The sequence below is a fragment of the Rheinheimera sp. 4Y26 genome (assembly GCF_025245835.1).
Lineage (GTDB): Bacteria > Pseudomonadota > Gammaproteobacteria > Enterobacterales > Alteromonadaceae > Pararheinheimera.
In genome coordinates, this window is sequence record NZ_JAOBWS010000002.1 from 288,356 (window position 1) to 338,069 (window position 49,714).

44 protein-coding genes are annotated in these 49,714 nt (G+C 49.6%); 37 read left to right on the forward strand and 7 right to left on the reverse strand.

Annotation, left to right across the window (positions count from 1 at the left end):
- Positions 1-156 precede the first annotated feature (156 nt).
- Together N3Z11_RS05135 and N3Z11_RS05140 are read left to right on the forward strand one after the other, a co-directional pair.
- Positions 157-1,239 carry an AraC family transcriptional regulator gene (locus N3Z11_RS05135; RefSeq protein WP_260656084.1) on the forward strand — a complete coding sequence of 361 codons (1,083 nt, stop codon included), beginning with the start codon at positions 157-159 and terminating at the stop codon, positions 1,237-1,239.
- Positions 1,240-1,301: 62 nt separating this feature from the next.
- Positions 1,302-2,534, forward strand: a complete 1,233-nt coding sequence (locus tag N3Z11_RS05140) for a nuclear transport factor 2 family protein (RefSeq protein ID WP_260656085.1) — start codon at positions 1,302-1,304, stop codon at positions 2,532-2,534.
- Positions 2,535-2,625: 91 nt separating this feature from the next.
- On the opposite strand, the gene N3Z11_RS05145 is transcribed toward N3Z11_RS05140, so the two are convergent.
- Together N3Z11_RS05145 and ygfZ are read right to left on the reverse strand one after the other, a co-directional pair.
- Complete coding sequence (locus N3Z11_RS05145; RefSeq protein WP_260656086.1) at positions 2,626-3,117, reverse strand: peptidylprolyl isomerase; 492 nt, start codon at positions 3,115-3,117, stop codon at positions 2,626-2,628.
- An 11-nt stretch (positions 3,118-3,128) separates the two neighbouring features.
- Complete coding sequence (gene ygfZ, locus N3Z11_RS05150; protein WP_260656087.1) at positions 3,129-4,100, reverse strand: tRNA-modifying protein YgfZ; 972 nt, start codon at positions 4,098-4,100, stop codon at positions 3,129-3,131.
- Positions 4,101-4,223: 123 nt separating this feature from the next.
- Between ygfZ and N3Z11_RS05155 the strand changes: the two genes are divergently transcribed.
- The 3 genes from N3Z11_RS05155 to N3Z11_RS05165 all read left to right on the forward strand — a co-directional run bounded on the left by N3Z11_RS05155 (position 4,224) and on the right by N3Z11_RS05165 (position 5,272).
- The gene (locus N3Z11_RS05155) at positions 4,224-4,475 is read left to right on the forward strand and encodes a succinate dehydrogenase assembly factor 2 (RefSeq protein ID WP_260656088.1); all 252 of its coding nucleotides are present in this window, start codon (positions 4,224-4,226) and stop codon (positions 4,473-4,475) included.
- Positions 4,453-4,881, forward strand: coding sequence for a protein YgfX (locus tag N3Z11_RS05160; protein ID WP_260656089.1), 429 nt, complete (start codon positions 4,453-4,455; stop codon positions 4,879-4,881). Before N3Z11_RS05155 ends, N3Z11_RS05160 begins: the two co-directional genes overlap by 23 nt.
- 106 nt (positions 4,882-4,987) lie before the next feature.
- Positions 4,988-5,272, forward strand: coding sequence for a hypothetical protein (locus N3Z11_RS05165; RefSeq protein WP_260656090.1), 285 nt, complete (start codon positions 4,988-4,990; stop codon positions 5,270-5,272).
- A gap of 79 nt (positions 5,273-5,351) precedes the next feature.
- Here the strand turns inward: N3Z11_RS05165 and nadB are convergent, their stop codons facing one another.
- Positions 5,352-6,989, reverse strand: a complete 1,638-nt coding sequence (gene nadB / locus N3Z11_RS05170; RefSeq protein ID WP_260656091.1) for an L-aspartate oxidase — start codon at positions 6,987-6,989, stop codon at positions 5,352-5,354.
- 248 nt (positions 6,990-7,237) lie between these two features.
- Here nadB and rpoE point away from each other — a divergent pair, with 248 nt between their 5' ends.
- The 11 genes from rpoE (at position 7,238) to acpS (ending at position 16,477) form a co-directional block, all read left to right on the forward strand.
- Entirely contained in the window at positions 7,238-7,813 is a 576-nt protein-coding gene (gene rpoE / locus N3Z11_RS05175) for an RNA polymerase sigma factor RpoE (protein ID WP_075806986.1), read from the forward strand.
- Between the two features lie 25 nt (positions 7,814-7,838).
- A complete protein-coding gene (locus tag N3Z11_RS05180; RefSeq protein WP_260656092.1) occupies positions 7,839-8,492 on the forward strand; it encodes a sigma-E factor negative regulatory protein in 654 nt (217 codons plus the stop codon).
- 2 nt (positions 8,493-8,494) lie between these two features.
- Positions 8,495-9,442 (forward strand): MucB/RseB C-terminal domain-containing protein, encoded by a 948-nt coding sequence (locus tag N3Z11_RS05185; protein ID WP_260656093.1) that lies wholly within the window; start codon positions 8,495-8,497, stop codon positions 9,440-9,442.
- Positions 9,443-9,487: 45 nt separating this feature from the next.
- Positions 9,488-9,952, forward strand: coding sequence for a SoxR reducing system RseC family protein (locus N3Z11_RS05190; RefSeq protein WP_260656094.1), 465 nt, complete (start codon positions 9,488-9,490; stop codon positions 9,950-9,952).
- Positions 9,953-10,145: 193 nt separating this feature from the next.
- Positions 10,146-11,945, forward strand: coding sequence for a translation elongation factor 4 (gene lepA / locus N3Z11_RS05195; protein WP_409566851.1), 1,800 nt, complete (start codon positions 10,146-10,148; stop codon positions 11,943-11,945).
- A 146-nt stretch (positions 11,946-12,091) separates the two neighbouring features.
- Complete coding sequence (lepB, locus tag N3Z11_RS05200; protein WP_260656095.1) at positions 12,092-13,015, forward strand: signal peptidase I; 924 nt, start codon at positions 12,092-12,094, stop codon at positions 13,013-13,015.
- A gap of 8 nt (positions 13,016-13,023) precedes the next feature.
- Positions 13,024-13,698, forward strand: coding sequence for a ribonuclease III (rnc, locus tag N3Z11_RS05205; protein ID WP_260656096.1), 675 nt, complete (start codon positions 13,024-13,026; stop codon positions 13,696-13,698).
- Positions 13,688-14,605 carry a GTPase Era gene (gene era, locus N3Z11_RS05210; protein ID WP_260656097.1) on the forward strand — a complete coding sequence of 306 codons (918 nt, stop codon included), beginning with the start codon at positions 13,688-13,690 and terminating at the stop codon, positions 14,603-14,605. Before rnc ends, era begins: the two co-directional genes overlap by 11 nt.
- On the forward strand, positions 14,605-15,318 hold the full coding sequence (locus tag N3Z11_RS05215) for a DNA repair protein RecO (RefSeq protein WP_260656098.1): 714 nt from the start codon (positions 14,605-14,607) through the stop codon (positions 15,316-15,318). Before era ends, N3Z11_RS05215 begins: the two co-directional genes overlap by 1 nt.
- A 50-nt stretch (positions 15,319-15,368) precedes the next feature.
- Positions 15,369-16,100, forward strand: a complete 732-nt coding sequence (gene pdxJ / locus N3Z11_RS05220; protein WP_260656099.1) for a pyridoxine 5'-phosphate synthase — start codon at positions 15,369-15,371, stop codon at positions 16,098-16,100.
- Complete coding sequence (gene acpS / locus N3Z11_RS05225; protein ID WP_260656100.1) at positions 16,100-16,477, forward strand: holo-ACP synthase; 378 nt, start codon at positions 16,100-16,102, stop codon at positions 16,475-16,477. Before pdxJ ends, acpS begins: the two co-directional genes overlap by 1 nt.
- 150 nt (positions 16,478-16,627) lie before the next feature.
- Here acpS and N3Z11_RS05230 read toward each other — a convergent pair whose 3' ends face one another.
- Together N3Z11_RS05230 and barA are read right to left on the reverse strand one after the other, a co-directional pair.
- Entirely contained in the window at positions 16,628-18,157 is a 1,530-nt protein-coding gene (locus N3Z11_RS05230; protein ID WP_260656101.1) for a leucyl aminopeptidase, read from the reverse strand.
- A gap of 140 nt (positions 18,158-18,297) precedes the next feature.
- A complete protein-coding gene (gene barA, locus N3Z11_RS05235; protein ID WP_260656102.1) occupies positions 18,298-21,048 on the reverse strand; it encodes a two-component sensor histidine kinase BarA in 2,751 nt (916 codons plus the stop codon).
- A 123-nt stretch (positions 21,049-21,171) separates the two neighbouring features.
- On the opposite strand from barA, the gene rlmD reads away from it, so the two are divergent.
- From rlmD to rpoS, 16 genes are all read left to right on the forward strand, one after another.
- Positions 21,172-22,500 carry a 23S rRNA (uracil(1939)-C(5))-methyltransferase RlmD gene (rlmD, locus tag N3Z11_RS05240; RefSeq protein WP_260656103.1) on the forward strand — a complete coding sequence of 443 codons (1,329 nt, stop codon included), beginning with the start codon at positions 21,172-21,174 and terminating at the stop codon, positions 22,498-22,500.
- Positions 22,501-22,503: 3 nt separating this feature from the next.
- Positions 22,504-24,696, forward strand: a complete 2,193-nt coding sequence (relA, locus tag N3Z11_RS05245; RefSeq protein ID WP_260656104.1) for a GTP diphosphokinase — start codon at positions 22,504-22,506, stop codon at positions 24,694-24,696.
- Positions 24,697-24,752: 56 nt separating this feature from the next.
- Positions 24,753-25,550 carry a nucleoside triphosphate pyrophosphohydrolase gene (gene mazG, locus N3Z11_RS05250; RefSeq protein ID WP_260656105.1) on the forward strand — a complete coding sequence of 266 codons (798 nt, stop codon included), beginning with the start codon at positions 24,753-24,755 and terminating at the stop codon, positions 25,548-25,550.
- A 213-nt stretch (positions 25,551-25,763) separates the two neighbouring features.
- A complete protein-coding gene (locus N3Z11_RS05255; protein ID WP_260656106.1) occupies positions 25,764-28,247 on the forward strand; it encodes a penicillin acylase family protein in 2,484 nt (827 codons plus the stop codon).
- A gap of 248 nt (positions 28,248-28,495) precedes the next feature.
- Positions 28,496-30,136, forward strand: coding sequence for a CTP synthase (locus tag N3Z11_RS05260; protein WP_260656107.1), 1,641 nt, complete (start codon positions 28,496-28,498; stop codon positions 30,134-30,136).
- Between the two features lie 56 nt (positions 30,137-30,192).
- Complete coding sequence (eno, locus tag N3Z11_RS05265) at positions 30,193-31,485, forward strand: phosphopyruvate hydratase (RefSeq protein WP_260656108.1); 1,293 nt, start codon at positions 30,193-30,195, stop codon at positions 31,483-31,485.
- A 149-nt stretch (positions 31,486-31,634) separates the two neighbouring features.
- On the forward strand, positions 31,635-32,285 hold the full coding sequence (locus N3Z11_RS05270) for a hypothetical protein (protein ID WP_260656109.1): 651 nt from the start codon (positions 31,635-31,637) through the stop codon (positions 32,283-32,285).
- Between the two features lie 113 nt (positions 32,286-32,398).
- Positions 32,399-32,683: a cell division protein FtsB gene (ftsB, locus tag N3Z11_RS05275; RefSeq protein WP_260656110.1), complete on the forward strand. Its 285-nt coding sequence runs from the start codon at positions 32,399-32,401 to the stop codon at positions 32,681-32,683.
- Positions 32,680-33,369 carry a 2-C-methyl-D-erythritol 4-phosphate cytidylyltransferase gene (ispD, locus tag N3Z11_RS05280; RefSeq protein WP_260656111.1) on the forward strand — a complete coding sequence of 230 codons (690 nt, stop codon included), beginning with the start codon at positions 32,680-32,682 and terminating at the stop codon, positions 33,367-33,369. Before ftsB ends, ispD begins: the two co-directional genes overlap by 4 nt.
- On the forward strand, positions 33,366-33,848 hold the full coding sequence (gene ispF / locus N3Z11_RS05285; protein ID WP_260656112.1) for a 2-C-methyl-D-erythritol 2,4-cyclodiphosphate synthase: 483 nt from the start codon (positions 33,366-33,368) through the stop codon (positions 33,846-33,848). Before ispD ends, ispF begins: the two co-directional genes overlap by 4 nt.
- Positions 33,848-35,011 carry a tRNA pseudouridine(13) synthase TruD gene (truD, locus tag N3Z11_RS05290; RefSeq protein WP_260656113.1) on the forward strand — a complete coding sequence of 388 codons (1,164 nt, stop codon included), beginning with the start codon at positions 33,848-33,850 and terminating at the stop codon, positions 35,009-35,011. Before ispF ends, truD begins: the two co-directional genes overlap by 1 nt.
- Before the next feature lie 3 nt (positions 35,012-35,014).
- Positions 35,015-35,767 carry a 5'/3'-nucleotidase SurE gene (surE, locus tag N3Z11_RS05295; RefSeq protein ID WP_260656114.1) on the forward strand — a complete coding sequence of 251 codons (753 nt, stop codon included), beginning with the start codon at positions 35,015-35,017 and terminating at the stop codon, positions 35,765-35,767.
- Positions 35,768-35,769: 2 nt separating this feature from the next.
- Positions 35,770-36,423, forward strand: a complete 654-nt coding sequence (locus N3Z11_RS05300) for a protein-L-isoaspartate(D-aspartate) O-methyltransferase (RefSeq protein WP_260656115.1) — start codon at positions 35,770-35,772, stop codon at positions 36,421-36,423.
- Positions 36,424-36,446: 23 nt separating this feature from the next.
- On the forward strand, positions 36,447-37,025 hold the full coding sequence (locus N3Z11_RS05305; RefSeq protein WP_260656116.1) for a YqaA family protein: 579 nt from the start codon (positions 36,447-36,449) through the stop codon (positions 37,023-37,025).
- A gap of 139 nt (positions 37,026-37,164) precedes the next feature.
- Entirely contained in the window at positions 37,165-37,857 is a 693-nt protein-coding gene (locus N3Z11_RS05310; RefSeq protein ID WP_260656117.1) for a peptidoglycan DD-metalloendopeptidase family protein, read from the forward strand.
- 76 nt (positions 37,858-37,933) lie between these two features.
- A complete protein-coding gene (gene rpoS, locus N3Z11_RS05315) occupies positions 37,934-38,932 on the forward strand; it encodes an RNA polymerase sigma factor RpoS (RefSeq protein ID WP_260656118.1) in 999 nt (332 codons plus the stop codon).
- Positions 38,933-39,008: 76 nt separating this feature from the next.
- On the opposite strand, the gene mutS is transcribed toward rpoS, so the two are convergent.
- Positions 39,009-41,612 carry a DNA mismatch repair protein MutS gene (gene mutS, locus N3Z11_RS05320; protein WP_260656119.1) on the reverse strand — a complete coding sequence of 868 codons (2,604 nt, stop codon included), beginning with the start codon at positions 41,610-41,612 and terminating at the stop codon, positions 39,009-39,011.
- A 33-nt stretch (positions 41,613-41,645) separates the two neighbouring features.
- On the opposite strand from mutS, the gene N3Z11_RS05325 reads away from it, so the two are divergent.
- Positions 41,646-42,158: a nicotinamide-nucleotide amidohydrolase family protein gene (locus N3Z11_RS05325; protein ID WP_260656120.1), complete on the forward strand. Its 513-nt coding sequence runs from the start codon at positions 41,646-41,648 to the stop codon at positions 42,156-42,158.
- 45 nt (positions 42,159-42,203) lie between these two features.
- The gene (gene recA / locus N3Z11_RS05330) at positions 42,204-43,262 is read left to right on the forward strand and encodes a recombinase RecA (RefSeq protein WP_260656121.1); all 1,059 of its coding nucleotides are present in this window, start codon (positions 42,204-42,206) and stop codon (positions 43,260-43,262) included.
- A 178-nt stretch (positions 43,263-43,440) separates the two neighbouring features.
- Here recA and N3Z11_RS05335 read toward each other — a convergent pair whose 3' ends face one another.
- Complete coding sequence (locus tag N3Z11_RS05335; RefSeq protein WP_260656122.1) at positions 43,441-44,331, reverse strand: hypothetical protein; 891 nt, start codon at positions 44,329-44,331, stop codon at positions 43,441-43,443.
- A gap of 151 nt (positions 44,332-44,482) precedes the next feature.
- Here N3Z11_RS05335 and metA point away from each other — a divergent pair, with 151 nt between their 5' ends.
- Genes metA through metH form a run of 3 tightly spaced genes read left to right on the forward strand, consistent with a single transcriptional unit; the run spans position 44,483 to position 49,127 of the window.
- Positions 44,483-45,412 (forward strand): homoserine O-succinyltransferase, encoded by a 930-nt coding sequence (gene metA, locus N3Z11_RS05340; RefSeq protein ID WP_260656123.1) that lies wholly within the window; start codon positions 44,483-44,485, stop codon positions 45,410-45,412.
- Complete coding sequence (locus tag N3Z11_RS18030) at positions 45,412-46,503, forward strand: homocysteine S-methyltransferase family protein (protein WP_313771333.1); 1,092 nt, start codon at positions 45,412-45,414, stop codon at positions 46,501-46,503. The genes metA and N3Z11_RS18030 overlap by 1 nt, the downstream gene beginning before the upstream one ends.
- On the forward strand, positions 46,503-49,127 hold the full coding sequence (metH, locus tag N3Z11_RS05345; protein WP_313771334.1) for a methionine synthase: 2,625 nt from the start codon (positions 46,503-46,505) through the stop codon (positions 49,125-49,127). Before N3Z11_RS18030 ends, metH begins: the two co-directional genes overlap by 1 nt.
- Positions 49,128-49,714: the final 587 nt, after the last annotated feature.

Here is a 49,714-nt window from a genome sequence, read left to right on the forward strand (position 1 = left end):
ATAACAGTTTTTACCAGGCAGACCAAGTAAGATTAGTGGCATTCAGCACTACTGGCAGCCTGAGTTATAAAGGCGTTAGCTAATCAGCCCTGACAAACACAAATTGGCGCAGAGCAGCCCGGGCTTATTGCAGATGAACAAAAGGATCAGGTTCAGATGGCCATTACAGAACAACTATTATTGATGTTCAGCGCCCTTGGGGGGCTCAACGCCTGGCTGCTGGCCGGTTATTTTTTCTGGCGAAAGCCGGCACCATCTTCTGACAAACCACTTGCAGATCAATTGTTGGCTTTATTGCTGCTGATGCTGAGCATCAGAGTATTAAAGTCTGTGCTGTTTTATTTTAATCCGGCTATTACCAAACAAATTTTGCAGCTGGGTTTATCGGCCTGTGCTTTGATTGGGCCTTTGTTATTTGCCTATTGCCACAGTATTTGTGGGCCGAAAAAAACCAAGGCCTGGTATCTGTGGCCCTTAGCAGCGGTGTTGCTGCTGGTGCTTGCGGTGGGGGTGTTGTGGCCTTATCAGCACTACACCGGACTTTGGGCAGGCCTGATGTACCGGCTGATTAACTACAGCTGGCTTGGCTGGATTTTATTATCAGCCTTGTGGGTATGGCGCAGCAGCAAAACCAGCACTGAGCTGGCAACCGCTTTGCAACAATCAGAGCTGCTGATGCTTAAAAGTCTTATCGGCGGTAATTTGTTGCTGTGGGCGGCGTATCACTTTGCCTCTTACACCTCGTATATCAGCGGCGCCTTGTCTTTTAGTTTTTTATTGTATGTGGCAGCGCTGACGCTTTACCTGCAAAAACGCGCAGAACCCAAAGCAGTGCCTTATGCCAATAAAAAATTGCCGGTGCAGCAGGCAGAAATATGGCAGCAGGAACTTGCGCAGTTGATGCTACATCAGCCCCTGTATCTGGATGCTAATTTAACGCTGGCCAAACTGGCAAAACAGCTGGGCTGGTCTGTACCAAAGTTGTCGCAATTGTTAAACGACAACCTGCAAACCTCATTTAACGACTATATCAATGCCTATCGTATTGCTTATGCCCGTCAGCTGTTAGCACAACAGCAGCCGCTGAAAATGGCGGATTTAGCCGAGCAATCTGGTTTTAATGCGTTGTCGACTTTTTATAGCGCTTTTAAAAAAGCCACAGGCCTGACGCCCGCCCGCTATAAACAACAGCTGCAGGATTCCGGAATTATAAATCCGCTCTCCGGAATCATATCCTGAGGCTGTAACTTCAGGCGTTGGTTTTTATGCTGGCTCCGGTTTTTAACATTACCGGAGGAACTATGCGTTATTTATCTTGTTGGCCCCTGTTGCTGGGCATCTTTGTCTGCCATGTCGCTGCGGTTAGTGCTGCGACACAAAGTCAAAAAACTACCGTTTTAAATGCGCCAACAGCGGCAGTAAATCACCAGGACTTGTCTGATGCGGACAATTATCAGGCGGTGCGCCATACCCTTGAGCTTTACCTGAACGGCACTTCGTATAATCAACAGGGAGAAATCAAGCAGGCCTTTCACCCACAAGCTGAGTTATTTTTGGCCAAAGAAGGGCAAGCTATCTGGCAGGTGCCTGTGGCCGACTACATCAGCTGGTTTAAACCGGCCAAAGCCGGGCAATTTAACGGCCGTATTGGTGAAATTCTCAGTATTGATATTGAAGGTGAGCTGGCAACCGCCAAAGCGGAAATTCTGCAAAAAGGCGCAGGGCATCGTTATGTTGATATGTTTTTACTCAAACGCATCGATGGCCGCTGGCAAATCATCAGTAAAGCGGCGGTGCGCCAGCCCTCGGTGCAGCATGGCCAGCGGGTGTTATTTATTTTGTCTGACGCGCATTTTCACGGTCAGTCCAACCTGCCGGCAGGTGCCAGTTTTTCCGAGATAGTCAAAGCCTACCGCACCTTTAAACAGGCTGGTTTCACCGTCGACTTTATTACGCCCAAAGGGGGCGCTGTGCCTTTGGCTTATATCGACACTTCGGATCCGCTGCATAAAGAATATCTGTATCAGCAGGATCTGATGCAGGCACTGAAATACAGCAAAACCGCAGCCCAACTGCAGGCTAGCGATTATAAAGCGGTGCATTATGTGGGCGGTTCTAATGCGGTGTACGGTGTGCCAGAAGACCCGGCCATTGCACAACTGGTGATGGACATTTATCAGCAGCATCAGGGCATTATTTCAGCTGTCTGTCACGGCACCGCCGGTTTAGTGCAGCTAAAAACCAAAGATGGCAAATATCTGGTGAGCGGTAAACAAGTGACAGGTTACCCGGAAGACTTTGAACAGCAGGATGCGCCTTATTTTCAGCACTTTCCGTTGTTACTGAAAAAAACCATCACTGAGCGTGGCGGGATTTTTAAAGTGGGTAAACGCAGTGAAGCTTTTGTGCTGGTTGATGGGGCTCTGGTGACAGGGCAAAACCATCTATCCTCCGAAGGGGTGGCCAAAGAAGTGATTAAACTAATAGAGCAGAAAAAACAGAGCCAGGCCGCAACTTTGGCAGGTGCTAACTAACTGCAGAGCTTTAAAGCTGCAAATAAAAACGCCGGCAAGCCGGCGTTTTTACAAACTCAACTGCAGTCAGGCTGCAGTTTTGCCGAATGGATTAATGGCCGTGACCTGAGTGGCCGTCCATGCCGTGGGCATGACCGTGTGCCAGCTCTTCTTCTGTGGCATCACGCACCAGCACCACTTCAACATCAAAAGTTAAATCAATGCCAGACAGCGGGTGATTGCCGTCTACCACAACCTCGTCGTCGGTCACATCTAACACAATCACCGACTGTTCGCGGCCATCCGGGCCTGCAGCGCGAAAACGCATGCCAACAGCCACTTCCATGCCTTCAAACAAAGCACGTGGCACGGCCTGGGTTAATTCTTCATGGCGCTCGCCGTAAGCATCAGCGGCTGCTACTTCAACTGTAAATTTATCACCGGCTTGTTTGCCAACCAGTGCAGCTTCCAGCCCCTGAATTAATGAGCCGCTGCCATGGATAAACACCAGTGGCTCGCCGCCTGCAGAGCTGTCGAGTTCGTTGCCGGCTGCGTCACTGACGCTGTAATGCATAGCAACAACTTTGTTATTTTGAATGGTCATGCAAACCTCAGTTAGTTTAAAGAATAAGGAAGAGCTTCCAGCCTGAATAAGGTGTCAGGTGCGCTGGCCAGCCTTAAATGAGCATCCGGCGCGGTGTCGTTGGGCAGCACAGCAAGCACTAACAGCTCACCATGAATATTGACCGCGTTCACCACCACACCGCTTCGACGCCAGTTTTGCTCTAATTGTACTTCAATATCGCTGCCGGCTGCCGGAGTTTCTGCACTTTGTGCTTTGAGAATATATGTGGCTCTTTTATTTTTGCCCAGATATTTCATCCGGGCCACCATTTCCTGGCCTATATAACAACCCTTAGTAAAGCTAATAGCATCAATGGCTTGCAGGTTCAGGTTTTGCGGCACATATTCGCCAATCAGCGCCTGCTCCAGATAGGGCAGGCCATGCAAAATATGTTGAGCCAAAAAGCGCGTTGGCGCGGCAAGGTGGGCAGCCTGGCTTGTCAGCAGGGTTTTGGCGGCTGTGATGTCCAGCACCAGCAAATAATGCTGCTCTGCCAGCGCCAGTAATTGACCGTCCGGTACTGCCACCAGTGTGCCCGGAGCCGGTACTTCAAAACCAAGTTTCGCCACTAGTTTGTCTGCATCAGGGCCGCTGATGCCCAGAACCGCCAGTTGCTCCTGGGTGTCGTGAAAGGCAACTTTGGAGAACACACCAAACTTTTTCAGCTGCACCAAAGAGGCCTGAATTTCATCCCGAAAGCCGGTGTATAAAATATCTTCACCTTGTTGCCATAAATGAAAAGTGGCCCACATTTTTCCTTTAGCGTCACAATGGGCGCCACGTAAAAAATTATGTTCAGTTAAAGTATTGATATCGCAGGTGGTTTGTCCTTGCAGATACTTTTTCTGATCAGGGCCACTGATCCGCACTACAGAAAAAGCCGGTAATGGACTGATAAAAGCTTGTTCGGTGTCGTTTGATAACTGTGCTAATTGTTCAGCACTGATCCAGGAGCTTTGCATAACAGATGTCACTTTTAAACCTTTAATGTGCAATGGCACAGATCATTGGGCGAAAGATGGAAAAGCACAACCCCCGCAACAATTATTTGTTAGAATCCGGCCAGCAAAACAAGAGAGCCTGTTATGTCTGAATTAATGAGTAAACCCAAATTACGTTGGGCCTGCCGTCGCGGTATGCTGGAGCTGGATATTTTGTTATCTCCTTTTGTGGAGCAGGGTTATGACGCCTTAAGCCTTGAGCAAAAGCATGATTTTGAACGTTTATTAGCCTGTGACGACCCGGATTTATTTGCCTGGTTTATGGGGCATGCCAAATCACAGGATGCAACTTTGCAACAGCTGGTGGACATCATTGTCCGGCGCGTCCGCGTTTAGCCTGACGCTCAGGCCCTCACGCTGGCGCACTGTGCCTTATGCACTGAGCCTGCTGGCGGTTGTTCTGGTGTGTCTGATATTGCCTTTGCCCTGGTGGCAATTGTTGTTGATGAGTCCGCTGCCTGTTTTTGTGTTGTACCGGCAAGTGCGGGCCTGGCAGCAACCGCTGCCGATCCGGATGCTGACACTTCAGCAAAACGGCCGTATCCGGTTCTTGCAGGATGCCAAACCCGCAGGACAGCTGTTGCCGCAGTCTTTGGTCTGTGGCTGGGGTTTCTGGTTGTACTGGCAGGATGACGAGCACAAAGTGCATCAGCTGTGGTTATACCGCGATAATTTTTCCGAAGCGGACGGCAGAGCACTGGCAAGAGCCTGCACAGAACGGCGCTGGCAAACACAAAACTAGCCATTTGAATTGCAGCTGTTGTGCTTGCCGCCTTGTTGTTATGCTGTAAGCATCTGACTAAGTGCAGTCTGCACTTGGTTACTTTTTAATTCCCTGGATAAAAACCATGACTTTAATTGAACTGGCAGGTTATGTGCCTGCTATTATTTTTCCCGCTGCAACCCTGATGCAGTTGTGGCACTTATTAAAAACCAAAACCTCTGACGGTGTGCCGGCCTTAACATGGCTGGCTTTTGCCCTGGGCAATTTGTCTTTGTATGTGTATGCCGAAAAATATACCGAACTGCAATCCATTATTGGTCAGCTTGCCACGGCCGCTTTGCAGATTTATGTGGTGTACCTCATCCTAAAATATCGTCGCCGGGCCTCAAAAGCTGCTGCGGCCGAATAACAATATTGCGCCAGAGCTGACAGCCAATACAAAAAACGGCGCTTTTGCGCCGTTTTTGCTTTTAATTGCAGACAGAAACTCAGATCGTCTGAGTTGTTACCGGCTCAGCATCACGTTCCGGTGGTGTCAGGATTGTTGGTTTGGGGTTGTCCAGCATAGCCGGATAATCCAGGGTGTAATGTAAACCTCGACTTTCTTTGCGCGCCATGGCGCAGCGGATAATCAGCTCAGCCACCATGGTCAGGTTACGCAGTTCCAGCAGGTTATTGCTGACTCTGAAGTGGCGGTAATATTCCTGAATTTCGCGTTGTAATAATTCTACGCGGTGTAACGCCCGCTCCAGCCTTTTGGTGGTGCGCACTATGCCGACAAAATCCCACATAAATAACCGCAGTTCATGCCAGTTGTGGGTGATCACCACTTCTTCATCTGAGTTACTGACCCGGCTTTCATCCCATTGCGGCAGTGAAATAGGCGCTGCCGCCTGTGCCAGGTTGGCCAGAATATGTTTGGCTGCACTTTGCGCAAACACCACACATTCCAATAAAGAGTTACTTGCCATCCGGTTCGCACCGTGCAGGCCGGTATAAGCCACTTCACCAATGGCATAAAGGTTGGGTACATCGGTTTGGCCATTCTGGTTAGTCATCACGCCGCCACAGGTGTAATGGGCTGCCGGTACCACTGGAATAGGCTGTTTGGTAATGTCGATACCGACACTTAAACACTTGGCATAAATAGTGGGGAAGTGCTCAATAATAAAATCTTTTGGCTTGTGGCTGATGTCGAGATACACACAAGGCACACCCAAGCGTTTCATTTCAAAGTCGATAGCCCGCGCCACCACATCACGGGGGGCCAGCTCTGCACGCTCATCAAAATCCGGCATAAAACGCGAACCATCCGGCCTTTTTAAATAAGCACCTTCACCTCGCATGGCTTCGGTGATGAGATAGTTACGGGCGTCCGGATGATACAAACTGGTGGGGTGAAATTGGTTAAATTCCATATTGGCCACCCGGCAACCGGCACGCCACGCCATGGCAATACCATCACCACTGGCTACATCCGGGTTACTGGTATAAAGGTACACTTTACTGGCGCCACCTGTTGCCAGCGCAACAAAACGGGCAGAAATCACTTCAACTTGTTCTGAGTTACGATTCCAGACATAAGCGCCATAACAATGCTTGCCCGGTAACCCCAGCTTTGCTGCGGTAATCAGATCAATAGCGTTGTAGTTTTCCAGTAAACGGATATTCGGATGGGCTTTGACCTGATCGACCAAAGTAATTTGCACAGCGCGGCCTGTGGCATCTGCCGCGTGCAGAATACGCCTGTGGCTGTGACCGCCTTCGCGGGTCAGGTGGTATTTTAATACGCCTTCTTCATCGCGATATTGATCAAATGGCACACCTTGCCCAATCAGCCATTCCATCGCTTCTTTAGCGTGCTCGGCGGTAAATTTAACAGCCTCTGCGTCACATAAACCGGCGCCGGCAATCAGAGTGTCGCTGACATGGGAATCAATGCTGTCGTTTTCATCAAACACAGCGGCAATGCCACCTTGCGCATATAAAGTTGAACCTTCGCGCAGCGGGCCTTTACTCAGCACCATCACATTCAGTTTATCTGCCAGTTGCAGCGCCAAAGACAAACCGGCAGCGCCGCTGCCAATAATTAATACGTCACAAAGATGTTCTTTTTGCTGTTGCATGCGATACACTTAAATCTGACAAAAAACAGAATCTTAGTTGAGTAAAAAGCCAGGCAGGCTGCGACTGGCGCTGAGGTGTCCGGCAGCGCTCGGATGGGCTATATGTCATCCAATGCGGTCAGGATCAATCTATTGTAACTTTTTTATCTATTAAACCGAACTTTTTCACTTCGGTCCCGTCATAAGGGTACGCTTGACGAGAGCCGGTTGCAAAATTTAGCAGTAAGCAAAACAGGGGACAAGCTCGGATGAGCGAGCAAGAATTGGATTGGCAGATAGTCCAGCGGGTACAACAAGGGGATAAAGCGGCTTTTAATCTGTTGGTAAGAAAATATCAGCACAGATTAGCGAACTTAATTTCAAGGTACGTCTCTAATCATGGCGACGTGGCGGATGTGGCACAAGAAGCCTTTATAAAAGCTTATCGTGCACTGCCAGGCTTTCGCGGAGACAGTGCGTTTTACACCTGGTTGTATCGCATTGCTGTAAACAGTGCAAAAAACTATCTGGTGGCCAACGGCCGCAAACCGCCGTCAACAGACGTTGATGCGGAAGAAGCTGACTCTTACGAGGGCAGTGACGCGTTAAAAGTGCAGGATTCACCGGAAAAGCTGTTGCTGACCGAAGAAATCCGGCATGTAGTGTTTGAAACTATTGAAAAATTGCCGGAAGAATTGCGCATTGCCATCACTTTGCGTGAGATGGATGGTCTGAGTTACGAAGAAATTGCCGAAGTGATGGGCTGTCCTATAGGCACAGTCCGTAGCCGGATCTTCCGGGCACGCGAAGCAATTGACATCCAGCTGAAGCCGTTAATCAGCTAACCTATGAACAAAGACAGGATTATGTATGTCGTCTGAAAAACAAGATTGGCTATCTGCCGCCAGTGATAATCAAGGCATCAGTGCGCAACAGCTCGACTCTTTGTTACAAGATCCCGACCTGCAGCAGCAGTGGCTGCGTTATCAGATGATAGGCAATGTGATCCGCAACGAATTACCTGCTCAGGTTGACCTGCAGTTTGCTGATAACTTTGCTTTATTGCTGGAAAATGAAGAAAGCCATCAGCTACAGCCGGAAGCTGAGTTGCAACTGGCAGCTGTTGCTGCAACATCCCGTTTTGGTAAATTTAAATCAGCGGCCAATATGCCCTGGATAAAAACCATGTTGCAGGGTGCTATTGCTGCCAGTGTAGCCATAGTGGCTGTAGTGGGCGTGCAACAAAGTCAGAAATCGCCGGATGAAGCTTTAACTTCACCATTACCGGTATTACAAACCCGTCCTATCGGCGGTGTGGCAACGCCGGTTAGTTTAAGTCAGAGTTCAGTGGATTCCCGTTTTGCCGCCCAGCAACAACAATTGCAGCTGGAGCAACAGCGCCGCTTGCAGGAGCTGATGCAGGCACGGCAGCAGCAAATCCGCTTACTTGAACAAACTGCACAGCAGCAACAAAAAAATCAGCAAACCCAACCTGTTGTTGAGCAACCACCACGCGGACAATAGCCATGCCTGTGTTGTTGCTGTTGTTAAGCTGTCTGTTGCTGAGTCTGTCAGCAGCAGCCAGCAATGATGGCTGGTTGCAGTTTGAACGCAGCCAGCAAGCGGTTAAAAAATTCAACTTTGATGTGACCTTTGTGCAGATGCGCAGTAACCAGCTGAATACTTTCCGCTGGTTACACGGGGTGCATCAGGCCGCCGGCAGTCTGCCGGTGCAAACCGAACTTGAGCAGCTCATCCCGCAAGACCTGGCCGGCACTGACACTTTCAGACGCAATGACAGGGTGTATTATTCATCCCCGGGTAATTCGCTGCTGGTCACTGTCAATCAATCGATTAAAGAGCTGCCGGCCATATTGTTCCAGTCACAAAACAATATTATGAAACTGTACGATGCTGTGCTTGGCAGCAGCACTTCGTTGTCGGGCCGCACCGCTCAATTGCTCAGGCTTACCGCCTTTAACAATGGCCGTTTCAGCTACTGGCTGTGGCTGGATGGTGAAACAGGCTTTCCACTGCGGGTGGATACTGTTGATCAAAACAACGAAGTGCTGGAACGCTGGATGGTGGTGCATATGCAGCTTAAACCCAGTCTGCCTCAAGAATTAATGGGTTTACTCAGTGCTGATTTACCGACTGAACCCTTGCAGTTACCGCAGAATGAACCCCAGCAGCAGGTTAATTTTCAGCTTGGCTGGTTACCCGATGGTTATCAGCTGGTATTACAGCAACAGACGCCAATAGCATCCAATAATACGGTGTTAGCTTCCTGGCTGTTAACCGATGGTTTGCATCAGATCTCAGTCTTTGTGCAGCCGACTGCGGGTTTACCTGCCCAGGCTTTTCGTGATGGGGCAACCACTTTATTGGTACAACCCAAGCAAAATATTGATGTCACAGTGATTGGCCCGCTGGATGTGGCTGTTGCCAACCGGCTGGCAGATTCCGTTCGTTAAACAGCACAGCTATAATGGCCGCTTTATTGTCACAGGCACAGCAAGATGGTTGAAGAGATAGCCACAGTAGTTCAGACAGATGCACAGGGAGTCTGGTTAGAAACCAGAGTGCAGAGCAGTTGTCAGGCTTGCAGTGCCAACGATAGCTGCACCAGTGGTGTGGTGGCCAAACATCTGACCAATCGCCAATATCGTTTTTTTCTGCCTTATCCGCCAGAGTTACAACATAAGGAATTATTGCCTGGCCAACAGGTGCGGATTGGCCTTCATGAAGGCGTACTGCTGAAATCTGCCCTTGTGGTTTACCTGTTACCACTGTTGTTATTTATTGCGGCGGTGTTTTTGATGTTCTGGGCAGAGGCAGGCGAGGGCTGGCAATTGTGTGCTGGTATTGTGGCTGCTCTGCCGGGTTATTATCTGGCTCGTCGTTTTGGTGTGCAGCAAGGTGGTGCCGAACAACAGGTTGAGTTATTGGCTGTATTGCCGACTCTGGCAGTGCAGCAGCAATAAATGTGGCAATAACAGCGTTGCAATTTCCTTTGCTGCGGCGAAAACCCCCACTGGCGCGAAAGCCCAAGAACACATAGCAACCTCGCAGCAAATCAAGTACAATTCGCGGCAATTTTAATCTGTCGTCCGCCAGTGCACGATGTTTTCACGTCGGTGCCGTGCGGCCAACCAGCTCAGTTTTATATTGGAAAAAATGGCAAAAATATCTCATATCCGCAATTTCTCCGTCATTGCTCACATTGACCATGGCAAATCAACCTTGTCTGACCGGCTGATCCAGTTTTGTGGTGGTTTGTCTGATCGGGAAATGCAGGAACAGGTGCTGGATTCGATGGATCTGGAGCGTGAACGTGGTATCACCATCAAAGCGCAAAGTGTGACGCTGAACTACAAAGCGAAAGATGGTGAAACTTATCAGCTGAACTTTATCGACACACCGGGTCACGTTGACTTTACCTATGAAGTCAGCCGTTCTTTAGCGGCCTGCGAAGGTGCTTTATTGGTGGTGGACGCCGGTCAGGGTGTTGAAGCTCAAACAGTTGCCAACTGTTATACCGCGCTGGAAATGAACCTGGAAGTATTGCCGGTTCTGAACAAAATTGACTTGCCACAGGCCGAGCCTGAGCGTGTTGCTGAAGAAATTGAAGACATTATTGGTATCGAAGCCGTGGGTGCTGTGCAGTGTTCTGCCAAAACCGGTTTAGGTATTGAAGATGTGCTGGAAACCATCGTCAAGGGTATCCCTTGCCCTGAAGGTGACGTTGATGCGCCAACACAAGCGCTGATCATCGACTCCTGGTTTGACCCATACCAGGGTGTTGTGTCTTTGGTACGTGTTAAACACGGTAAAATTCAGGCCAAAGACAAAATTAAAATTATGTCGAGCGGCGCTGTGTACGAAGTAGATAAGGTGGGTATTTTTACGCCAAAAGCAAAAAATACCGGCATTTTAAGTACAGGCGAAGTAGGTTTTGTCATTGCCGGTATTAAAGAAATTAAAGGTGCGCCTGTTGGTGATACCTTAACGCTGGCAAAAAATTCAGCCACCGAACCTTTACCAGGCTTTAAACGCATTAAACCTCAGGTGTATGCCGGTGTGTATCCGGTGTCGTCAGACGACTATGAAGATTTCCGTGATGCGCTGGAAAAACTCAGCTTAAACGACTCATCACTGTTTTATGAACCAGAAAGCTCCAGCGCTTTAGGTTTTGGTTTCCGTATTGGTTTCCTTGGTATGTTACATATGGAAATCATTCAGGAAAGGTTAGAGCGTGAATACGATCTGGACCTGATTACCACAGCACCCACAGTAGTGTATGAAGTTGTCACCAAAGCCGGTGAAACCGTGATGGTTGATAACCCAAGCGACTTACCGCCTGTTGGCAATATTGACGAAATCCGTGAGCCTATTGTTGAAGCCCATATTCTGGTGCCGCAGGAATACTTAGGTAACGTGATTAACCTTTGTATTGAAAAACGCGGTGTGCAAATCAATATGACGTACCACGGTCGTCAGGTGGCAGTGGTGTATGAACTGCCGATGGCGGAAGTGGTAATGGACTTCTTTGACCGGTTAAAATCAACCAGCCGTGGTTATGCTTCTTTGGATTATGCGTTTAAACGTTTCCAAACCTCTGACATGTCACGGGTGGATATTCTGATCAATGGTGAAAGAGTGGATGCGCTGGCGATTATCAGCCACCGTGATTTTGCGCAAAGCCGTGGCCGTGATCTGGCAGAAAAACTCAAAGAGCTGATCCCACGCCAGATGTTTGATATCGCCATTCAGGCGGCCATTGGCAGTCATATTATTGCCCGTACCACGGTAAAACAATTACGTAAAAACGTATTGGCCAAGTGTTATGGCGGTGACGTTAGCCGGAAGAAAAAGCTGTTACAAAAACAAAAAGAAGGTAAAAAGCGCATGAAGCAAGTGGGCAACGTTGAAGTGCCACAAGAAGCGTTTTTAGCCATTCTGAAAGTAGGCAAATAGCCTGCATTTCTGTGATTGCGGCGCTGTGTTATCAGCGCCGCAGTTGTTACAGCTGGTAACAATATATAGTGCAATAGCAGCAGCAACAGCACAAAGTTCAGCGGTAAGCTGACACATCAGATACAGCAACGAGGATTGGATTTTTCATGGCAGGTTATTTTGCAATATTTTTAGTGGCATTAACGGTCGGCAGCGGGTTAATTTGGTTGTTTGATGCTTTAGTGCTGGCGCCTAAACGCAAAATGAAACTGGCGCAGGCCGAAGCTGCAGCCGGCACCGCCTTGTCAGAGGAAGTGAAACAACAAATTGCGCCTCAGTCTTATATTGCTGAAACTGCCCAGTCGATTTTCCCGCTGATTGCAGTGATTACGATTTTCCGTTCTTTTTTGTACGAGCCATTTCAAATTCCATCCGGCTCTATGATGCCAACCCTGCTGGTCGGTGATTTTATTCTGGTGGAAAAATACTCTTACGATGTTAAAGACCCTATCTGGCGCACCACCTTAATTCAGACCGGTAAACCTGAACATGGTGATGTGGCGGTATTTAAATACCCTGAGCAGCCAAATGTGGATTACATCAAGCGTATTATTGGTTTGCCGGGCGATCGTATTGTTTATAAAAACAAACAGTTATATATCCAAAAAGCCTGTGACAAAAATCTGAATCAGCCATGCCCTGTGCTGGAGCCGATGCATCAGGAATTACAGTCGGAAGGTGAATTTTTCTTAGGCCCTTATCCACTGAAACGTTTTACTGAACAAGGCCCAACCAAACAATATGACATTCTGCAAAATGCCATGTTGCCTGAGCCTATTCACAATTATTACCGTCAGCCTGGTACAGAAACCACAGAGTTTGTGGTGCCAGCCGGCCATTATTTTGCCATGGGCGACAACCGTGATAACAGCCGCGATAGCCGGTTCTGGGGTTTTGTGCCAGAGCAGAATCTGGTCGGCAAAGCGGTGTTTAAGTGGATGAGTTTTGAATTTAATGATGATCCGAACAGTGCTATTCCTGGCTGGGTGCCTGTTGGTATCCGCTTTGAACGTTTAGGCCGGATTGAATAAGGGTAGGCATGCAAGTTTCTTTAGCGCCATTACAACGACGGTTGGGTTACCAGTTTGTGCAGCCTGAGCTGCTGGAACAAGCGCTGACGCACCGCAGCTGTAAAGGCAAACATAACGAACGACTGGAGTTTTTGGGTGATGCCATTTTAAGTTTTGTCATCGCCGAAGCGCTGTATCAGAATTTCCCGAAAACGCGGGAAGGGGATTTAACCCGGATGCGTGCATCTCTGGTCAAAGGGGTCACCCTGGCTGAGATAGCCAAAGAGTTGCAGTTGTCGGACTTTTTACGCTTAGGGCCAGGCGAGTTAAAAAGCGGTGGTTTTCGCCGTGAATCAATTCTCGCCGATGCCGTTGAAGCCATTTTAGGCGCCATTTATTTAGATGGCGGCGCCCAGCCTTGCAAAGAACGGATCCTGGCCTGGTTTGGTTCGCGCCTGACGGTGATTGAACCCGGCGTACAAAAAGATTCCAAAACCAAACTGCAGGAATATCTGCAGGGCCGCAAAATGGCGTTACCCCAATACGAAGTGATTGAAGTAATGGGAGAAGCCCATGATCAAACCTTCACCGTAAAATGTACAGTGGCTGGCATGCAGCCTATTATTGCCAGTGGCAGCTCACGCCGTAAGGCAGAGCAGGACTGCGCGAACCTGGTGTTGGAACAGCTTACCCATGACAAATAATATTCCTGAAACCGCCGGCGAAACTTTTGCCGGTTTAGTGGCTATTGTTGGCCGTCCGAATGTGGGTAAATCCACTTTGCTCAATCAGCTGATTGGCCAAAAAGTCAGTATCACCTCAAAAAAACCACAAACCACCCGCCATCGTATTGTTGGCATTGACACTGTAGGTCAATACCAGACGGTGTATGTTGATACCCCAGGCCTGCATAGCGAAGAAAAACGTGCTATTAACCGCCTGATGAACAAAGCGGCCGCCAGTTCAATTCTGGACGTAGAGCTGGTGATTTTTGTGGTAGAAGGTACCCGCTGGCTGGAAGACGATCAGATGGTGTTGAACCGGTTAATTGCCGCCAATAAACCTGTAATTCTGGTGGTGAATAAAGTGGATCTTTACAAAGACAAAGAAGAGTTATTGCCGCATTTACAGTGGCTTGGCACGCAGTTGTCTTTTGTCGAAATAGTGCCGCTTTCGGCGGAAAAAGGCACCAATGTGGCCGCGCTGCGTGACATAGTGCACAAACACCTGCCGCCTTGTGAGTTTTTCTTCCCGGAAGATTACATTACCGACCGCTCCCAACGTTTTATGGCGTCGGAAATTGTACGCGAAAAGCTGATGCGCTTTTTGGGTGACGAACTGCCGTATTCGGTGACGGTAGAAATTGAGCGTTTTAAGTGGGAAGAAAAACACTACCACATCGCTGCGCTTATTCTGGTGGAACGCGACACGCAAAAACGTATGGTGATAGGCAAAGCCGGTGAGCGGATCAAAACCATCGCCTCGGAAGCCCGTAAAGATATGGAAGAACTGTTTGAACAACCGGTGTTTTTACAAATGTGGGTTAAGGTTAAATCTGGCTGGGCCGACGACGAGCGGGCGCTGCGCAGCTTAGGTTATGGCGAAGATTAATGACCACTGGCTTTAGTCCGGCTTACCTGCTGCACAGCAGAGCCTTTCGGGACGACAAGCTGTTATTGGATTTATTGTTACCTGAACAAGGGCGTTTGCGTGCAGTGGCACGCCGGCCCGGTAAAAAACAAGGCGGGCGCAGCAATTGGCCCGCTTTTGCATTATTGGCGGTGCAACTGACCGGCCGGGGTGAATTAAAAACAGTACGCGCATTGGAAGAGCAACAGCCAGCGCTGCAGTTTCAGGGTGACTTTTTATTTAGTGCCATGTACATCAACGAGCTGCTGTGCCGGATTTGGCCACAGGATGTGGCCAGCGAGCATTTGTTTGCCCTGTATCAGCAAAGTTTATTGGATTTAGCCGCAGCTCAGCCGCATCCGGGGCTGCTACAGCCGGTTTTGCGCCGCTTTGAGCTGATGCTGCTTGCCGAACTCGGTGTGCCGGTTGACTTTGCGTTTGATGCGCAGCAGCAACCGCTGGCTGTTGATGGTCTTTATCAGTGGCAGGCGGAAGTTGGCTTAGTACGTACTGGTTTTATCGATGCCAACGGCAGGCAGCATGGTGTGGGTTGGCCGGGTGACGCTTTAATGGCGATAGAGCGCGGTCAATGGCATGACAAAGCACAGCGCGTCGCCAAACAACTGTGCCGTTATTTATTACAGCCGCTGCTGGGCAATCAACCCCTTGCCAGTCGGGCCCTGTTTAACCGATAGTTTTAACAGTGATGCGGTAGCCATATGGCTGCTGCAACCGGAGACTTGTAATGCAACCCATTTATTTAGGTGTAAATATCGACCACGTAGCCACAGTGCGTCAGGCCCGTGGCAGCCAGTATCCTGAACCAGTGCACGCCGCTTTATTGGCCGAGCAGGCCGGTGCCGACGGCATTACCGTGCATTTACGTGAAGATCGCCGTCATATTCAGGACAGGGACGTGTTTTTATTAAAAGACACTATTCAGACCCGGCTGAATTTTGAAATGGGTGTCACCGATGAAATGCTTGGTATTGCCCGTAAGCTCAAACCGCACTTTTGTTGTTTAGTGCCGGAAAAACGCCAGGAGCTGACCACAGAAGGTGGCCTCGATGTGGCAGGGCATTTTAGCCATATCGAAAAAGCAGTCAAAACCCTGACTGACGACGGCATTCTGGTGTCGTTGTTTATTGACGCTGATCTGGCACAAATTGCCGCTGCCGCTAAAGCGGGTGCACCTTATATTGAAATTCACACCGGTGCTTATGCCGACGCCACATGCCCTAAAGTGCAACTCGCTGAGCTGGAGCGTATCCGCACTGCTGCTGAATATGCCAAATCGCTTGGCATCGTGGTGAACGCCGGCCATGGTTTACACTTTCACAATGTGCAGGCTATTGCTGCTATTCCAGAGATGTATGAGCTGAATATTGGTCATGCACTGATCGCCCGCGCTATTTTTACCGGTTTAGGCCCGGCTGTGACTGAAATGAAAAGGTTAATGGTGGAGGCGCGCCGCTAATGGCTATTGTCGGGCTTGGCACTGATATTGTTGAAATCAGCCGTATTGAGCAAAGTTTACAGCGCTCGCCACGGCTGATTGAACGGGTGCTAACCGAAACCGAAAGAGCAATTTACCTGCAGCATAAACAGCCGGTGCGTTATTTTGCCAAGAGGTTTGCCGCCAAAGAAGCCGCGGCCAAAGCCCTTGGCACCGGCATTGGCCGCGGTATTTCCTTTCAGCATTTTGCTGTCAGCAATGATGAATTTGGCCGGCCGCAGTTGCAGCTGACTGATGCAGCATCGCTGCTTGCGGAAAAACTCGGGGTAAAACACTGTTGGTTGTCGATTAGCGACGAGCAGGCATTTGCCCTGGCGACTGTCGTTTTTGAATCCTGAATTTTTAGTCTGATAACTCAGACGTCAGCAGGCTAAATAGCGTTAAAAAAGCCCTGTGCATTCAAGCTGCACAGGGCTTTTTTTATGTACAGGATGTACGCTGCACCGGCCATGCAGCTGCAACAACCGGTGATGTGAATGTTGTTGCTGTTATGGCTGAGTCAGTGCCCATTCGGTCAGTAACTGCACACCAAAACCTGTGGCGCCTGTGACCTGAACACCTTTGTCGCTGCTGGCCAGCGCATTGCCGGCAATGTCGATATGTGCCCAGGGGGTTTGGCCGACAAACTGCTGCAGAAACCAGGCTGCTGTTGAAGCGCCTGTGGTTTTGCCGGTATTGCGTAAATCAGCTAAGTCACTTTTCATTTCAGCGGCAAACTGTGGACCAAGCGGCAAACGCCACAGCGGCTCATTCACTTTGGCGCCTGCTGCTGTCAGTTGTTGTACCAGCTGCTCATCTTCCGAAAAAAGGCCGGCATAATAACTACCCAGAGCGCCCACTTTAGAGCCTGTCAGGGTGGCGATATCGACCATAGCCCTTGGTTTAAACTGCTGATTGGCATACCAGAGTGCATCGGCCATCACCAGCCGGCCTTCGGCGTCTGTGCTGGTAATTTGTACTGTTAAACCGGCACCGGTTTTAATAATGTCGCCAGGTAACATGGCTTTATCAGAAATCATATTTTCGGCCATTGCCATCAGGGCCACCACGTTCACCGGCGCTTTTTGCAACGCCAGCGTTTTGATGGTGCCAAGGGCGGCAGCGGCGCCAGCCATATCACTGGTCATCCGGACTATCGACTCGCCATCGGTTTTTAAATGATAACCGCCGGTGTCAAATGTAATGCCTTTGCCAATAATGGCGAGCGGCGCTTTGTTACTGTTTTGCCAGTGGGCAATCACCAGACGCGGCGGTCTGTTACTGCCTTTACCCACGGCATAAAGTGCGCCTAAACCGGCTTTTTGCAGTGCTTTTTCATCCAGCACCTGTACCTTCACCCCCAGTTTTTCCAGCTCCAGCGCAGCATCGGCAAAAGTTTGTGGCGTTAAAGCTTCGGCCGGTTCATTGGTCAGATCCCGTGCCAGAAACACACCGCTGCTGAGCGCCTGTGCTTTTTCCAGTGCAACCTGACTTTGTGTCGGGTGCTCTGCGAGCAGATGTACCTGACTCAGTGTTGTAGGGATGTTTTTGCTTTTGTATTTGTCAAAACGGTAGGAGCGCAGCTCCAGCCCCTGGGCAAAAGTGGCGACTTTGGCGGCATCGGCGCTGCTCTGAGTCAGGGCACTGGTGTCGATGCTGGCGGTGTTGCTGTCGTTTTTGCCAAGCACAGCAGCGGCATCGGCGCCAAGTGTAAGAATGTCACTGTGACTGAGCTTGCTGCTGTCGCCAAGCCCGAGCAGCAACAGCCGCTGCGTAGGCGCACTATCTAAACGCAGCTCAAGTTGCGCGCCTTTTTTGCCGGTAAATTTTTCAATTTTGAGCCAGGTTTTGGCCATTGCATCCTGGAGTAGCGGATGTTCGTTTTGTGCCAGGCTTTTTTCTGACACCAACAACAGTTGGGTTTGTACCCCGGCCGGCGTTTTGTCAGTGAAGTTAAATTGCAGCGACGCCAGCGCCTGAGAAGATAACAATGCGCAGCCAACGGCAAACGCACTGGCAGATAAGCGGGTTAGTTTCATAGATGTCCCTGTACTCAATTGGTTGAGAAATAAGTTGACTAATCACTAAGAATAAGATGTTGTGAATAATGCAGATCTGCAGCAGAGATTGCCGCAGATTTTCGTTAAATGGCAGGTGCAGGCTGATAAAGCGCTTAGCCTTACCAGACCCAGCCGGCAGCCTCAGCGAGCAAAGATTGTAATCTGTCCTGCAGTTCAAATAATTCCGGCTCCAGCTGCTCGATGGTTTTGCCGTGTTTCAGTTCAGTTTCAATCAGCTCGGTGAGCTGTTTGATATGAGGCACACCGGTGTAACAGCTGGCGCCGTGCAGTTTATGCACCAGCTGAATTAACGGCTCTACCTGTTTGCTACGCATCAGGCTTTCCATTTCAGTCAGGGTGGCGGGCAGACTGCCCAGTAAAATCTGCAGCAGCTCTTTGGCTAAATCAACTTTACCGGCAGCGCAGCGCAGCGCCAGCTCCCAGTCCAGATGCCGGCTTTTTGGCAGTTCCTGCAGCAATTGTTCCGGGTCGCGCTCTGGGGCCAGGCCGGCATGGGCGCAACATTCTTTTAGCGCAAAATGCAGCATTTGTTCGTCCAGCGGTTTACTTAAAAACTCGCTAAAACCAAGCAGCATCAGGCGTTCACGTTCGCCTTCCAGTGCGTGTGCTGTGACGGCAATAATAGGGGTGGCTTCGTTAATCGAGCTTTGCTGAATACGCTGGCAGGCGGTAATACCGTCCATCACCGGCATATTAATATCCATAAAAATCACATCGTAATGAAATTGTGAGGCTTTTTGCAGCGCTTCAGCGCCGTTGGTGGCGGAATCGATACTTTCCACCAATTCGCCAAGCAAGGCGTTAATCAGTTTCAGGTTGGCTTCGTTGTCGTCAACTGTCAGCACCCGCAGTTTGCTTTTTGGTGGCGCCGGCAGTTTCCCCGGCAGTTCGTGCAGCTGCTGGTAAGGCCGTGCCAGTGCAGCTGCCAGTTTGCGCTGATGGGCAGGTTTGGATAAACAGGCCTGCGCCCCGGTTTGCAGCAGCGCTTCACGTAAGGTGGGGGACAGGGTGTTCACCAGCAGATAAATATAAGAGCAGGACTGATTCAGCTGACGAATCAACTCCACAATCTGATTAACCTGATCCAGCGACACAGCCCGGCCAATAATGGCCATATCATAATGTGATTGACTGGCCAGTGCCTGTTGCACCTGGCTTGGTGTGGCGCAGGACGACACCTGCATGCCCCAGCTGTTCAAAAGCGACAAAGTGGCTTCACGGGAAAACTGCTGCGGTTCAATGTACAACACGGTTTTACCGGCCAGCAGCTGCACCGGCAGCACTTCAGACACAGGCAGTGGATGACGCCGGCAAGACACGGTGAACCAGAAGGTAGAACCCTGATCCGGCTGGCTGTCAAAACCGATACTGCCGCCCATAGCCTCCACCAGCCGCTGGGAAATAAACAAGCCTAAACCTGTACCGCCATAACGCCGGCCTATGCTGCCGTCTGCCTGGGAAAAACCATAAAACAGCTGTTCCTGCTGCTCCTGCGGAATACCGATACCGGTGTCCTGCACCGAAAAGTGCAGCAGGGTTTTATCGTCGTTATATTCACTGCCGCTGACCCTGATCACAATACTGCCATGTTCGGTAAACTTCACTGCATTACCGGCAATGTTCATCAGCACCTGATTAATGCGCAGCGGGTCGCCGATAATGTCATCCGGACAATCCGGGTCAATCAGCAGCGCCAGCTCCAGCTGTTTTTCAAAAGCATTGGCCGCCAAAAGCTCGATTGAATCGTTGACTAAATCGCGCAGTGAAAAAGGCTCAGGGTTAATCGGCATCCGGCCTTCTTCCAGCTTGGCGTAGTCCAATACGTCATTCACTAGGGTCAGCAGGCTGTTGGCCGATTTTTGAATGGTGTTGAGGTAATCCTGCTGATGGTGCGACAGCTGGGTTTTTAACAGCTGGCGGGTAAAACCGATGACGCCGTTCAGTGGTGTACGTAGCTCGTGACTCATTTTGGCGAGGAATTCAGATTTAAGTTTATTGTCTTCCTGCGCTTTACGCCTGGCCATATCCAGCGCCACGTTCTGCATTTCCAGCTGTTCCATGGTGTGGGTTAAGTCGCTGGTGGACTGCTCTATGGTGTGCTGCATTTCATCCTGCAGCTCTTTAAGTTGAGTGGCCAGCTGATTAATGCCAAGGCGCATCTGATCCAGCTCACCAAAATAAGGTTGTTCCAATTTGCTGGCATAACGACCTTCAGCCAGCTTTTCAGTCAGGCTGATCAGTTGCTGCATCGGCGTGGTCAGACGGCCAACCAGCTTTAAACTCAGCGCCAGCCCCACCATCATGCCCAGCAGAATAATCAGCAGCGACACCAGCAAGGAGCTTTGCTGTGCCAGCAATACTTTGTCTTTTTGCAGCTCCAGCAGTACCAGCCCGAGCGCCGGAGACTGTGCTGCCGGACTATCGCTGTCGGTTTGTTCCGGCAACACCGGCACCAGAATAATCAGCTCTTTGCCATCATCGAGAATTTCGCTGTGATCGGGCCAGGGGTGTTCGGCAATCGTTGTCAGCCTGGCAAAGTCTTTGTGATAGTTGGAGGTGACTACCAGCTGGTGCTGGCGGTCAAAAATGGCAATACTTTTTACCAGCGGTGAGTTTTTCCGGTGGCTCAGATTCACCAGCCGTTGCAGCAGGGTTTTGTTGTTGTACAGCAGCGCTTCTTCACTGGCGATGGCCAGCGGTTCGGCAATATTGCTGGCCTGTTCTTCCAGATAATGTTGTACATCCTGGTAACGGGCAAAACTAAAATAGCCACCCAGCCCCAGACTGATGAATAAAGTGGGTACTAAAGTGATCAGCAGAATCCAATCGCGTAAACCAATCTTCGTCATCTTCAGCGCTGCTTGCTACAATGGTCCTTCGAACAGCCATCATGACACAAGCCCGTTAAAAAACCTACCCAAGCCCGACGGGCAACAGGCAGGAAATAAGGCAGCCAAAGGCCAACATTTTTTATGGTAACTATTTATAAATCAAAAGCTAAAGTGCAAAAGGGTCCGCAACATCTGGAGCTGACGATAGAGCGCTGGGACGCTGAAGCACAAGGTATTGCTTTTTCTGACGGTAAAATCTGTTTTGTTGACGGTGTTTTGCCAGGCGAAAGCGTCAAAGTCAAAGTGACAGAACAAAAACCACAATACCTCAAAGCCGAAGTACAAAAAGTACTCAAAGCATCTGAACACCGTATTGCGCCTTTATGCCGTTTTGCCGCCGACTGTGGTGGCTGTCAGTTGCACCATGTCAGTGCAGAAAACGCCCGTTTGCTGAAGCAACAAGCGCTTGATGAACATCTGAAGCATCAGTTCAGGCTTGATGTCCTGCCATGGCAGCCGATGTTAACAGGCCCGGCAACAGGCTACCGGCGTAAAGCCAGAATTGGGGTTTGGTTTGAGAAAAAAACCAATGAATTTGTAGTGGGCTTTCGCCGTAAGGGCGGCAAAGAAATTACCGCCATTGCGGACTGTATGGTGTTAAGCCCGGTGATAGCGCCGGTATTTAAGGTGCTCAGTGGAACCCTGCCCACACTGAAAGCCGGCAACGCCATTACCCATGTTGAAGTGCTGGACGCCGCAGGCAAAGCTTTTGTCGTGGTGCGCCATATCAAAGCACTCTGCGCTGAAGATAAAAATTTGCTACAACAAGCCTGGCCTGAAGCTTGCTGGATAGGCGAAGCACAAAGCGACGAATTTTGTTTCTGGGGCGAGCCACAACAACCGCAGTACCAATTGGCCGAAGGTTTAACCTTAGCCTTTTCACCAACGGATTTTATCCAGGTGAATGAAGCGGTAAATCAGCAAATGGTGACGCAGGCGCTGGACTGGCTGCAGCTGAAAAACACCGACAAAGTGCTGGACTTATATTGTGGTATAGGTAATTTCAGTTTGGCATTAGCAAAGCAGGCGGCACAGGTGGTAGGCTTGGAAGGTGTTGCAACTATGGTTACAACCGCCACTGACAACGCCCGGCGTAACGCTCTGGCGAACCTCAGCTTTGCCCAGGCCGATTTGCATTTAGCCTGGCCTAAAGCGCCGTGGAATCAGAATGTTTATCAAAAAGTGTTGCTGGACCCGGCCAGAGCCGGTGCACTGGGCGCTATTGATGAAGTGGCGCGGTTAAAACCTGATGCTGTGCTGTATGTGTCCTGTAACCCGGTAACTTTTGCCCGGGATGCAAAAGTATTGCTTGGCAAAGGATACAGTTTAAGCAAAATTGGTCTGATGGACATGTTTCCCTATACCAGCCATCTGGAGTTGATGGCGTTGTTTTTGAAAACGAGGCAGTAAGTTATGGTCACGATCCGGCATTCCCACAGCACCGAATACAACCCGGGCGAAACCACCGCCTGGCTCAGTTCGCTTGGTTTGCCGGACAGTAAAATCAGCAGCCTGCTTGAGACCGAACACTGGTTGCAACAACATGGTTTTACTGAAGCCACTTGTCCGCAGGTGCGTACCGGCTGGGAAATGGTGGAAATTCTGGCTGACTTGCGGATGGACAAAGACGCGCTGACCTCAGCCTTATTATTCCCGCTGATTGAAGCCGGAATCTTAAGCTGTGAAGAGCTCGACAATTTATTCCCGCCCGCTGTGCTGATCATGCTGGCGGCCGTCAAGCAAATGGAAGCCATCCGCACTATTCCGGTGGGACCAGGTCAGACGCCAAATCCGCAGCAGGCCGATAACCTGCGTAAAATGCTGCTGACCATGGTTGAAGATGTGCGCGCCGTGGTGATTAAACTGGCCGCACAAATTTGTTATCTGCGTGATGTGAAAAACGCCGATGAAGAAACCCGGGTGCTGGCCGCCAAACAAACCAACGCTATTTTTGCCCCGCTGGCCAACCGGCTTGGTATAGGTCAGCTGAAATGGGAGCTGGAAGATTTAGCTTTTCGTTATCTGCACCCGCAAACCTACAAACAAATTGCCGCCTTGCTGGAAGAAAAACGGCTGGGGCGTGAGCAATATATGCAGGAGTTTGTCGACGCTGTGCGCCAGCGCATGAAAGATGAAAACCTGAATGTAGAAGTGTACGGCCGGCCCAAACATATTTTCAGTATCTGGAAAAAGATGCAGAAAAAACATCTGGCGTTTGACCAGCTGTACGACATTCGCGCTGTGCGGATTGTCACCGAAAAAGTGCAGGACTGTTATGCCGTGCTTGGCATAGTGCATACCTCCTGGCAGCATTTGCCCAAAGAATTTGACGATTATATTGCCACGCCCAAACAGAACGGTTACCAGTCGATTCATACCGTGGTGCTGGGGCCGCAGGGCCGGCCGGTGGAGATTCAGATCCGTACCCGCCAGATGCACGATGACGCCGAATTAGGGGTTGCCGCGCACTGGCGTTATAAAGAAGGCGGTCATGCCGGGCGTGAAGGCGCGCTGGATGAAAAAATTGGCTGGCTGCGCAAAATTCTGGCCTGGCAGGAAGAAGTGGTGGACTCATCTTTGGCCGAAGAGCTGCGCAATCAGGTCACCGAAGACAGAGTTTATGTGTTTACCCCCAAAGGTGACATTGTCGACTTACCACTGGGCTCAACGCCGCTCGACTTTGCCTATTACGTGCATTCAAACGTGGGCCATCGTTGTATAGGCGCGAAAATTTCCGGCCGTATTGTGCCTTTTACCTATCAGCTGAAAACCGGCGATCAGGTAGAAATTTTAACCGGCCGCGAGCCGAACCCAAGCCGCGACTGGCTCAACCCGCATCTGGGTTATTTAAAATCCAGCCGTGCCCGCTCTAAAGTGCAATATTGGTTCCGTCTGCAGGACAGAGATAAAAACTACGCTGCCGGCAAAGAGTTGCTGGAAACCGAATTATCCAGGCTCAACCTGAAAATGGATCAGCCGGTGAAAGTGGTTCAGCACTTTAATGTCAACTCACTGGAAGAGCTGCTGGTGGGTATTGGTGGTGGCGAGATTAAAGTCACCCAGGTGGTGCATTATATTCAGAGCCAGTATGCCAAGGCCTCTCCGCCTGAGATTGACCCCAGATTAAAAACCAAACCGATGGCCACCACGCCGGCAAAAAGTCATGTGGTGGTGCAGGGCGTGGGTAATCTGATGACCCATATGGCCGGTTGTTGTCAGCCGTTACCTGGCGATGCCATTATTGGTTATATCACCCAGGGCCGCGGTATTGCTGTGCACCGGGACGACTGTGAGCAGTTTAAAACCCTGCTGGAACAGCATCCTGAGCGGGTGGTGGAAGCCACCTGGGGCGATCAGTATGCGTCGGGTTATGAAGTGAATATCCGTATAGTGGCGCATGATCGCAACGGTTTATTACGGGATATCACCAGTATTCTGGCCAATGAAAAAGCCAATGTGCTCAGAATGAGCAGTAACTCTGATGTGGCGCGGCAAACGGCCATCATCAATATGACGCTTGAGCTGTATAACCTGGATTCACTGAATAAACTGCTGACCAAAGTCAGTTTGATTGACGATGTGATTGAAGCCAAAAGGTCACAATAATTTTTGTGCTGACACAGGCCCGCCCGCTGGCGGGCCTGCTTATTTGTGGAATTTGTATGTCTCAATCTATTGAACATTTATTGGCCATTATGGCAACACTGCGCCACCCTGAGCAGGGATGTGCCTGGGATAAAGCTCAGACTTTTCAAAGTATTAAACCTTATACCATTGAAGAAGCTTACGAAGTTGCCGACGCCATAGAGCGGGGGGATTTTGCCGATTTAAAAGATGAGCTGGGCGATTTGTTATTTCAGGTGGTGTTTTACAGTCAGATGGCAAGCGAGCAAGGCCTGTTTCAGTTTAACGATTGTGTGGCGGCCATCTGTGACAAACTAACCCGCCGTCATCCGCATATTTTTGCATCTGCTGCCAACTCAACGCCAGGCGTGGCAGACGCCAGCACTGCTTTGCAAAACTGGGAAGCACTAAAAAGTAACGAACGTAAAAAAGCCGGCCTTGAAAGTGTGCTCGACAATGTGCCTAATACCATGCCGGCTTTAAGCCGGGCTTATAAACTGCAAAAACGTTGTGCCACTGTGGGTTTTGACTGGCCTTCGGTTGAGGGTTGCTGGGATAAGGTCAAAGAAGAAATTCTGGAAGTGGAACAAACGCAGCCGGGCAGCCCTGAGCTTGTTGACGAGCTTGGTGATTTAATGTTTGCCATGGTGAACGTGGTGCGAAAACACGGCCTGGACCCTGAAACTGTGCTGCGCCAGGCCAATCACAAGTTTGAACAACGTTTTCGTGCTGTGGAAGCAACACTTGCTGATAGCGCCACGCCGGTAGGGCAAGCCAGCCTGGAGCAAATGGAAGCCGCCTGGCAGCAGGTGAAAATAGCCAGCAAGCTAACATAAGGCGGTGAATACTGCACCGGCCAAAGCGCACGGCGTCAGATAACATCAGATCTGGGCCGCAGCCATCCGATTGCGTCAGGTCACAGCAGCTTAGGCAAGTCCTCTGCTACCACAGGTCGGGCAGGCAAGGCACTGACTTGTCGCCAGAAAGTATAATTGTGTAAAAAATATGCTAATGTCAATTTCACTTTAAACGACAAAGGAGTGACGTTGATGAAGTTGTCTTATCTGCTTGTGCCTGTAACCGCCAGCCTGCTGCTGGGTTGTAATAACGATGAGTCCAGCCCGCCACCACCAGAGCCCAGTCCGGCGGAAAAAGTCAGCATTTTGTACACAGCCCATGGCGTACCCCATATTCAGGCCGGCAGTTACCGGGCGCTTGGTTATGGCGTCGGCGTGGCGCAGGCCAGCGAAAATTTGTGTACGCTCTCAGAACAATTATTAAAACTCAAAGGTGAAAAATCCCGTTATTTTGGCGCAGGTGCAGCACAGAAAAACCTGTTGTCGGATTTAGCCTATCGGGCGCTGGATTTTCGCCTTCAGGCGCGCCAGTTATATGGTGCAGTGCCTTTTGACAGCAAAATGCTGATGCAGGGTTACGCCGAAGGTTTTAATTATCAGCTGCGCCAGTTTGGCAGTAGCAATAATTATCCAACGCCCTGTCGCGGGGCGGGCTGGGTGACGCCCATTCAGCCGGAAGACTTGCTGGCTTATTATCTGGATTTGGCCAGTTTAGCCAGCACCCGTAACTTTTTAGCGGCCATGGCGGTGGCTGCGCCGCCAGGTCAGCCCACCGCTGTCGCGCCTTCGGTGGCCGCTTCACAGGTTCATGCCACAGTGGAAGGTATTGGCAGTAATGGCTGGGCACTTGGTAAAGACAAAACCGATGGCGCTCAAAGTGCATTGTTAGCAAACCCGCATTTTCCCTGGGACGGTGAACTCAGATTTTTTGAGCAGCACTTAACCATACCGGGTGAGCTTGATGTGACGGGCGTCAGTATGATTGGCATGCCGGCCGTGCTGATTGGCTTTAACCAGCATCTGGGCTGGACACACACTGTGTCGCAGTCCAAGCGTTTTACCCTGTATCAGCTGAGCCTTGATGAAAACAATCCGCTGCGTTACCGCTATGGCAGTGAATATCGTGACATCAGTGCCCAAAAGGTTAGCATTGAAGTGCTGCAGCCGGATCAAAGTATCAAAACCGTGCAAAGCACCTTATACCGCAGCCATTATGGCCCTATGCTGGATTTAACGGCGTTATCGCCGGCTTTGGGCTGGAATCAAAAAACAGCTATTACCATGCGTGATGCCAATGCCGGCAATAGCCGGATGTTGCAGCACTGGCTGGCTATGGGCAAAGCACGGAATAAAGCTGAGTTTTTACAGGCCTTTAGTCAGAATAATGGCATTCCATGGGTCAATACTGTGATGGCCGACAGCAGTGGTCATGCGGTGTATCTGGATGGTAGCCAGGTGCCTCAGTTAAGCCCCATGGCTGAAGCCTATTGGGTCAATGCCAGTAAAAGCCCGCAGCTGGCGCCCATCTGGCAAGACGGTGCCGGTAATATTTTATTGCCAGGCTCAGATCCTGCCTTTGAATGGCAAGACAGTGGCGATGCCGGTGGGCCAGGGCTGATGCCTTTTGCCAAAGCGCCAAAACTGGAACGCACCGATTATGTATTTAACGCCAACAGCAGTCATTGGTTGAGTAATCTCGCGGCGCCACTGGAAGGGTTTAGCCTGGTGTATGGCCCTGAGCGCACTGAGCGTAGCCCCCGCACCCGCTATAATGCGTTGCTGATTAGCAATCAGGCGCCGTTGCAGCTGGCGGGCGAGGATGGCAAATTTAATTTTGCCGAGATCAAATCTGTGTTTAGCCACAATGGTTCGTTATTTGGTACCGAGTTCAAAACTGCTTTAGCACAACGTTGTGCCATGTTCCCGCAATTACAGCTGCCGGCTGGTTTGGTGGATTTGAGTGCAGCCTGTCAGGTGCTGGCGAATTGGGACGGCCGTTATCAGCTTGATAGCCGGGGTGCACATCTGCTTCGGGAATTTTTGCTGGCCTATCGGATTGCCGGGGAGCGCAATTTAGATAAATCCTTATATCAGACTGCTTTTGATGCAGACAATGCCGCGCTGACACCTTCAGGTCTTGCGCCTTATACCGCAGCAGCGCCTGAGCAGGATAAAGTGCTGCTGGCCTTTGCCAGTGCAGTGCAGCGTTTAACTCAGGCCGGTATTAAGCTTGATGCACCACTTGGCACTATTCAGTTTGTGCAAAAAGCACAGGGGCTGGACAAATTGCCCATCTCAGGCGGCTATTCTTATGAAGGTTTATTTAATATGAGCGAGAGGGCGATACCGTCACGCAGCACAGCCGATTTAGCCAATGTGGTGTCGGGCATAGGCCTGCCTGGTTCGCTGTTGTCTACTGTGACTGTAGATGGCAATTCAGAACATGCTTACCGGGTAAATTACGGCAGTAGTTTTGTCATGGCACTGCAGTTTACCGCACAAGGCCCGAAAGCCGATATGATGCTTGCTTACAGCCAGTCACACGACCCGGCATCGCCGTTTTTTGCCGACCAAACCAAACTTTTTAGTCAGGGCCAGTGGCGGCCCATGTTGTTTCAGGCCGATGAAGTGAAAAACGCTACTGTCAAAACACTGACCTTAACGCTGGAACCTTAAAGGTCGCTGTATCAGGTCTGGGTCAAAGCACGGTTGTAGCGCTTTGACCCGGCTACAACCTCAGGTCTTTTAACGCTGGCAACATTAAGCCAAGCTTTCGATTGAGCCTGTGTTTGCTCTTTGCTATACTTTCCGCCCGTCCTGATACCAATTCTGATTTCCTTAATTGTTCTCCCTGTGCAAACAGGTAACAGCTATTGAAGACAGTTTGGTGTGATATCCAAAATTCAACGTGCCTCAGGGGTCTCATGACTACAAGATACATCTTCGTGACGGGTGGGGTTGTCTCATCTTTAGGTAAAGGTATTGCCGCTGCTTCTTTAGCTGCAATTTTAGAAGCGCGTGGCCTGAAGGTAACAATCCTGAAACTGGATCCTTATATCAACGTGGATCCAGGTACCATGAGCCCAATTCAGCACGGTGAAGTATTTGTCACCGAAGACGGCGCTGAAACTGATCTCGACTTAGGTCATTACGAGCGTTTTATCCGCACTAAAATGACTAAACTGAATAACTTCACTCAGGGTAAAATTTATTCTGAAGTGCTGCGCCGTGAGCGCCGTGGTGACTACTTAGGTGCCACTATTCAGGTTATTCCGCATATCACCAATGAAATTAAAGCCCGTGTTGTTGCCGGTGCTGAAGGTTATGACATTGCCATTGTTGAAATTGGTGGCACTGTCGGTGATATCGAATCTTTACCATTTTTGGAAGCCATTCGTCAGCTGGGTACCGAAATCGGCCGCGAACGTGCACTTTTTATGCATTTAACCCTGGTGCCCTATTTAGGCACTGCCGGCGAAATCAAAACCAAGCCAACCCAGCATTCTGTCAAAGAGCTGCGTTCTATCGGTATTCAGCCGGATATTCTGGTGTGTCGTTCAGACCGTTCTATCCCATCCAATGAAAAAGCCAAAATTGCGCTTTTTACCAATGTGGAAGAACGTGCAGTTATTTCGTTAAAAGACGTGTCCAGCATTTACCAAATTCCGGCTTTGTTAAAATCTCAAGGCCTGGATGATTTAGTGGTACGCCGTTTTTACTTAAACTGCCCTGAAGCTGACTTAAGCGAATGGGAACAGGTGCTGTACCAGGAAAGTAACCCAACGGGTGAAGTGACCATAGGTATGGTGGGTAAATACGTTGAACTCAAAGACGCCTATAAGTCGGTGAACGAAGCATTAAATCATGCTGGTTTAAAAAACCGTTTAACTGTCACTATCAAATACATCGACTCACAAGATGTTGAAACCAAAGGCAGTGCTATTTTAGCTGGCCTGGATGGCATTCTGGTGCCTGGCGGTTTTGGCGAACGTGGTGTCGAAGGCAAAGTGTTGGCCGCTCAATATGCCCGCGAAAATAAAGTACCTTACCTGGGTATTTGTTTAGGCATGCAGGTGGCACTGATTGAATTTGCCCGTAATGTGGCTGGCATGAAAGGCGCACACTCAACCGAATTTAACAAAGACACAGCTTACCCTGTGGTGGGTCTCATCACTGAATGGCTGGACAGCGCAGGCCAGGTGGAGCAAAGAACCGACGATTCGGATCTGGGCGGCACCATGCGTCTGGGCAGTCAGAACTGTAACCTCAAGGCCAATACCAAAGCCCGCGAAATTTACGGTGCCGACGTGATTAGCGAGCGTCACCGTCACCGTTATGAAGTGAACAATCACTTTATTCCAAAACTTGAAGAGGCTGGCCTGATTATTTCCGGTTTGTCGGCTGACAATCAGCTGGTTGAAATGATCGAATTACCAAACCACCCATGGTTCGTGGCGGGTCAGTTCCATCCGGAATTTAACTCAACACCACGCGACGGTCATCCGTTGTTCCAGGGTTTTGTTGCAGCAGCAGCTAAATATCAGAAACAGCAAACGACAAAATAATGAAAAAGCCGCGCCTTGGAGTGCGGCTTTTTTGCTTTAGCCTACAGGGGATATACATGTCAGAAATTATCAATATCGTTGCCCGTGAAATTCTGGACTCGCGTGGTAATCCAACAGTTGAAGCCGATGTATTTTTAAAAAGCGGTGTGATGGGCCGTGGTTGTGCACCATCAGGCGCATCAACTGGTACCCGCGAAGCATTAGAGCTGCGTGACGGCGATAAAAGCCGTTATTTAGGTAAAGGTGTACGCACTGCTGTTGCCAATATTGAAGGCCCGATTAAAGCGGCTCTGGTTGGCAAATGTGCTTACGAGCAAGCTAATATCGATCAGCTGATGATTGATTTAGACGGCACTGAGTCTAAGTCGAAATTAGGCGCCAACGCTATTCTGGCGGTGTCTTTAGCAGTGGCCCGCGCTGCAGCTGCCGATAAAAAAATCCCTTTATATCAGCATATTGCCGACTTAAACGGCACACCAGGTGTGTATTCAATGCCAGTACCTATGATGAACATCATCAATGGTGGTGAGCATGCTGACAACAACGTTGATATTCAGGAGTTTATGGTACAGCCGGTTGGCGCCAAAACTTTTGCAGAAGCACTGCGCATGGGCGCTGAGATTTTCCACCAGCTGAAAAAAGAACTGCACAGCCAGGGTTTAAACACCGCTGTGGGTGATGAGGGTGGTTTTGCGCCGGATTTAAAATCAAACGAAGAAGCCTTAACTGTCATTTCTAAAGCTGTGGCCGCTGCCGGTTACGAGCTGAATAAAGACATCACTTTAGCTTTAGACTGCGCCGCTTCTGAGTTTTACCATGACGGTAAATACAAACTGACCGGTGAAGGTAAAGAATTCACTTCGTACGAATTTAACGACTTCCTGGCTGGCCTGACTAAAAAATTCCCTATCGTGTCGATTGAAGACGGTCTGGACGAATCAGACTGGGACGGCTGGAAAGACTTAACCAATAAAATTGGCAACAAAGTACAGCTGGTTGGCGATGACCTGTTTGTGACCAACACCAAAATTTTAACCCGTGGTATTGAGCAGGGCATTGGTAACTCTATCCTGATCAAATTTAACCAGATTGGTTCGTTAACTGAAACTTTAGCGGCCATTAAAATGGCAAAAGATGCTGGTTTTACTGCAGTGATTTCGCACCGTTCAGGTGAAACTGAAGATGCCTTTATCGCTGATTTAGCGGTAGGTACTGCTGCGGGTCAAATCAAAACCGGTTCATTATGCCGCTCTGACCGTGTGTCTAAGTACAACCAGTTATTGCGTATTGAGCAAGAGCTGGGCGCCAAGGCACCGTACAAAGGCCGTTCTGAAATCAAAGGCCAATAAGCTTTTGACTCCGATAAAAAAAGCGCTTTATGCGCTTTTTTTGTCAAACCGGTTTGATGTTATTCACTGTTGGTTTTGTTTGGAAAATCGCAGCAACTGGATAAAAACGCAGCCTTTTAGTGCCCTATGAAACAAGCTACCATCGTCGGATGAAGTCACAAAACGAACTCTGGTTTTTACCTGAGCAAAATCAGACCTATATCGAGCTGTGCAACACTTTGTACGAGCGGGAATTGTTGCGTCTGGCACAAACGCCTGCGGATAAACTGCCCTGGTTGCCCAAACGTCTGGCAAGTTTGCCTTTTTATGTGCGTGAAGCCGCTTCGTTAATTTTAAAACACCCATCCCCTTTAACTTTGGATAGTCAAAATGCCTGCTGGTTACATAGCCAGAGCAAAGTGTGCCCTGTACCTCATGTGGATGAATCAGAAAGTATTTTTGCCTTTTATCATAAAAACGCCAAACTGGGTTTGCTGGTGCCGGTGTATTGTAAAGAACAGGATATTGAACAAATCCGGCTCGATTCAGTGGATGAAATTGACCACGAAGGTCAGCGTATTCATTGTAATGAGCATGGTTGGTTTGCGATGGCAGGTTGGCCGCAGGAGCCGGACAATCAGCAAAAACTCTTGCTCAAACCCAGTAAAACTGTGCTGGTGGCTGTGTGTTGTGGCCATCAGTGGCGCAATCAGGAACGTAAAACGCCCAGGTTACTCAGCTTGCGTGAGCTGTTGTTAGCCAGCCGGTTGAACTGGCAAAACTTTGCTAAACCGCATCAGGCAAAAAAAGAACTGCGTTAAAGGGTAAAAAGCCCGCCATCAGGTGCAATAGGCCAGAAATAGCAAATATCGGGGCTTTTCAGCAGCGGGGGAAGCCTTCATAATAAAGCCAATCCTGAACTGACTGGTGTGTTATGCGTTTATTGCTTGTGATCCTGCTGACATTATGTGCCGCTTTGCAGTACCGGCTTTGGTTCGGTCAGCACAGCGTCAAAGAATATCTGCAGCATAAAGAAGAATTACGCACTCATCAGCAAAGTAATCTGGAACTGCAAAAACGCAATAAAATGCTGCAGGCAGACGTTGCCGATCTGCAACAAGGTTTGGATTCTATTGAAGAACGTGCCCGTAACGAGCTTGGCCTTATCAAACAAGACGAAGTCTTTTTCCGCTTATTGACCCCTCAGGGTAAAAAATGACCATTGCTGTAGTGATCCCTGCCGCAGGGGTTGGCCAGCGGATGCAGGCAGACAGACCCAAACAATATTTAGAGCTTGCCGGTAAAACTATTCTGGAACACACAGTAGAACGTTTACGCCAGGTGCCTGAGCTTGGCCCGGTGTGGCTGGCGTTAGCCCCGGATGATGGTTATTTTGCTGCAACCAGCCTGGCGGCCAGCCCCGGCATCTACAGAGTGAATGGCGGTCGCGAGCGCGCCAATTCAGTGCTGGCCGGTTTAATGGCCATTGACGAGCGTCAGTATCCCTGGGTGCTGGTACATGACGCAGCCAGACCACTGGTGCAGGTTAACGATATTCAGAAACTGATCAAGCGCTGCCTTGAAACAGGCTGCGGTGGAATTCTGGCGACACCGGTGCGCGACACCATGAAACGTGGCATGGGCACAAAGGAACATACCCAGGTGTTGCAGACGGTAGAGCGCGCTGATCTCTGGCATGCGCTGACGCCGCAACTTTTCCCGACGGCACAGCTCAGGCAATGCCTTCAACAAGCCTTACAACAGGGCGCTGCTATTACCGACGAAGCTTCGGCACTGGAATGGGCCGGTTTGCCTGTGCTGTTAGTGAGCGGGCGCGCCGACAATATCAAAATTACCCAGAGCGAAGATTTACAGCTGGCTCGTTTTTATCTGGAGCAACAATGACCCCTTTTCGAATTGGACACGGTTTTGATGTACACGCCTTTGGCGGTGATGGCCCAATTACCCTGGGTGGGGTAAAAATTGATTACCCTCAGGGGTTATTGGCCCATTCGGATGGTGACGTGGTTCTGCATGCCGTGGCCGATGCCTTGCTGGGCGCTGTGGCGCTTGGTGATATAGGTCATCATTTCCCCGACACAGACGCTGCTTTTAAGGGTATCGACAGTCGTATTTTGCTGCGTAAAGTATTTAGCGATGTCAAAGCGCTGGGTTATCAGATAGCTAATCTGGATGTGACTATTATGGCGCAGGCGCCAAAAATGGCGCCGCACATTACTGCCATGCGCGAAGTACTGGCCGCCGATTTAGCCTGCAGCCTGTCACAGGTGAATGTCAAAGCCACCACCACTGAAAAACTCGGTTTTGTTGGTCGTAAAGAAGGCATTGCCGTGGAAGCCGTGGTGCTGTTGGTGCAAGCCTGATGCCAGATCTGAATAAAACTACAGATGCCGGTTTAAAGGCGGAAGTCTCAGCAACCGACACAGGCGTTGCCGGGCCTGTGACTGCGCCTGTGACTGCGCCTGTGGCTACACCTGTGATAGTGCCTGAATTTGCCCCTTTGGCTTATTTATATGGTGAGCCTTCAGCCACTGCTTTGTTACGCACTGAGCCCGGCGATTTTATTGTGGATGAAGAGCTGAGTTTTACGCCAACAGGCGCCGGTGAGCATATGCTGCTTTTGGTCGAAAAAATTGGCCAGAACACCCAGTATGTTGCTAAACAAATCGCCGCTGCCGCAGGCTTAAAAGCCAGACTCGTCAGCTACGCCGGTTTAAAAGACCGGCATGCCGTGACCCGGCAATGGTTTTGTTTACCTGTGCCTATTAAACAAGAGCTGCATTTTCAGGACTGGAATATTGAAGGTGTGCGCATTCTCGATACAGTCCGACACCAGCGCCGGCTGAAGTTAGGTTCGATTAAACAAAACCACTTTAAGTTAAAGCTGCGCTCAGTCAGCGACAAAGCCGAAGTAGAAAAGCGGCTTGCGCTTATTAGCCAAGGCGTACCAAATTATTATGGTGAACAAAGGTTTGGCCATGACGGCGGCAATTTAAGGCTGGCGGCAAAACTTTTTGCCGGCCACAGTATTCCGGACCGGCAACTCCGTGGTCTGGCCTTGTCGGCCAGTCGCTCCATGTTATTTAATCAGCAGGTGTCGGCCAGAGTGCAGCAGGGCATATTCGACCAGTTGCTACCTGGTTCTGTGGTACAGCTGGATGGTTCGGGTTCGGTGTTTCATGTTGAAAGTGTCGATCAGGCAATTTTGCAACGTTTGATGGAAGCTGATATTCACCCGACGGCGGTATTGCCGGGCATTGGCAAAGTGTTGGAAAGCAGCGATGCACTGTTATGGCAACAACAGCAACTGGCGCCTTTTGCTCACTGGGTGCAGGCGCTTTGTGATTTAAACGTCAACACCGAAAGACGCGCAGCCCGTTTAAAACCCAAGGCCTTGAGTTATCAATGGCAGGGTGATGATCTTGAACTGCAGTTTGCGCTGCCGACAGGTTGTTTTGCCACCTCTGTACTCAGAGAGTTGGTCAGATATCAGGATGTCAGCCGCGACTTTTCCAGTCTGGAGTAATTGATGCGGATTTTATTAAGTAATGATGATGGGGTGCACGCCAAAGGTATTTTGGTGTTACAGCAGGCGTTATCACAGATTGCCGAAGTGACCACTGTGGGGCCTGACCGCAACTGCAGTGGCGCCAGCAATTCGTTAACTTTGCTGAATCCGCTGCGCACCCAACGTCTGGATAATGGTTTTATTGCCGTAAACGGCACCCCCACCGACTGTGTGCATCTGGCCATTAGCCAGCTGTTTGATAAAGCCCCGGATCTGGTGGTGGCCGGCATTAATCACGGCGCCAACTTAGGCGATGATGTGCTTTATTCCGGCACTGTGGCCGCCGCCACTGAAGGCCGGCATCTGGGCTTGCCGGCTATTGCTGTTTCACTGGCAGGTCACGACGATGAGCACTTTGTCACTGCTGCTTATGTCACAGTGCAGGTGATTAAAAAGCTGAAATCACACCCGCTACCGTCGGATCAGATTTTAAATATTAATGTACCTTCAGTGCCGCTGCATGAACTCAAAGGCATTGCCGTTACCCGACTTGGCCGGCGCCATAAAGCCGAAACCATGACCAGCACCACAGATCCATGGGGCCGATCGATTTATTGGTATGGTTCCTTAGGGCCTGAGCTCGATGCCGGTGAAGGCACAGATTTTCATGCCATTGCCAATGGTTATGCGTCGGTCACGCCGCTGCAGATTGATATGACGGCCTATCGCAGTCTGCAGCCACTGCAGGATTGGCTAGAAGGAATAGAGATTTGATCATGGCGGTGGCAACTCAGCGCAGCGCCGCTTTGCTGGCGCAAAAATTACAACAGGACGGTATTAAAGACCCAAAGGTGCTGGCGGCGCTTGCCAATACGCCCAGGCATTTGTTTGTTGAAATGGTATTGGCGCATAAAGCTTACGAAAACACCGCGCTGCCGATAGGGCAGGGTCAGACCATTTCCCAACCTTATATAGTGGCGCGGATGACCGAGTTATTGCTGGCACAAAACGAAACCAATAGCTGGCATCCTGCCAATGTGCTGGAAATAGGTACAGGTTCTGGTTATCAAACTGCGATACTGGCGCAGTTATTCCCCAAGGTCTGTACCGTAGAGCGGATTAAAGCACTGCAATTTCAGGCCAAACGCCGCTTGCAGCAGCTGGATTTGCATAATGTGTCGATGAAACATGGGGATGGCTGGCTCGGCTGGGCAAGTAAAGCGCCTTTTGATTGTATTATTGTCACCGCAGCACCAACCCAGGTGCCGGCTGATTTGCTGGCGCAGCTCAAAGACGGTGGCAGGCTGGTGATCCCGGTTGGGGCGCAGGAACAGGTGCTCAGGGTTTATACCCGAAGTGGCGATGAGTTTAACCAACAAGATGTAGAAGCTGTCCGGTTTGTTCCTTTGGTACCGGGCGAATTAGCCTGATTGCAGATGTACAGGAGTCGTCGTTGAAAATTTTCCAATGGATGTATGACAAAGCGTTATTGTGGGCAAAACACCGTCATGCCGAACGTTATTTATTTGGTTTAAGTTTTACTGAGTCAGTGATTTTCCCGATCCCGCCTGATGTGATGCTGGCTCCAATGGCGCTGGCTCACCCGGAAAAAGCCTGGCGCTATGCCTTTTTAACCACTTTGGCTTCAGTGCTGGGTGGCGTTTTGGGTTATCTGCTTGGCTGGTTACTGTATGAACCTGTGGTGCAGCCCTTTATTGCTTACATGGGCTATCAGGACACCTTTGCATTAGTTGAGCGCTGGTTTAATGAATATGGCGTTTGGGTGGTATTTATTGCCGGGTTTTCGCCTATTCCCTACAAACTTTTTACTGTAGGTGCAGGTTTAATGCAGATGGCGTTTTTGCCTTTTGTCATTGCATCGGCTATTGGCCGCGCCAGCCGGTTTTTTCTGGTGGCGGGCCTGATGTATTGGGGCGGCGCCAAAATGCAGCAAAAACTACGGGAAATTGTGGATGTACTTGGCTGGGGCACTGTCGGACTTGGCGCAGTGTTGTACTTTATTTATGGCTAAGCGGATACTCCGGCCGCTGTTGTCGTTCGCTTTGGTCTGTTCTGTGGTGGCATGTTCCGGTTCCCACAGTCCGGCACCGGTGGATACATGGCAAAGTAAAAACAGACCTAAAGCCAGTTTAAGAGCAGAAACTTATCAGGTGAAAAAAGGCGATACCTTGTTTTCGATTGCTTTTCGCGCTGGTATGGACTACCGGGCTCTGGCCAGGCTGAACCGGATCCCCGAACCTTATACTATTTATGTGGGTCAGGTGCTGGTCACAGGGCAGGATACAGGCTATCAAACTGCACTGCGTGGGCCACAATCTGCAGACAAATCAGCAAATAAGAATTATTCAAAGCCAAGGGTTTCAAACAGTTCATCAAATAACGCTAAAGTAGTTGCACGGCAAAATCAAAAGCGCTATGGTCAGAATCAACAGGTCGAAGAACCTGAAAAAACCGGCAAGAGTACCAGTAACGGAAACGTATCGCAATGGTTATGGCCAGTGAAAGGTCCAATCCTCGCGAAATTTTCCTACCAGGAGCATGGCAACAAAGGCCTGGATATTGGTGGTGCGGTCGGAACACCGATCAAAGCTGCAGCAGCAGGCCAGGTTGTTTATGCCGGCAATGCGCTGCGTGGTTATGGCAATCTGGTTATTATCAAACATAACGATGATTTCCTCAGCGCCTACGCTCACAATCACCGTCTATTGGTGAAGGAGCGGGAATCGGTGGTTGCTGGTCAATTGATTGCAGAAATGGGCAACACTGATGCAGAGCGTGTACAGCTGCATTTTGAAATTCGTTTTCGTGGCCAATCTGTTGATCCGCTCAAATACCTAAAATAAAAACCACAAGCTCAAACGAAAGGAAAGGATTTCTGGCAGTTAAGCGTCACTACCCTGGTAGAGTTGGGAGAAGGATATGGGACACAAAGATGAAGACGAAGTAGTTGATTTTAAAGACACCGAATTAACTGAAGAAGTTGTATTGCTGGAAGATGAAGGCGCCGAGCCCGATCTTGCTGCACTTGCCGCCGAAGAAGACAACACGCCAGACGATGTATTCACCCGTGATGATAGCGCCAGAGCCATGGACGCGACCCAGATTTATCTTGGAGAGATTGGCTTTTCCCCGTTATTGTCTGCCGAAGAAGAAGTTTATTTTTCCCGTTTATCCCTCAAAGGTGATCAGGCCGCCCGCAAACGCATGATTGAAAGTAACTTAAGGCTGGTGGTGAAAATTGCCCGTCGTTATATCAATCGGGGTCTGGCACTGCTTGATTTAATTGAAGAAGGTAATTTGGGCCTGATTCGGGCTGTGGAAAAATTTGATCCTGAACGTGGTTTCCGTTTTTCCACTTATGCTACCTGGTGGATCCGCCAAACCATAGAACGCGCCATTATGAATCAGACCCGGACTATCCGGCTGCCTATTCATGTGGTGAAAGAGCTGAATATTTATCTGCGGGCCGCCCGTGAACTGTCACAGCGACTGGATCACGAGCCAACGCCGGAAGAAATTGCCGCTGCTTTAGACCGTCCGGTTGAAGAAGTACGCAAGATGTTAAAATTAAACGAAAAAATCACCTCGGTTGATACGCCTGTTGCCGGTTCTTCGGAAAAACAGCTGCTGGATATTCTGGCGGATGAAAAAGAACTGGGGCCGGAAACAGAGCTGCAGGACGCCGATATTCGTCACCATCTGGTGTTGTGGCTGGAAGAGCTCAATCCAAAACAACGTGAAGTGCTGGCCCGCCGTTTTGGTTTGCTCGGTTTTGAACCTTCGACGCTGGAAGATGTGGGTCGCGAAATTGGCTTAACCCGCGAGCGGGTACGGCAAATTCAGGTGGAGGCGCTACGCCGCCTGCGCGAAATTGTCACCCATCAGGGGCTGAATATCGAAACCTTGTTCCAGGAATAACCTGGTGATTTAGCAGATAAAAAAGGAGCCTTGGCTCCTTTTTTGTTATTTAGCTTTTAAAAGCGGTTTCAGCTTTTTACAGCTGGTTTTTTAACTGATACAACAGCTCCAGCGCCTGACGCGGGCTTAAATCATCCAGTTGTTGCGCCCTTAATTGTTCCAGCACCGGATGTGGCTGGTCGTCGATAAGCAGGCTTTGTTGCAGCGGCTGCTGACCGGCAGTTTTGCCAGGCTGCGTTTTTGTTGCCGTTTTTACCGGCGGTTGTATGTGTTGCTGCTCCAGCTCCTGCAGTTTTTGTTTGGCCTGCAAAATCACGGCTTTAGGTACGCCAGCCAGCTGTGCTACCTGTAAACCATAACTTTTACTGGCGGCGCCATCCTGCACCTGATGCATAAACACAATATGCTCATCATGTTCCACCGCATCGAGGTGAATATTCACCACACCTGGTAATAACGACGCCAGTTCAGTCAATTCAAAATAGTGGGTGGCAAATAAGGTCAGTGCCTGAATTTTGCAAGCGAGATAATCGGCGCAGGCCCATGCCAACGACAAACCATCATAAGTGCTGGTACCCCGGCCAATTTCATCCATCAACACCAGGCTTTGTGCCGTGGCATGATGCAGAATTGTGGCGGTTTCGGTCATTTCCACCATAAAAGTGGAACGGCCTGATGCCAGATCGTCCGAGGCGCCGATACGGGTAAAAATCCGATCTACAGGGCCAAGTTCAGCGCTGTCGGCCGGTACAAAACAACCAATATAAGCCATCAGCACTATGAGTGCAGCCTGGCGCATATAAGTGGATTTACCGCCCATATTCGGACCTGTCACCAGCAGCATGCGTCTTTGCGCGTTCATCTGCAGCGGGTTGGCAATAAAAGGTTCAGTGCTGACCGTCTCCACCACAGGATGGCGGCCACCCTGAATATCAATGCCAATATTGCTGACTAATTTAGGCTGCTGATAATTCAGGGTGCCGGCTCGTTCGGCAAAGTTAGTCAGCACATCAAGCTCAGATAACCGCGCAGCCAGTTGCTGCAGCTCAGCGAGGTAAGGCGCCGTTAAATCAAACAGCGCATCGTATAACTGCTTCTCAAGCGCTAAAGCTTTACTCTGACTGCCAAGCACCTTGTCTTCGTATTCTTTGAGCTCAGGAATAATATATCTTTCGTTATTTTTCAGCGTCTGACGGCGGATATAATCAGCCGGTACTGCGTCGGCAGCTGCACGGCCGGTTTCAATAAAATAACCCGCAACTTTGTTAAAACCCACTTTTAATGAAGCTATGCCGGTACGCTCTTTTTCCCTTTGTTCCAGCTGCTCCAGATAATCAGTTGCACCTGTTGCCAGTGCCCGCCACTGGTCAAGTTCTGCCGAATAACCCGGCGCTATGACCCCGCCATCCCGAATAAGCACTGGCGGGCTGTCGATAATGGCGCGCTGTAGTAAATCACACAGCTCTGGCAGTGGCTGACAGGCGTTTTTAATCTGCTGTAGCAGCGGGCTTTGCAGCTGTTGTAAACACAACGCCAGTTCCGGCAACTGTTGTAGTGCCTGACGTAAGCGGGCAAAGTCGCGGGGCCTGGCGCTACGCAGCGCCAGCCTTGCGATAATACGTTCAATGTCGCCAATTTGTTTAAGCGCAGGGGCCAGTTCAGTGTGGTAAGACTGTAACTCAGACACCGCCTGATGGCGGCTGCTCACCAGCTGTTGATCGCGCAGCGGCGCGTGGATCCAACGTTTTAATAACCGGCTGCCCATGGCTGTCTGGCATTGGTCCAGCACTGCAGCCAGCGTCTGGTCAAACTGGCCGTTTAAACGCTGGGTTAATTCCAGATTACGTCTGGTCGCCGCGTCCAGCACTATATGATCCTGTGCTTTTTCCAGCGCTACAGCGCGGATATGAGGCAAAGCAGCGCGCTGGGTGTCTTTGACATATTGCATCAGACAGCCGGCCGCCATCAGAGCCACCGGCGCTTCGCTTACGCCAAAACTTTGTAAATCGCGGGTGCCAAATTGCTGGCATAACAAGCGTTCTGCGCTTTTGGCTTCAAATTCCCACACCGGACGGCGGCGCACACCTTTGCGCTTTAAAATGGTATCCGGCAGCTGTAATTCTTCGCTGTACAGCAGCTCTGCCGGATTTAGTCTTTGTAATACGCCATATAAATCATCAAGTTGTGATACTTCTGTCAGTAAAAAACGACCTGAAGTGAGATCCAGATAAGCCAAACCATATTGCTGTTTCACCTGATAAAGTGCGGCCAGCAGGTTGTCCTGACGTTCGTTGAGTAAAGCTTCGTCTGTGACAGTGCCGGGGGTGACAATCCGCACCACTTTGCGCTCGACCGGCCCTTTGCTGAGCGCTGGATCTCCCACCTGCTCACAAATAGCCACAGATTCACCGAGTTGCACCAGCCGCGCCAGGTAGTTTTCGATAGCGTGGTGCGGAATACCGGCCATTGGAATAGGTGCGCCTGCCGATTGACCTCTTTTCGTCAGCGAAATATCCAACAGAGCCGCGGCTTTTTTGGCGTCGTCATAAAACAGCTCATAAAAGTCACCCATCCGGTAAAACAATAAAATATCCGGATTTTCGGCTTTCAGGCCCAGGTATTGTTGCATCATCGGGGTATGGGCTGTGGAGACTTGCTCGGCTTTCTTCTCTGACGGCATAATGGCGTTCTGACTTCCTGTATTGGACTAAAGATGACGGTTCCTGCGCAAACCCAACAACTGGCGGCTGAACTCGGGCAGCTATTATTACGGAAAAACTGCACTATCACCACTGCAGAATCCTGCACAGGTGGCGGTATTGCTTATAGCCTGACCGCCATTGCCGGCAGCTCGGCTTATCTGGATCGGGGTTTTATAACCTACAGCAATAAAGCCAAACAGCAGTTGCTGGCGGTCAAAAGTGCCACTTTGTTGCAATTTGGTGCCGTCAGTGAAGAAACAGTGCTGGAAATGGCCCAAGGTGCAGCTGCGGCGGCCAATGCTGAAGTAGCAGTGGCGGTTTCCGGCATTGCCGGGCCAGATGGCGGCTCTGCGTTAAAGCCGGTGGGCACTGTCTGTTTTGGTTTTTATCTGTTTGGCCATACAGTCACCACCCGCATGGTATTTCATGGTGACAGAGCGGCAGTGCGTTTGCAGGCCATTGATTTTGCGCTGCAGCAGCTGATTTTATTGTTGACAGAGCAAACGCATTCAACTACTGTATGAGCATACAGCATTTAATGCCTTTTCAGATTTTATCCGGAGATTCAAATGGACGATAACAAGCAAAAAGCACTGGCCGCCGCCTTAGGTCAAATTGAACGTCAGTTCGGTAAAGGTTCAATTATGCGTTTGGGCGACAGTACCGCACTTGATATCGACTATATCCCGACAGGTTCTTTAGGCCTTGATATTGCCCTTGGCATTGGCGGTTTACCTTGTGGCCGTATTGTTGAAATTTATGGTCCTGAATCTTCAGGTAAAACCACCTTAACTTTGCAGGTGGTGGCTGAAGCCCAAAAGATGGGGAAAACCTGTGCTTTCATCGACGCCGAACACGCCTTAGATCCGGTTTATGCCGCTAAATTAGGTGTCAATGTAGCCGATTTATTAGTGTCACAACCGGATACCGGGGAACAGGCGCTGGAAATTTGTGACATGTTGGTCCGTTCAGCTGCAGTAGATGTCATCATTGTCGACTCAGTAGCTGCCTTAACACCAAAAGCGGAAATTGAAGGCGATATGGGCGACAGCCATGTCGGTTTACAGGCCCGCTTAATGTCACAGGCGCTGCGAAAGCTGACCGGTAATATCAAACGTTCGAACACCTTATGTATTTTCATCAACCAAATCCGGATGAAAATTGGTGTGATGTTTGGTTCACCTGAAACGACCACAGGTGGTAATGCTCTGAAGTTTTATGCATCAGTGCGTTTAGATATCCGCCGCATCGGCTCTGTCAAAGAAGGTGACGAAGTGGTGGGTAACGAAACCCGCGTCAAGGTAGTGAAAAACAAAGTGGCCCCCCCATTTAAACAAGCCGAATTTATTATTCAGTATGGCGCCGGCATCAGTAAAAACGGTGAGCTGATTGATTTGGGTGTCAATGAGAAACTGATTGATAAAGCAGGTGCCTGGTACGCTTATAAAGGCAATAAAATTGGCCAGGGTAAAGCAAATGCCATGAAATTCCTGCAAGATAACCCTGCTGTTGCTTTAGAGATTGAAACTGAACTGCGCAATCGTTTGTTATTGCAGGCTACACACAAACCAACAGCGGCAGTGGACGATCTGATGCCAGAAGCATTAGAAATGGAAGATGATCTGTAAGCTGTAGTGAATGTTGTGTTTACAGGCAGCTGTTGCAATTGAGTACAGCTTTGACGAGCAGCATTTTTCCAAACAAAAAACCGGTGAATACCGGTTTTTTGTTTTTTAGCTTTTATGTACTCAGTGACGTTTTTATAAATAGCCAACTGCCAGATAAATTTTGGGCTTTAGCTTTGGCTTAGTGACTGTTGTCAGCCTGTTGATTCAGCACTTTGTAACGACCAGGTTCAACCAGGAAACCGGCCTGGCGGTACAGTTGCTGGATCCTGCCATTTTTTTCAAGCTCTGCAAGGCCAAGCTGCAAAGCCGCATAAGCTTCGGCGCCTGCCGGATGATGTTTACTGACAACAAAATGCCGGCTGTCATCAAGCAATACTGCAACTTTGGGCACTTGTTTTAACTGAATTTGCTCAAGCTGATACAGGCCATCTTTACTGTTAACAAAGGGCATCAGCATAAAATCCACCCACTGCATATGCACCATACGCGCCTGACTCAGCCACTCATCTTCGCGGACCAATTTTTTCAGCGGTAACGCCGACATAGTTTGCCAATCGGTGCGCCACTTGGGGGTGGAAACTGCGGTCAGTTCACGCAGATCGGCAAGTTCTTTCAATCGAAGCACTTTTTGGTTGTTTGGACTGGTGTAAATGCCGGCCAGATACTGACCTTTTTTGATCACGGGCTGACTGATCAACACTTTATCGGCTAAAGCTTTGGCGTCACTAAGCCAATAAGTGTCAAAACTCAGCAATAACTCGCCGTTCTGGAGCATTTTCGTATTACGAAAATTCACCTTGCCTGGCAGATAGACAAAATTGCGCTGAAAACCACCAAGTGCCAACGCCTGTTGCAACAACACCATGTCTGCCACGTCCCGACGCATAAAAGGACTGTGAAACTCTGTGATGGTCAGTACATCGCGGCCGGCGACAAATTTCTGATAATCCTCATATACATCGTCGCGGATAAAAATTTCGATAGCCGTAGTTTCGCTGCTTGCGGCTTTGAGCGGCGGGCTGAAGCAGATGGTGGCTAACATCACGCAACTGAACAAAGGCTGTAACATAACAATACAAATCCAAAAGCAGATATTGCAAGCATAGGCGGATTTAGTAAGGCTTTGGTATTTTTATTTAGCCATCTAAACGTTTAGAAGTTGACAATCTGGCTGCTTTTCGCCAAAGTAGCCGCACTTTGAATTTTTATCCGGAGCCGGCATGCCTATTAAAGTGGTGGATCAATTACCCGCAGTGGAAGCGTTATCCGCGGAAAACGTTTTTGTCATGACTGAAAGTCGCGCTTTAAAGCAGGATATCCGGCCACTGAAAATAGCCATTCTGAATCTGATGCCAAATAAGGTCACTACTGAAATCCAGTTGTTACGTTTATTGGCCAATAGTCCATTGCAGGTGGACGTGGATCTGATCCGGCTCGACAATCATGTCAGTAAACACACGGCAGAAAGCCACTTAAACTGCTTTTATAAGTTTTTCTCTGATGTACAGCAACAAAACTACGATGGCCTAATCATCACAGGTGCACCTCTGGGTCTGGTGGATTATGAAGATGTGAGTTATTGGCCGCAGCTGTCAGAAATTCTGGCCTGGGCTGATCGCCACGTCACGTCCACCTTATTCTTATGTTGGGCTGCGCATGCGGCGCTTTATTATTATTACGGCTTGCAGCGCGAGATCCGCGGTGAAAAGCTCTCCGGTGTTTATTGGCAGAAAGTGGTTCAGCCACTAAGCCCTTTGGTGCGTGGTTTTGATGATGAATTTTTGGTGCCGCATTCGCGTTATGCACAGGTGCCACAACAAAAATACCAGCAACATCCGGATATTCATGTGTTGGCGCAGGCTGATGTCACAGGTGCTTATCTGCTGCAAAACAGCAGTGGTAGCCGGGTTTTTGTTACAGGTCATCCGGAATACGACTTAACCACGCTCAATGATGAATACCAGCGCGATCTGACGGCGGGTTTAACGCCCAAAGTGCCGGAAAATTATTTTAAAGACAACGACCCGGCTAAAGGGCCGCAAAAATTGTGGCAAAGCCACGCCTTCTTATTATTCAGTAACTGGCTGAACTACTATGTGTACCAGGCCACACCTTTTGATATTCAGCAAATAGGTCAGGAGCAATTGTGATGACAGAGTTCAGTGCAGCCCATCAGCCCCGCACACGGTTAACACCTGCGGCGCTGGCGCAGTTATTAACAGAGCGGATTTTGGTGCTCGATGGCGCCATGGGTACTATGATCCAGGCATATCAGTTGCAAGAAGCAGATTATCGCGGCGAAGAGTTTGCCAACTGGCCGTCCGATCTGAAGGGCAATAACGATCTTTTGGTGCTGACTCAACCAAAAATCATCAGCGAAATTCATCACAAATATTTAGCCGCCGGCGCTGATATTCTGGAAACCAATAGCTTTAATGCCACGACCATTGCCATGGCAGACTACGATATGTCGCATCTGTCGGCACGAATTAATCGTGAAGCAGCGGCGCTTGCACGCAAGGCCTGCGATGAGTTTACCGCATTAACACCGGATAAACCGCGTTATGTGGCCGGTGTATTAGGCCCAACCAACAGAACTGCTTCTATTTCACCGGATGTGAATGACCCTGGTTATCGTAATATCGATTTTGACACTTTGGTGGCGGCATATCACGAATCGACCCTGGCGCTGATTGAAGGTGGCGCCGACATTATTATGCTGGAGACCATTTTTGATACCTTAAATGCCAAAGCCGCGGCTTTTGCCGTGCTGCAGGTGTTTGATGAGATTGGTTATAAATTGCCGGTGATGATTTCAGGCACCATTACCGACGCGTCAGGCCGCACTTTATCTGGGCAGACTACCGAAGCTTTTTACAACTCACTGGCCCATGTTGAGCCTGTCACTTTTGGCCTGAACTGCGCTTTAGGGCCAGATTTATTGCGCCCTTATGTCGAAACTTTATCAGGTATTTCTGAATGTTATGTGTCGGTGCACCCGAACGCCGGTTTACCGAATGAATTTGGTGAATATGACTTAGGCGCTGTTGAAATGGCTGCTGAAATTAAAGATTGGGCGGCGCAGGGCTTTTTAAATATTGTTGGTGGTTGTTGCGGCACCACGCCTGAGCACATAAAAGCCATCAGTGAAGTAGTGGCAGGTGTGAAACCACGTCAGCCCAAACCAAAGTCCCATCAGTTTCATCTGGCCGGCCTTGAAGCCTTTTCGTTGGAGTGGTAATGCAACAAGTCAGGTTTATCAATATTGGTGAGCGCACCAACGTCACAGGCTCTGCCCGTTTTAAAAAACTGATTCTGGATGGCAAATATGAAGCTGCATTGCAGGTTGCGCGGCAACAGGTAGAAAACGGCGCGCAAATTATTGATATCAACATGGATGAAGCCATGCTCGATAGCAAAGCGGCCATGGTGCGTTATCTGAATTTGCTGGCATCCGAACCCGATATTTCCCGTGTGCCTATTATGGTTGACTCGTCCAAATGGGACGTGATTGAAGCTGCGCTCAAATGTATCCAGGGCAAAGCTGTGGTCAACTCTATTTCTTTAAAAGAAGGCGAAGCACAGTTTATACATCAGGCAAAATTGCTACGCCGTTATGGTGCAGCTGTGGTAGTGATGGCTTTTGACGAAGTAGGGCAGGCCGATACCAAAGCCCGGAAAGTCGAAATTTGTCAGCGTGCTTATAAAATTCTGGTGGAACAAATTGGTTTTCCGCCACAAGACATTATTTTTGACCCGAATATTTTTGCCGTCGCTACAGGGATTGAAGAACACAACAATTACGCAGTGGATTTTATTGAAGCCACCCGTGAAATTAAAAAACTCTGCCCTTATGCCAAAGTATCCGGTGGCGTGTCGAACGTTTCATTTTCCTTTCGCGGCAACGACCCGGTGCGCGAAGCCATTCACTCGGTGTTTTTGTATCATGCCATCAAAGCCGGCATGGATATGGGCATCGTCAACGCTGGCCAGCTTGCTGTATATGACGATATTCCGGAATTACTGCGTGAGCGGGTAGAGGATGTCATTTTAAATCGCCGTGACGATGCCACCGAACGTTTGCTCGAAATTGCCGCTCAGTTTAAAGGAGACGGCACAGTCGCGGTGAAAGAGGACGAAGCCTGGCGTAGCTGGCCTGTCAACAAGCGGCTTGAACATGCGTTGGTGAAGGGCATTACTGATTTTATCGAAGTAGATACCGAAGAAGCCCGTTTACAGGTGGAAAGACCGCTTCATGTGATTGAAGGTCCGCTGATGGACGGCATGAATGTGGTGGGCGATTTATTTGGCGAAGGTAAAATGTTCCTGCCACAGGTGGTGAAATCCGCCCGGGTGATGAAAAAAGCCGTGGCTTATCTGCAACCTTATATAGAAGCAGAAAAGGCCGGTACCGGCGCCAAGGCGCAGGGCAAGGTGCTGATGGCTACCGTCAAAGGTGATGTGCATGACATCGGCAAAAATATCGTGGGTGTGGTGCTGCAGTGCAACAACTATGAAGTGATTGATTTAGGTGTAATGGTGCCCTGTGCCACATTGCTGCAAAAGGCCAAAGAGCTGGATGTGGATATTATTGGTTTGTCGGGTTTAATTACACCCTCTCTGGATGAGATGGTGCATGTTGCCAAAGAAATGACAAGGCTTGGTTTTACCATTCCGTTATTAATAGGTGGTGCTACCACGTCCAAAGCCCATACCGCGATAAAAATTGCGCCCAATTATCAGCATGGTGTGGTGTATGTGCCTAATGCATCGCGCAGTGTGTCTGTGGTGCAGTCATTAATTAGCCCAACACAAAAACCGGATTATCTGGCACGGGTGAATGATGAATACCGCCGTGCTGTAGAGCAACATCAGCGCGCCCGTCCCGGTGAAACAATGCTGACGCTTAAGCAAGCACGCGATAATAAGTTTCAGCTGGATTTAACCAAAGTGGCGCCGGCACCAAAAAAACCAGGTATTCATATCTGGCAGGATGTTGATTTACAGCAGCTGCGTGATTTTATCGACTGGACCCCCTTCTTTTTAACCTGGCAGTTGTCGGGTAAATTCCCGGCCATTCTGAATCATCCTGAAGTAGGGATGGAAGCCCGTAAGGTCTATCAGGATGCCAACAACATGCTCGATCTGATGATAGGTTCGCGCAAAGTCACAGGCCGCGCCATTTTTGGTTTGTTTCCGGCCAATAGTGAAGGTGATGACATTATTGTGTATACCGACGAAAGCAGAACCACAGAAAAACACCGTTTATATAACCTGCGCCAACAACTGCAACTGCGCAACAATGCCCCGAATTGTGCATTAGGCGATTTTGTTGCGCCGGTGTCTTCAGGTATTGCCGACTATATAGGTGCATTTGCAGTCAGCACGGGTTTTGGCGCTGATGAGTTCGCGGCTGAGTTTGCGGCCGCTCATGATGACTACAACAGTATTATGGTCAAAGCGCTGGCCGATCGTCTGGCTGAAGCGCTGGCAGAATATCTGCACCAACAAGTGCGTAAAGATTATTGGGGTTATGCTGCTGATGAAAATCTCGATAACGAAGCATTGATCCGCGAAGCCTATCAGGGCATCCGGCCGGCGCCGGGTTATCCGGCTTGTCCTGAGCATACCGAAAAAGGCACTTTGTTTGAGATGCTCAATGTCACCCCGGAGATTGGACTTGAGCTCACCGAAAGTTATGCCATGTGGCCGGGTGCGGCTGTGTCGGGTTGGTACTTTGCCCACCCGGACAGCAAATACTTTGCTGTGGGTAAAATTGATAACGATCAGTTAGCTGATTATGCCAGTCGCAAAGGTTTTACCGAACAAGAGGCACAAAGCTGGCTGGCGCCGAACTTACGCTGAACGTTTATTGTAGTTTTAAGCAGATAGCCTGAAGTCACTTGCGGGTAGATCGTTATTCATAAAAGGCTGGAAAACGGATTTTTCAGCGCAGCTTTGGTTTTTGTGCCGGTTTTAGCGGCATAAATGCTGCTAAAATACCCACTTTGGCCAATTAGTGTGCGGTTGAATGCAAAAAGGCATATTTCTTTAAATTCGCGCTTGCGCCATTTCAAAAACGCCCTATAATGCGCGCCATGCCGACGGGGTGGTGCGAAAGCAGCAAGCCGGGTGAGTTTGAAATAAGTTGAAAATGTCGATAAAAAGACGCTTGACACGAAATAAAAACTGACTAAAATGGCCGCCTCGCAACGACGACAGGCTCTAAGCTCTGAAAGTGGTAGTGAGGCAGAAGCCAGCAGTGGTTTCTGAAGTAAGTCAGGTTAAGCAGAGAAGCTTATTTAAATAGTAAAATTCTCTGCTTGACTTAAAATCTGGGAAGTGTAACATACGCCTCCCGCTTCGAAGTCGAAGCACGCTCTTTAACAATTAGCAATCAATCATCTGTGTGGGCACTCGTGATAGAAGATTCGCAAAAACGAATTAACTTA

Coding starts and splice junctions, on each gene's coding strand:
- N3Z11_RS05135 (WP_260656084.1), top strand. CDS start 157: ATGGCCATTACAGAACAACTATTATTGATGTTCAGCGCCCTTGGGGGG.
- N3Z11_RS05140 (WP_260656085.1), top strand. CDS start 1,302: ATGCGTTATTTATCTTGTTGGCCCCTGTTGCTGGGCATCTTTGTCTGC.
- N3Z11_RS05145 (WP_260656086.1), bottom strand. CDS start 3,117: ATGACCATTCAAAATAACAAAGTTGTTGCTATGCATTACAGCGTCAGT.
- ygfZ (WP_260656087.1), bottom strand. CDS start 4,100: ATGCAAAGCTCCTGGATCAGTGCTGAACAATTAGCACAGTTATCAAAC.
- N3Z11_RS05155 (WP_260656088.1), top strand. CDS start 4,224: ATGTCTGAATTAATGAGTAAACCCAAATTACGTTGGGCCTGCCGTCGC.
- N3Z11_RS05165 (WP_260656090.1), top strand. CDS start 4,988: ATGACTTTAATTGAACTGGCAGGTTATGTGCCTGCTATTATTTTTCCC.
- nadB (WP_260656091.1), bottom strand. CDS start 6,989: ATGCAACAGCAAAAAGAACATCTTTGTGACGTATTAATTATTGGCAGC.
- rpoE (WP_075806986.1), top strand. CDS start 7,238: ATGAGCGAGCAAGAATTGGATTGGCAGATAGTCCAGCGGGTACAACAA.
- N3Z11_RS05180 (WP_260656092.1), top strand. CDS start 7,839: ATGTCGTCTGAAAAACAAGATTGGCTATCTGCCGCCAGTGATAATCAA.
- N3Z11_RS05185 (WP_260656093.1), top strand. CDS start 8,495: ATGCCTGTGTTGTTGCTGTTGTTAAGCTGTCTGTTGCTGAGTCTGTCA.
- N3Z11_RS05190 (WP_260656094.1), top strand. CDS start 9,488: ATGGTTGAAGAGATAGCCACAGTAGTTCAGACAGATGCACAGGGAGTC.
- lepA (WP_409566851.1), top strand. CDS start 10,146: ATGGCAAAAATATCTCATATCCGCAATTTCTCCGTCATTGCTCACATT.
- lepB (WP_260656095.1), top strand. CDS start 12,092: ATGGCAGGTTATTTTGCAATATTTTTAGTGGCATTAACGGTCGGCAGC.
- rnc (WP_260656096.1), top strand. CDS start 13,024: ATGCAAGTTTCTTTAGCGCCATTACAACGACGGTTGGGTTACCAGTTT.
- era (WP_260656097.1), top strand. CDS start 13,688: ATGACAAATAATATTCCTGAAACCGCCGGCGAAACTTTTGCCGGTTTA.
- N3Z11_RS05215 (WP_260656098.1), top strand. CDS start 14,605: ATGACCACTGGCTTTAGTCCGGCTTACCTGCTGCACAGCAGAGCCTTT.
- pdxJ (WP_260656099.1), top strand. CDS start 15,369: ATGCAACCCATTTATTTAGGTGTAAATATCGACCACGTAGCCACAGTG.
- acpS (WP_260656100.1), top strand. CDS start 16,100: ATGGCTATTGTCGGGCTTGGCACTGATATTGTTGAAATCAGCCGTATT.
- N3Z11_RS05230 (WP_260656101.1), bottom strand. CDS start 18,157: ATGAAACTAACCCGCTTATCTGCCAGTGCGTTTGCCGTTGGCTGCGCA.
- barA (WP_260656102.1), bottom strand. CDS start 21,048: ATGACGAAGATTGGTTTACGCGATTGGATTCTGCTGATCACTTTAGTA.
- rlmD (WP_260656103.1), top strand. CDS start 21,172: ATGGTAACTATTTATAAATCAAAAGCTAAAGTGCAAAAGGGTCCGCAA.
- relA (WP_260656104.1), top strand. CDS start 22,504: ATGGTCACGATCCGGCATTCCCACAGCACCGAATACAACCCGGGCGAA.
- mazG (WP_260656105.1), top strand. CDS start 24,753: ATGTCTCAATCTATTGAACATTTATTGGCCATTATGGCAACACTGCGC.
- N3Z11_RS05255 (WP_260656106.1), top strand. CDS start 25,764: ATGAAGTTGTCTTATCTGCTTGTGCCTGTAACCGCCAGCCTGCTGCTG.
- N3Z11_RS05260 (WP_260656107.1), top strand. CDS start 28,496: ATGACTACAAGATACATCTTCGTGACGGGTGGGGTTGTCTCATCTTTA.
- eno (WP_260656108.1), top strand. CDS start 30,193: ATGTCAGAAATTATCAATATCGTTGCCCGTGAAATTCTGGACTCGCGT.
- N3Z11_RS05270 (WP_260656109.1), top strand. CDS start 31,635: ATGAAGTCACAAAACGAACTCTGGTTTTTACCTGAGCAAAATCAGACC.
- ftsB (WP_260656110.1), top strand. CDS start 32,399: ATGCGTTTATTGCTTGTGATCCTGCTGACATTATGTGCCGCTTTGCAG.
- ispD (WP_260656111.1), top strand. CDS start 32,680: ATGACCATTGCTGTAGTGATCCCTGCCGCAGGGGTTGGCCAGCGGATG.
- ispF (WP_260656112.1), top strand. CDS start 33,366: ATGACCCCTTTTCGAATTGGACACGGTTTTGATGTACACGCCTTTGGC.
- truD (WP_260656113.1), top strand. CDS start 33,848: ATGCCAGATCTGAATAAAACTACAGATGCCGGTTTAAAGGCGGAAGTC.
- surE (WP_260656114.1), top strand. CDS start 35,015: ATGCGGATTTTATTAAGTAATGATGATGGGGTGCACGCCAAAGGTATT.
- N3Z11_RS05300 (WP_260656115.1), top strand. CDS start 35,770: ATGGCGGTGGCAACTCAGCGCAGCGCCGCTTTGCTGGCGCAAAAATTA.
- rpoS (WP_260656118.1), top strand. CDS start 37,934: ATGGGACACAAAGATGAAGACGAAGTAGTTGATTTTAAAGACACCGAA.
- mutS (WP_260656119.1), bottom strand. CDS start 41,612: ATGCCGTCAGAGAAGAAAGCCGAGCAAGTCTCCACAGCCCATACCCCG.
- N3Z11_RS05325 (WP_260656120.1), top strand. CDS start 41,646: ATGACGGTTCCTGCGCAAACCCAACAACTGGCGGCTGAACTCGGGCAG.
- recA (WP_260656121.1), top strand. CDS start 42,204: ATGGACGATAACAAGCAAAAAGCACTGGCCGCCGCCTTAGGTCAAATT.
- N3Z11_RS05335 (WP_260656122.1), bottom strand. CDS start 44,331: ATGTTACAGCCTTTGTTCAGTTGCGTGATGTTAGCCACCATCTGCTTC.
- metA (WP_260656123.1), top strand. CDS start 44,483: ATGCCTATTAAAGTGGTGGATCAATTACCCGCAGTGGAAGCGTTATCC.
- N3Z11_RS18030 (WP_313771333.1), top strand. CDS start 45,412: ATGACAGAGTTCAGTGCAGCCCATCAGCCCCGCACACGGTTAACACCT.
- metH (WP_313771334.1), top strand. CDS start 46,503: ATGCAACAAGTCAGGTTTATCAATATTGGTGAGCGCACCAACGTCACA.